The organism is Lacibacter sediminis, assembly GCF_014168535.1.
In the GTDB taxonomy this organism is placed as follows: Bacteria; Bacteroidota; Bacteroidia; order Chitinophagales; family Chitinophagaceae; genus Lacibacter; species Lacibacter sediminis.
Map to the genome: position 1 here is coordinate 3,460,295 of NZ_CP060007.1, position 57,671 is coordinate 3,517,965.

At 40.8% G+C, this 57,671-nt stretch carries 47 protein-coding genes (2 of these 47 running past the window's edge); 26 read left to right on the top strand and 21 right to left on the bottom strand.

Annotated features, from left to right (window positions below; translation table 11 throughout):
* The 9 genes from H4075_RS14700 to H4075_RS14740 all read left to right on the top strand — a co-directional run.
* Nucleotides 1-364: the 3' end of an ABC transporter ATP-binding protein gene (locus H4075_RS14700; protein WP_182801588.1), read on the top strand. 422 nt of this gene lie to the left of the window's left edge; 364 of the gene's 786 nt are visible here — the last part of the coding sequence; its start codon lies off the left edge, out of view; its stop codon occupies nucleotides 362-364.
* Between the two features lie 17 nt (nucleotides 365-381).
* Nucleotides 382-1,122: an MlaD family protein gene (locus H4075_RS14705; RefSeq protein WP_182801589.1), complete on the top strand. Its 741-nt coding sequence runs from the start codon at nucleotides 382-384 to the stop codon at nucleotides 1,120-1,122.
* Nucleotides 1,123-1,293: 171 nt separating this feature from the next.
* On the top strand, nucleotides 1,294-1,743 hold the full coding sequence (locus H4075_RS14710; RefSeq protein WP_182801590.1) for a hypothetical protein: 450 nt from the start codon (nucleotides 1,294-1,296) through the stop codon (nucleotides 1,741-1,743).
* 198 nt (nucleotides 1,744-1,941) lie between these two features.
* A complete protein-coding gene (locus H4075_RS14715; protein WP_182801591.1) occupies nucleotides 1,942-3,027 on the top strand; it encodes a glycoside hydrolase family 130 protein in 1,086 nt (361 codons plus the stop codon).
* Nucleotides 2,975-5,338, top strand: coding sequence for a glycosyltransferase (locus H4075_RS14720; protein ID WP_220494768.1), 2,364 nt, complete (start codon nucleotides 2,975-2,977; stop codon nucleotides 5,336-5,338). Before H4075_RS14715 ends, H4075_RS14720 begins: the two co-directional genes overlap by 53 nt.
* A gap of 85 nt (nucleotides 5,339-5,423) precedes the next feature.
* Complete coding sequence (locus H4075_RS14725; RefSeq protein WP_182801592.1) at nucleotides 5,424-5,705, top strand: YtxH domain-containing protein; 282 nt, start codon at nucleotides 5,424-5,426, stop codon at nucleotides 5,703-5,705.
* 73 nt (nucleotides 5,706-5,778) lie between these two features.
* Entirely contained in the window at nucleotides 5,779-6,132 is a 354-nt protein-coding gene (locus H4075_RS14730; RefSeq protein ID WP_182801593.1) for a phage holin family protein, read from the top strand.
* Complete coding sequence (locus H4075_RS14735; protein ID WP_182801594.1) at nucleotides 6,129-6,563, top strand: hypothetical protein; 435 nt, start codon at nucleotides 6,129-6,131, stop codon at nucleotides 6,561-6,563. The genes H4075_RS14730 and H4075_RS14735 overlap by 4 nt, the downstream gene beginning before the upstream one ends.
* Nucleotides 6,547-7,629, top strand: a complete 1,083-nt coding sequence (locus tag H4075_RS14740) for an AI-2E family transporter (protein WP_182801595.1) — start codon at nucleotides 6,547-6,549, stop codon at nucleotides 7,627-7,629. The genes H4075_RS14735 and H4075_RS14740 overlap by 17 nt, the downstream gene beginning before the upstream one ends.
* Before the next feature lie 199 nt (nucleotides 7,630-7,828).
* On the opposite strand, the gene H4075_RS14745 is transcribed toward H4075_RS14740, so the two are convergent.
* From H4075_RS14745 to H4075_RS14755, 3 genes are all read right to left on the bottom strand, one after another.
* Nucleotides 7,829-8,194 (bottom strand): cupin domain-containing protein, encoded by a 366-nt coding sequence (locus tag H4075_RS14745; protein ID WP_182801596.1) that lies wholly within the window; start codon nucleotides 8,192-8,194, stop codon nucleotides 7,829-7,831.
* Between the two features lie 273 nt (nucleotides 8,195-8,467).
* Nucleotides 8,468-8,788, bottom strand: a complete 321-nt coding sequence (locus H4075_RS14750; RefSeq protein ID WP_182801597.1) for a hypothetical protein — start codon at nucleotides 8,786-8,788, stop codon at nucleotides 8,468-8,470.
* Nucleotides 8,789-8,955: 167 nt separating this feature from the next.
* Nucleotides 8,956-9,516, bottom strand: a complete 561-nt coding sequence (locus H4075_RS14755) for a helix-turn-helix domain-containing protein (RefSeq protein ID WP_182801598.1) — start codon at nucleotides 9,514-9,516, stop codon at nucleotides 8,956-8,958.
* A gap of 275 nt (nucleotides 9,517-9,791) precedes the next feature.
* Between H4075_RS14755 and H4075_RS14760 the strand changes: the two genes are divergently transcribed.
* Complete coding sequence (locus H4075_RS14760) at nucleotides 9,792-9,977, top strand: Thivi_2564 family membrane protein (RefSeq protein WP_182801599.1); 186 nt, start codon at nucleotides 9,792-9,794, stop codon at nucleotides 9,975-9,977.
* Nucleotides 9,978-10,242: 265 nt separating this feature from the next.
* Complete coding sequence (locus H4075_RS14765; RefSeq protein WP_182801600.1) at nucleotides 10,243-10,824, top strand: hypothetical protein; 582 nt, start codon at nucleotides 10,243-10,245, stop codon at nucleotides 10,822-10,824.
* Nucleotides 10,825-10,894: 70 nt separating this feature from the next.
* Here the strand turns inward: H4075_RS14765 and H4075_RS14770 are convergent, their stop codons facing one another.
* From H4075_RS14770 to H4075_RS14800, 7 genes are all read right to left on the bottom strand, one after another.
* Nucleotides 10,895-11,482, bottom strand: coding sequence for a porin family protein (locus H4075_RS14770; RefSeq protein ID WP_182801601.1), 588 nt, complete (start codon nucleotides 11,480-11,482; stop codon nucleotides 10,895-10,897).
* Between the two features lie 224 nt (nucleotides 11,483-11,706).
* Nucleotides 11,707-13,773 (bottom strand): alpha-ketoacid dehydrogenase subunit alpha/beta, encoded by a 2,067-nt coding sequence (locus H4075_RS14775; protein ID WP_182801602.1) that lies wholly within the window; start codon nucleotides 13,771-13,773, stop codon nucleotides 11,707-11,709.
* Nucleotides 13,774-13,860: 87 nt separating this feature from the next.
* Nucleotides 13,861-14,472 (bottom strand): fumarylacetoacetate hydrolase family protein, encoded by a 612-nt coding sequence (locus H4075_RS14780; protein WP_182801603.1) that lies wholly within the window; start codon nucleotides 14,470-14,472, stop codon nucleotides 13,861-13,863.
* Between the two features lie 122 nt (nucleotides 14,473-14,594).
* Complete coding sequence (gene pth / locus H4075_RS14785; protein WP_182801604.1) at nucleotides 14,595-15,170, bottom strand: aminoacyl-tRNA hydrolase; 576 nt, start codon at nucleotides 15,168-15,170, stop codon at nucleotides 14,595-14,597.
* A gap of 165 nt (nucleotides 15,171-15,335) precedes the next feature.
* Nucleotides 15,336-15,914: a 50S ribosomal protein L25 gene (locus tag H4075_RS14790; protein WP_182801605.1), complete on the bottom strand. Its 579-nt coding sequence runs from the start codon at nucleotides 15,912-15,914 to the stop codon at nucleotides 15,336-15,338.
* Nucleotides 15,915-15,948: 34 nt separating this feature from the next.
* Nucleotides 15,949-16,899 carry a ribose-phosphate pyrophosphokinase gene (locus H4075_RS14795; RefSeq protein ID WP_182801606.1) on the bottom strand — a complete coding sequence of 317 codons (951 nt, stop codon included), beginning with the start codon at nucleotides 16,897-16,899 and terminating at the stop codon, nucleotides 15,949-15,951.
* A gap of 197 nt (nucleotides 16,900-17,096) precedes the next feature.
* On the bottom strand, nucleotides 17,097-17,309 hold the full coding sequence (locus H4075_RS14800) for a hypothetical protein (protein WP_182801607.1): 213 nt from the start codon (nucleotides 17,307-17,309) through the stop codon (nucleotides 17,097-17,099).
* 57 nt (nucleotides 17,310-17,366) lie between these two features.
* Between H4075_RS14800 and radC the strand changes: the two genes are divergently transcribed.
* Nucleotides 17,367-18,056, top strand: coding sequence for a RadC family protein (gene radC, locus H4075_RS14805; protein ID WP_182801608.1), 690 nt, complete (start codon nucleotides 17,367-17,369; stop codon nucleotides 18,054-18,056).
* A 64-nt stretch (nucleotides 18,057-18,120) separates the two neighbouring features.
* On the opposite strand, the gene H4075_RS14810 is transcribed toward radC, so the two are convergent.
* On the bottom strand, nucleotides 18,121-18,555 hold the full coding sequence (locus H4075_RS14810; protein ID WP_182801609.1) for a single-stranded DNA-binding protein: 435 nt from the start codon (nucleotides 18,553-18,555) through the stop codon (nucleotides 18,121-18,123).
* A 214-nt stretch (nucleotides 18,556-18,769) separates the two neighbouring features.
* On the opposite strand from H4075_RS14810, the gene mnmA reads away from it, so the two are divergent.
* The 3 genes from mnmA to H4075_RS14825 all read left to right on the top strand — a co-directional run bounded on the left by mnmA (nucleotide 18,770) and on the right by H4075_RS14825 (nucleotide 22,833).
* Nucleotides 18,770-19,885: a tRNA 2-thiouridine(34) synthase MnmA gene (gene mnmA / locus H4075_RS14815; RefSeq protein ID WP_182801610.1), complete on the top strand. Its 1,116-nt coding sequence runs from the start codon at nucleotides 18,770-18,772 to the stop codon at nucleotides 19,883-19,885.
* Nucleotides 19,886-20,009: 124 nt separating this feature from the next.
* Complete coding sequence (locus tag H4075_RS14820) at nucleotides 20,010-20,822, top strand: hypothetical protein (RefSeq protein WP_182801611.1); 813 nt, start codon at nucleotides 20,010-20,012, stop codon at nucleotides 20,820-20,822.
* 19 nt (nucleotides 20,823-20,841) lie between these two features.
* Nucleotides 20,842-22,833: a S8 family serine peptidase gene (locus H4075_RS14825; RefSeq protein WP_182801612.1), complete on the top strand. Its 1,992-nt coding sequence runs from the start codon at nucleotides 20,842-20,844 to the stop codon at nucleotides 22,831-22,833.
* An 82-nt stretch (nucleotides 22,834-22,915) separates the two neighbouring features.
* Here H4075_RS14825 and H4075_RS14830 read toward each other — a convergent pair whose 3' ends face one another.
* From H4075_RS14830 to H4075_RS14845, 4 genes are all read right to left on the bottom strand, one after another.
* A complete protein-coding gene (locus tag H4075_RS14830) occupies nucleotides 22,916-24,091 on the bottom strand; it encodes an RsmB/NOP family class I SAM-dependent RNA methyltransferase (protein WP_182801613.1) in 1,176 nt (391 codons plus the stop codon).
* A 103-nt stretch (nucleotides 24,092-24,194) separates the two neighbouring features.
* Nucleotides 24,195-25,418, bottom strand: coding sequence for a 2-oxoglutarate dehydrogenase complex dihydrolipoyllysine-residue succinyltransferase (gene odhB / locus H4075_RS14835; RefSeq protein ID WP_182801614.1), 1,224 nt, complete (start codon nucleotides 25,416-25,418; stop codon nucleotides 24,195-24,197).
* A gap of 150 nt (nucleotides 25,419-25,568) precedes the next feature.
* A complete protein-coding gene (locus H4075_RS14840) occupies nucleotides 25,569-28,343 on the bottom strand; it encodes a DUF7619 domain-containing protein (protein ID WP_182801615.1) in 2,775 nt (924 codons plus the stop codon).
* 155 nt (nucleotides 28,344-28,498) lie between these two features.
* Complete coding sequence (locus H4075_RS14845) at nucleotides 28,499-31,249, bottom strand: 2-oxoglutarate dehydrogenase E1 component (protein ID WP_182801616.1); 2,751 nt, start codon at nucleotides 31,247-31,249, stop codon at nucleotides 28,499-28,501.
* 353 nt (nucleotides 31,250-31,602) lie between these two features.
* Here H4075_RS14845 and rpsT point away from each other — a divergent pair, with 353 nt between their 5' ends.
* The 3 genes from rpsT to H4075_RS14860 all read left to right on the top strand — a co-directional run bounded on the left by rpsT (nucleotide 31,603) and on the right by H4075_RS14860 (nucleotide 34,507).
* Nucleotides 31,603-31,860, top strand: coding sequence for a 30S ribosomal protein S20 (rpsT, locus tag H4075_RS14850; protein WP_182801617.1), 258 nt, complete (start codon nucleotides 31,603-31,605; stop codon nucleotides 31,858-31,860).
* A gap of 176 nt (nucleotides 31,861-32,036) precedes the next feature.
* Nucleotides 32,037-33,761: a M14 family metallopeptidase gene (locus H4075_RS14855; protein ID WP_182801618.1), complete on the top strand. Its 1,725-nt coding sequence runs from the start codon at nucleotides 32,037-32,039 to the stop codon at nucleotides 33,759-33,761.
* Between the two features lie 26 nt (nucleotides 33,762-33,787).
* On the top strand, nucleotides 33,788-34,507 hold the full coding sequence (locus H4075_RS14860; protein WP_182801619.1) for a ThuA domain-containing protein: 720 nt from the start codon (nucleotides 33,788-33,790) through the stop codon (nucleotides 34,505-34,507).
* A gap of 81 nt (nucleotides 34,508-34,588) precedes the next feature.
* Here the strand turns inward: H4075_RS14860 and H4075_RS14865 are convergent, their stop codons facing one another.
* From H4075_RS14865 to H4075_RS14875, 3 genes are all read right to left on the bottom strand, one after another.
* Complete coding sequence (locus H4075_RS14865) at nucleotides 34,589-35,329, bottom strand: outer membrane beta-barrel protein (RefSeq protein WP_182801620.1); 741 nt, start codon at nucleotides 35,327-35,329, stop codon at nucleotides 34,589-34,591.
* A gap of 186 nt (nucleotides 35,330-35,515) precedes the next feature.
* Complete coding sequence (locus tag H4075_RS14870; protein ID WP_182801621.1) at nucleotides 35,516-36,967, bottom strand: hypothetical protein; 1,452 nt, start codon at nucleotides 36,965-36,967, stop codon at nucleotides 35,516-35,518.
* On the bottom strand, nucleotides 36,964-37,989 hold the full coding sequence (locus tag H4075_RS14875; RefSeq protein WP_182801622.1) for an aspartyl protease family protein: 1,026 nt from the start codon (nucleotides 37,987-37,989) through the stop codon (nucleotides 36,964-36,966). The genes H4075_RS14870 and H4075_RS14875 overlap by 4 nt, the downstream gene beginning before the upstream one ends.
* A gap of 160 nt (nucleotides 37,990-38,149) precedes the next feature.
* Between H4075_RS14875 and H4075_RS14880 the strand changes: the two genes are divergently transcribed.
* Entirely contained in the window at nucleotides 38,150-38,488 is a 339-nt protein-coding gene (locus H4075_RS14880) for an MmcQ/YjbR family DNA-binding protein (protein ID WP_182801623.1), read from the top strand.
* Between the two features lie 353 nt (nucleotides 38,489-38,841).
* Here the strand turns inward: H4075_RS14880 and H4075_RS14885 are convergent, their stop codons facing one another.
* Complete coding sequence (locus H4075_RS14885; RefSeq protein ID WP_182801624.1) at nucleotides 38,842-39,570, bottom strand: head GIN domain-containing protein; 729 nt, start codon at nucleotides 39,568-39,570, stop codon at nucleotides 38,842-38,844.
* A 232-nt stretch (nucleotides 39,571-39,802) separates the two neighbouring features.
* On the opposite strand from H4075_RS14885, the gene guaA reads away from it, so the two are divergent.
* From guaA to H4075_RS21830, 3 genes are all read left to right on the top strand, one after another.
* Complete coding sequence (gene guaA, locus H4075_RS14890; RefSeq protein ID WP_182801625.1) at nucleotides 39,803-41,338, top strand: glutamine-hydrolyzing GMP synthase; 1,536 nt, start codon at nucleotides 39,803-39,805, stop codon at nucleotides 41,336-41,338.
* A gap of 26 nt (nucleotides 41,339-41,364) precedes the next feature.
* A complete protein-coding gene (locus H4075_RS14895) occupies nucleotides 41,365-42,528 on the top strand; it encodes a type 1 periplasmic-binding domain-containing protein (RefSeq protein WP_182801626.1) in 1,164 nt (387 codons plus the stop codon).
* A gap of 92 nt (nucleotides 42,529-42,620) precedes the next feature.
* Nucleotides 42,621-42,773, top strand: coding sequence for a DUF2256 domain-containing protein (locus H4075_RS21830; RefSeq protein WP_182801627.1), 153 nt, complete (start codon nucleotides 42,621-42,623; stop codon nucleotides 42,771-42,773).
* Nucleotides 42,774-42,846: 73 nt separating this feature from the next.
* Here H4075_RS21830 and H4075_RS14905 read toward each other — a convergent pair whose 3' ends face one another.
* Nucleotides 42,847-50,274, bottom strand: coding sequence for a YDG domain-containing protein (locus H4075_RS14905; RefSeq protein ID WP_182801628.1), 7,428 nt, complete (start codon nucleotides 50,272-50,274; stop codon nucleotides 42,847-42,849).
* A gap of 347 nt (nucleotides 50,275-50,621) precedes the next feature.
* On the opposite strand from H4075_RS14905, the gene H4075_RS14910 reads away from it, so the two are divergent.
* The 4 genes from H4075_RS14910 to H4075_RS14925 all read left to right on the top strand — a co-directional run bounded on the left by H4075_RS14910 (nucleotide 50,622) and on the right by H4075_RS14925 (nucleotide 55,495).
* Complete coding sequence (locus H4075_RS14910) at nucleotides 50,622-53,186, top strand: ligase-associated DNA damage response DEXH box helicase (protein WP_182801629.1); 2,565 nt, start codon at nucleotides 50,622-50,624, stop codon at nucleotides 53,184-53,186.
* A gap of 98 nt (nucleotides 53,187-53,284) precedes the next feature.
* Nucleotides 53,285-53,782 (top strand): heme-binding domain-containing protein, encoded by a 498-nt coding sequence (locus H4075_RS14915; protein WP_182801630.1) that lies wholly within the window; start codon nucleotides 53,285-53,287, stop codon nucleotides 53,780-53,782.
* 115 nt (nucleotides 53,783-53,897) lie between these two features.
* On the top strand, nucleotides 53,898-54,563 hold the full coding sequence (gene pdeM / locus H4075_RS14920) for a ligase-associated DNA damage response endonuclease PdeM (protein ID WP_182801631.1): 666 nt from the start codon (nucleotides 53,898-53,900) through the stop codon (nucleotides 54,561-54,563).
* Nucleotides 54,564-54,649: 86 nt separating this feature from the next.
* A complete protein-coding gene (locus H4075_RS14925) occupies nucleotides 54,650-55,495 on the top strand; it encodes a histone deacetylase family protein (RefSeq protein WP_182801632.1) in 846 nt (281 codons plus the stop codon).
* A 126-nt stretch (nucleotides 55,496-55,621) separates the two neighbouring features.
* Here H4075_RS14925 and H4075_RS14930 read toward each other — a convergent pair whose 3' ends face one another.
* Nucleotides 55,622-57,671: the 3' portion of a DUF5916 domain-containing protein gene (locus tag H4075_RS14930; RefSeq protein WP_182801633.1), read on the bottom strand. 416 nt of this gene lie beyond the right edge of the window; 2,050 of the gene's 2,466 nt are visible here — the last part of the coding sequence; the start codon falls outside the window, past its right edge — the gene reads right to left on this strand; it ends in the stop codon at nucleotides 55,622-55,624.

Below are 57,671 nucleotides of genomic sequence, written 5' to 3' on the forward strand. Positions count from 1 at the left end.
GGAAGTGTTGGAGAATGTGGACCTGGTAGATGCACTGAATAAAATGCCATCAGCACTTTCCGGTGGTATGCGCAAACGCATCAGTCTTGCAAGAACGATTGTGGTTGATCCGTTGATCATGTTGTATGATGAACCAACCACCGGACTTGATCCGGTTACATCTGATGAGATCAGTGCCCTCATCATGGATGTGCAGAAAAAATATAAAACATCTTCTATCATCATCACACATGATATTAAATGCGCTTTACATACTGCCAATCGCATGATCATGTTGAAAGATGGTACTGTTTTCAAAGAAGGAAAGCCTGAAGAGTTTAAACAATCAACGGATGAATACATTCAATCATTTTCTTTTCAATAAGAGAAATATAATTAACTATGGACACAACATCAAAATCATATAAAATAAAGCTGGGGCTTTTTATCATAGGCGGCCTTGTATTATTTGCAGCCGTACTTTTTATTATCGGTAAAAAGAATAATCTTTTCACGCCTGTCTTTACTATATCTGCTGCTTTTAATAATGTAAGTGGCTTGCAGGTGGGTAACAATATCCGCTTCTCAGGCATTACAATTGGCACGGTTGATGATATTGTGATCATTAACGACTCAACGGTAAAGGTTACGATGGTGATTAAAAACAGCGTAAAGAAATTTATTAAAGCGGATAGTAAAGCCATCATTGCCTCCGATGGCATTATTGGAGACAAGCTGGTAATTATTTCGCAGGGAAGTGGTGAATCGCCGATTGTAAAAGAAGGACAGCTACTTGAATCAGAAGAACCGGTAGAAACAGCAGAGATCATGGCCAGTTTACAGATAACCGCTGCCAATGCAGAAGTTATTACTGAACAGCTTGCAGAAGTAATGATTAAAGTAAATAGCGGCAATGGTACTTTAGGTCGCTTGATACAGGATCCAACAATTGCCAATAACCTGAGCCAAACCATGCAGAATATGAAAACAAGCAGCCAGGGGTTAACAGAGAATATGGAAGCTGCAAAAGAAAACTTTCTGCTGAAAGGATATTTCAACAGAAAGAAAAAAGCAGCAGCAAAAAAAGCGGCTGATAAAAAAGCTGCCGAGCTGAAAGCAGCAGAAGAAAAAAAGAAAGGATAAGTAAGTGCTGCTGTATTAATGTGTGAATCTTACAATACTATCATCAAATGATGTAAGAGAAAGCAGTAAAATAAAATCACTTTTGCATACAGCAATTTACAGGATCAATCAGAAATTACCTCTAACAGCTTCAAGAGAATTAATCAGTTTATTCATCAAAAAACAATCATAATGAAAAAGTTCGTTTATTTATTTTCAGCTATAACCTTAGTTACGGGTTTATCAATGGCGAGTTGTAACAACAGCACAGAAGATGGTACTACAGAAAATGACACAAAGAAAGATACAGTTGTTATCGAAGAAAAAAATGACGTTGTAACGATAAAAGTGGCAACTTCAGAAGAATGGGCTGCTTTCAAAGCAGATGCAGAAGCAAAAATTGAAGCGAACGAAAAACGTATTGCGGAAATAAAGGTTAACATGAAGAAGCCCGGAAAATTATTCGATAAAATGCGTGCTGAACGTATTGAAGCGCTTGAGCAACGTAACAGAGATCTTCGTTTGAAAATCACTGCTTACGAAACAAACAAAACAGATTGGGAGAAATTTAAAGAAGAGTTCAATCATGATGTTGATGAACTTGGTAAAGCGATCGGCGATATTTTTACTGATAATAAATAATCAGGTCTGGTAATTGAAAATAAAAAGCGGGAGAATTCTCCCGCTTTTTTGTGCACTTCACTCAATATAACCCGTATATGTGTGAATCATATAATGATTTGGCGCAAGCATATAACTAATCATTGTTACCCGTTCTTCAACTTTACATGAAGGAGAATTTGGTTGCATCGCTTAACCTGCAGCCAATCTTACACAATTATGCTGGCAGTAAAAAAAGAAGGCATCTTATTACAAAAAACACAGCTGGGTTTTGAATGTGAAGGTGTATTGAACCCCGCTGTTATCAGTTACAACAATTCCATTCATATTTTCTACCGGGCAGTGGCGAAAGGAAATTATTCAAGCATTGGTTATTGCAAACTCAGCGGCCCCTTACAAATAGAACAACGGTTTGATACGCCGGTACTTTTCCCACAATTCGATTATGAAGTACATGGCGTGGAAGATCCCCGTATCGTTAAGATCGATGACTTATTTTATCTCACTTATACAGCCTATGATGGGTCTAATGCTTTAGGCGCCCTTGCTGTTTCAACCGATCTTATCAACTGGGAAAAGAAAGGAATCATTACCCCACAAATTACGTATGATGCATTCCGGCACCTGGCGGAATCAAAAGGTAAGATCAACAAAAAATATTTACGCTTTAACGAAGATTTCCGTTTACGTGCACAACAGGATAATAAAATGCTGATGTGGGATAAGAATGTCATTTTCTTTCCACGACGCATCAACGGCATGTTGCATTTCCTGCACCGTATACGACCTGATATACAATTAACCGCTGTTAATGAGCTTACTGATCTTACACCTGAATTCTGGCAAAACTATTTTCTGCATCTTGATGATAATATTATACTGGCTCCAAAACATAAACATGAAGTAAGCTATATCGGTGGCGGATGTCCGCCCATTGAAACAGCAGAAGGCTGGTTGTTGATTTATCATGGTGTGCATGATACAGTGAAAGGTTATGTGTATTGCGCCTGCGCTGCCTTGCTCGATCTCAATAATCCTTTTATTGAAATTGCACGACTTCCCTACGCATTGTTTAAACCAGAACTGGAATGGGAACTGAAAGGTGAAGTGAACAATGTTTGTTTCCCTACCGGCGCTATTGTTGAAAATGACACACTCTATATTTATTATGGTGCGGCTGATGAGCATATTGCCTGCGCCAGCTTAAGTATTTCTGCTTTGCTCACTGAGTTATTACTTAACCGAAAGAAAGATGAAACAACAAATGAAGGACCTCATTCACATCCCCTCCCCAACCTCGTTTAAGCAATTAACATCATGGGGAAATGATCTGCAATTTATGAGTGGCACTAAACAGGTGCCGGAAATTTTACTCATCACTTCCTACCCACCCCGTGAATGTGGCATTGCTACTTACTCACAGGATCTTATTAAAGCACTGGTGAATAAATTTGACGACTCGTTCAACTTCAGTATTTGTGCACTTGAATCAAACACCGAAACACCTGCTTATACAGAACCTGTTAAATATATCTTGAATACAGATGATGCTGATGCTTTTCTACGATTGGGTGAAAGCATTGAAGCAGATACGGCTGTAAAAATGATATTGATACAACACGAATTTGGTTTTTTCCAACAGCAGGAAGCTGCCTTCCTTCGTTTTTTACAATCACTTCACAAACCATTTGCCATTGTTTTTCATACTGTATTGCCTTTGCCGGGTAAAGAGCTGCTACAGCAGGTACAACGGATCAGTGAGCTTGCAGCATCGGTGATTGTGATGACCAAATCATCGAAAAAAATTCTGTTGAGTGATTATCATCTTTCGTTGAAAAAAATTACGGTGATACCACACGGCACGCATCTTGTGCCACATGAACATAAATCAACACTTAAACAAAAATATCATTTAACCGGCCGCACCATTCTTTCCACCTTTGGCTTATTGAGTTCCGGAAAAAATATTGAAACAACATTGCGAGCCTTACCAAACATTGTACAACAACATCCAACTGTATTGTTTCTGATTATTGGCAAAACACATCCATCCATTGTAAAAAGGGATGGCGAAGCTTACAGGCAACTGTTGCAATCAATGGTACAGGAATTAAAACTGGAAGATCATGTGCAGTTTATCAACTCCTTTCTTCCTTTGCCGATATTGCTTGAATACCTGCAGCTCACTGATATTTATCTTTTCACATCAAAGGACCGTAACCAGGCTGTAAGCGGAACGTTTTCTTACGCTATCAGTTGTGGTTGCCCCGTTATCTCAACGCCTATTCCGCATGCGAGGGAAGTATTAAAACATGATGCAGGTATCATTATCGATTTTGAACAACCGGATCAATTAGCCAAAGAAGCAAACAGTTTGCTGGATAATGAAACACTACGGAATACGATTGGCTCAAATGGCTTACACCGTATGGCTTCTACTGCCTGGGAAAACGCAGCCATTGCACATGCATTGCTGTTTAAAAAACTGGTTGATGATCATGTGCCGCTTTGTTATGTTGCGCCGCCTGTTCATCTTGGTCATGTAAAAAAGATGACGACTGATTTTGGTATGATCCAGTTTTCAAAGATCAATCATCCGGATCTTGAATCAGGTTATACCGTTGATGATAATGCACGGGCATTAATTTCCATGTGCCAGCATTTTGAGTTGACTAGAGATAAGGCTGACATCCCATACATAACCACCTATCTCCGCTTTATTGGTTTTTGTCAGCAAGACGATGGAAGTTTTCTCAACTATGTAAATACAGAAAAAAAATTCACTGCCCAGAACTACGAAACAAATCTTGATGATGCCAATGGAAGATCGATCTGGGCATTGGGCTATTTAATTTCGTTACGTCCTTTGTTGCCGGTACAACTTACCAGTATGGCAAACCATATTTTTCAGAAAGCCATACCCTATCTGCGCACTTTACATTCAAGCCGGGCAATGGCATTTATCATTAAAGGGTTGTATTACCGTCATTTAAAAATAAAACTCCCCGAAAACAGTTTGTTCATTACCGAAATGGCGAGCAGGTTGTTGCAGATGTACAGGCACGAGCAGGAAGAGGAATGGTGTTGGTATGAAAGTTATCTCACGTATGCCAATAGTGTTTTACCTGAAGCAATGCTCTGCGCATGGATGGCAACCGGTAATGATGCATATAAAGAAACAGCAGTTCGCTCCTTTGATTTTTTACTGGGCAAACTGTTTGGTAAAGAAAAGATCAGAGTCATATCTAATCAAACATGGATGCACAAAGGAAAAGAAGTGTTATTGCAGAAGAACGGTGGCGAACAACCCATTGATGTTGCTTATACGATTCTTGCTTTAAGTAAGTTCTATGAAGTGTTCAAGAAACAAGGTTACAGAGATAAAATTGACATTGCCTTTAACTGGTTCCTGGGAGCAAATCATTTACAACAGGTCATTTACAATCCTTGTACAGGCGGTTGTTATGATGGTGTGGAAGAACATTCGGTAAACCTGAACCAGGGTGCTGAATCAACTGTAAGTTACCTGATGGCCCGCTTAACCATTGAAAAATTACAGCGAAACATACTTCGGATGCAATTACAGAAAAGACATCTTATGCCTTACAACCTGTGAATGATACAATAAAATGGATAAATGATGTAAGAAAGCCCACTGCAAACTGAACGACCTTTATTCACACTAATAAAACAAAAATCATATGAGTGCAGGAAAAATTGTATCGGCCGTTTTGGCTGGTGTAGCAGTAGGTGCGGCATTAGGTATTTTATTTGCTCCCGATAAAGGATCTGTAACAAGAAGAACGATTGCCCGCAGAAGTAAAGATTTTACGGATGAAATTGGAGATAAAGCCAACGAATTTATTGACAGTATTACTGAAAAATTTGAATCGGCTAAAGATGAAGCAATCCGCTTAGCTGAAAACGGAAAACATAAAGCTGAACAATTGCACGCCACTCTTCAGCCAAAGCAAAATTCGTAATTACAAACGCATAAACAGGAAAGCGTTAATGGTTGTGCATAAGTGCATTACCTGAAATATGAAATTTCATACAATGGAACAAACAGAAGGCATCGTAAAAGTATTGCTTACCCAGGTAGAGGAATATGGTAAAACAAGTTTTGAACTTGCAAGGCTCAAAGCTGTGCAAAAACTTATTCCTGCAGCAACTGCTTTTACCGGCAATCTGTTTGTATTGCTAACGCTTTCTCTGTTTATATTACTACTCAACATCGGTATTTCGATGTGGTTGGGCGATCTGCTCGGCAAACCATATTTTGGTTTTATGACTGTTGCAGGGTTCTATTTACTTATTGGAATAATCCTGTATTTCACAGCAGCCAAATGGTTACGCAAACCGGTAAGTCGTTTTATCATTAAGCAAACACTCAACCAGGATAAATCATGAGCGTCATTTTAACTGAAGCAGATCTTGCAGATGCTATTGAACTGGCTGAACAGAAGCACAAAAAGGATGGCGTGCTGCTGGTAGAAGAATTTAACCAGGCATTACTTAGTCTGAAACCGGTGAACGTACTGAAAAATATTTTTACAGAGATCACTACATCCGGTGAGTTGAAAGATAATCTTGTAAACACATCAGCAGGTGTGGCTGCAGGTTATGCTGCTAAAATGCTTGTTGCAGGGAAATCTGCAGGCCTTGTAAGAAATATTGCGGGCAATGCGCTGCAGTTTGGTATCAGTAATGTTGTATCAAGAAACCCCGAAACAATCAAACTGATCGGCAACACGTTGTTGTTGTTTGGCAAGCAGCTCTTCAGGAAAAAACAAGCGCCGGACCTGCTTAACCACCAACTGAATAATGAATCAGTTTCTTAAACTACCTTTCTATGTAAAAGCATTTGTTTTACTTACAGGAGTATATGTGCTTGTAAGTATTCTTTCTATTGCAGGCAGTCTCATTGTTCCTATTCTCTTTGCAGGCATCATTGCAGTATTGCTGAGCCCTGCTGTTCGTTTTCTTGTAAAACGGCGCATAAACCGTGCAGTTGCCATTGCGATTATTCTGTTTATTGTATTACTTCTTTTTGCTGCACTCATGTTACTGCTTTCAACACAGTTAACAAATTTAAACGATGCACTTCCCCAACTAAGTGATAAGTTCAATGAATTTTCTGACAGTGCCATTAACTGGGTATCTGCTACATTCAATATTGAAAAAGAAAAGATCACGAACCGAATAGAGCAATCAAAAGTGGAACTACTTGACGGAAGTAATGCAGCGATTGGTTTTACCCTTACGAATATGGGTAATGGATTAGCAATGATCTTTCTGATACCTGTGTACACATTTATGATCCTCTTCTATCAGCCACATTTACTGCAATTCATTCGCCGAGCTACAGGCAACGCAAATCAGGAACAAACAACTGAACTGCTGGGCGAAACAAAAACCATCATTCAACATTACCTCGTAGGACTTTTCTTTGAGTTTCTTATTGTTGCTGCATTAAATATCATGGGCCTGTTTGCATTAGGCATTAACTATGCATTACTGTTGGGCATTGCAGGAGCTTTGCTTAACATCATCCCCTATATCGGCGGTTTAATTGCATTGATTTTATTCATGATCATTGCATTGGTAACAAAAGAACCGGTGTATGTAATTTATGTGGCCGTATTATACAGCATCATTCAGTTCGTGGATAATAACTTTATTGTTCCAAGAATAATTGGCGCCAAAGTAAAGCTGAATGCGCTGGTATCATTAATAGGTGTTATTGCAGGCGCTGCGCTGTGGGGTATCTCAGGCATGTTTCTTTCTATTCCTGTAATTGCTATACTAAAACTTGTGTGCGACCGTATTGAATCATTAAAACCATTTGGTTTTCTGTTGGGCGAGATCAAAACTGTAAAAACAGTTCAGCGAAAAATAAAAAAATAGCAATTTTCCAACTATTTATAAAAACATATCAAAAATATTGATAACCTGGATTGATGATTACAGGTTATTCAATAAGAATCCCCTTATAAAAGGGGATTCTTATTGAATTTACTTATGGAAGTTTAATGCCAGCAACCATCTTATTAAGTGAAACTTATTGTTTGCTAACCTTAATTTTTCTGTTTAAAAAGAACTTTACTTATTCGTATCCACTTTTAATAATCGTAAGTATCATTTTAAATCGTCCATTGGGTCGAATAAAATTGGGCAAATGAGCAGGAATAATAATACCCTCTCCCGATTGCAGCAAATTGGAAACACTATTTATTACAATCTCAGCTTTGCCCTCTATGATCTGTGCAAAGGTATCAAAGGGCGAGGTTTTTTCAGTTAAACCCTCGCCGCTATCGAACGACATTACACTGATATTACCCGTAGACTTTCTTAATATTGTCTTGATCACAACCGAATTGGGTATGTACTCAATGATCTCTACAATAATATGCGCAGTTGATTTTTCAAGTTCGCCCGTATCAACCTGGCTGTTTTCCTGACTATTATCCATCTGTTTTTCTTTTGATTGGTTATACCTTAATGTGATTTATTACAATTAGCAGTTAATGTAAAGTTCCAACTACAAAACTGAACGATCATTATAAAGAGAAAAACTATTCTTATATGATTCACACCTGTAAAAAGAAAGATCAAGCAAGAAAGAAGTCCCGTTATAAAACAAGTGTGGCGATCTGTAAAAAATTAAACCTATTTGCCAAGCTGCGGTGTTCTTAAATATGTCTGCAATGTCTGTATTTAAATCACACATCATCAGTTACCAGCTTTATAGTTTTGCTCCCGGTGTTATCTTGTACACCTGTGGATGCACATACATTTCTCTCTCGTACTCTGTGATCGTGTGCAGCACTTTCAGTTTTTCATTGATCAGCAGTCTTAACGATTTGTCGAAGCCTTTTTTCTCTGCCTCCTGCAAGGCAAGTTCATATTGTATGATGGCAGCTTCATAGCGTCCGGTATTTTCTTCCTTTAGTGCAGCCTTGAATAATGAAACTGCATTGCCTTTCTTTTTTTCAACAAAGCGCTTTGCAAGCAAAAAAAGAATTGCTGCAGGTATGACCAATAAAAGACTATAGTAACTACCCATAATGAGATGTTTAGATTTTTTACGGACAGGCAGATAGAAATCGATGTATCAATCATTCAGTTGCTGAATACCCCTGCCTTATCCTGAAATCCAAAATACGTTTGTTATAAAGTTCACTGAAAATACCGGCAGAAGTTTTACAAATGGCAGAGAATTAGTTACAACATTCACATGTCTTCCAGCATATTCCTGCGCTTATCCTTCATTTGCTTAAAATACGAAGGAGTAAGTCCTGTTACCTTTTTGAATTGGGCGGAAAGATGGGCAACACTGCTGTAATGCATTAGGTAAGCGATCTCAGTAAGATTCAGCTCATTGTATACCAGCAATTCCTTTACCCGTTCTATTTTATGCGCTATGATGAATTTTTCGATTGTTGTTCCCTGTACTTCAGAGAAAAGATTGGCCATATATGTGTAATCATGGTTTAGCTTTTCACTTAAATAAACGGAGAAATTAACAACCAATGGTTCATCTGCGTAATGAACCATTTCCACAATTACATTTTTTATACGCTGAATAAGTACACTTTTTTTATCATCCATCAACTCAAGTCCGAATTTCGCAAGCCTCTCCTTTAATCGTTCATGTAACTCGGCTGTGAAAGGTGTAGCTATATTCACTTCACCCAGTTCAATAATTGTATGCTCAATTCCGAGTGCAGCCAATTCTTCCTTTACAACCATTTTACAACGGATGCATACCATATTTTTTATGTAGATCTTCATGTACCCACTCATAATTAGTTATCGCCTCTTCATCAATACTCCCGGCCGGCGGTTATCAAGGGGTATAGTATATGCTTTTAAAGATAGCGCTTATTACGACCCCGTCCTGAATGATTCTATACATAGACGTATTTTTTACAACTATCGTCTCAAATATCAAAAATAAAAGCCTGTATCTCCAGAATGTGTGAATAGTATAAGTTTCTGATGCAGATATGTAATGATACTGAACCTGAAATGAACCACCTTTAAACTTATCATTTAAACTTTATATTATGTCGTTGTTAACCATTGTTATTGTCCTGATCGTTGTTGGAGTTCTTTTGTGGCTGATCAACGCTTATATTCCGATGGATCGTAAGATCAAAAACATCCTGAATATTGTAGTAGTGATTGGTGTAGTTATTTGGCTGTTAAAGGCCTTTGGCGTACTGGGATCTGTAGGCAGCATCAGTGTTTAATAAACAGAAGCAAATTTGCTTCTGTTCCATCGCATTTATTAACTGTACAAATCCTGTTTGTAACGAATGAAAAACACGCTCAGAATTTCACTTATACTTATCGTCACTTTTATTGCCACCCTGCTTATAGCCGGGTTTCTTTTTTTATACAGCGATAAATCGCCCATGCATAAAAAAGAAACAAGTTCAGAATATAATCTCAGAACAGGATAATACAAATCTTCTTCCAAAACAAACGTATTTCAGTTACCATAAAAACACAACAATGTCGATTAATCTTTTAGAAACATTGCAAATACAACTTGGCTATCCGGCACTTCAAAAAATTGATCCGAATACGCAAGTTGTAAAAGAGAATGATGAAACTCCGGACGAACACAGGTTTAGCCAGGCAGCACTCACTGCCGTGCTAACAGCTTTGTATAATTACAGTCATACAGATATTGGTGCAGAAAAAATACGAACGTCATCCTCTGCCACAACATGGGCTGATCTTATTTTTACCGACAACCAACAATCTGTTATAAAAGGAATCAGCGATTATGCCAACTATACAAAAGAAAATGTAATAACCAAGCTGAACAGTATTGCTACTGCAGCAGTAAGCATTATACAGGAACAATTACCTGCTGATGCAACAATGCATCAGGTAAAAAAATTCATGAATACACAACGGAACAACATTCTTCCTTTCCTGCCGGCTGAACTGCAAATGGGAGAACTGCTTCATGACAATACACTTGATGACCGAACAAATAAAATGGAAGGTCCGGTGTCAAGTATTATGCGTGCAATTGTCGGAAGCTTTTCAAATGGTGAAGCAGAGAAGAAAGATACTGTGCTATAAAACATATTTGTGGGCATAAAAAAAACACCGCCAGTATTGACGGTGTTTTTTTATATATTAACCCTAACTCTTATTTATGTTTAAACTGGTAAAATACACCAACCTGGAATCCCCTGTTGTTTGCTTTTACACTGCTGTTATCTTCATCATTAATATTACTGAGGCCAAGATTGTACCTGGCATCAACTCCAAAACCTGATGGCACATGAATGTATCCAATTCCCAGACCTAAACCCACATCCAGAGGTTTCAGATCAGATTTAACATCTGTTTTTGTTGTACCGTCATCTACTTTTGCTGTTAGCAGAAACCCAACTTGTGGACCAGCTTCAATTCTGAATCCATTATCAAACATATACTGCAACAGAATAGGAACGTTCAGGTAATTAAGATTGAGCTTTGTGGTTTCTCCACCTGTCTTGTATTTTGCTCCCTGCGAAGAGAAAAGTAATTCAGGTTGAACCGCAAAGTTTTTTGTAATGTGAATATGCCCAAGTAATCCTGCATGCAGTCCCGGTTTCATATCATATTCTACATCATTGTTGTATTTGATATTGTAAAGATTTAATCCTGCCTTAATACCAATGTTTACATGTTGCGCCTGTACTGCTGTAGCAAATACCATTGCAATTAATACCGCACTTAACTGAAATTTCATATACTGTTTTGTTATTTACAAAGTGAGAGAGCAGCTTCTATAAAAATGTAATTATTGATTACACATGAATGGGATATCATACAATTTTGCAGGAAGCTGATTGATCAGCGAAGATGGGCTTATCCCGTATAACAAGTATTATAAGATTATTACTAATCCTTACACAATTCACAGTTATATGAATGTCAGCATTACCCTTTAAAGAAGATGTAAAGAATTTACAATCAGGAGCGAAACAATTTCCAGAGCCTTTCTTTTACTTTCTCAGCATTTGGCAACATCGCAGCTTCCAGCCCCATATTCATGGGCACTGCAGGGAGATTTAAAGCACCCAAAACTTCCACAGGTGCATCAATCCATTGAAAACAATGATAGGTTATGCGATAAGCTAATGCCTCAGCAAATGAATTATTTTGTTGTTCTTCAGTAAGTACTAAACATTTACCATGTTTTTTCACGGTTGAGAAGATCAATTCTTCATCAAGCGGATATAATGTACGCAGATCAATAATTTCTACAGCACCATCAAATTGCTTTGCAGCAGCCATCGCCCAATAAACTCCCATGCCGTAAGTAATGATGCAACAACTTTCACCTTCATCGATCAACTCATCATCAGCTTCAACAACAACTCTGCCTTTGCCGAGCGGTATAATATAATCACTTGATGGCTCAACAGTTTTTGCTTCTTCTGTGCCCGGAACTTTACTCCAGTACAAACCTTTGTGTTCTAGCATCACTATCGGGTTTGGATCGAGAAATGCCGCTTTCATCAAACCTTTCATATCTGCAGCTGTAGAAGGATACACTATTTTGATTCCTTTAATACTGAGTAATGTCGATTCAATACTTCCACTGTGATAGGGACCACCACCGCCGTATGCACCAATGGGCACACGTATCAATGTCTGTACAGGAAATTTGCCGCAACTGAGATAAGATGATTTCGAAATTTCAGTTACGAGTTGATTCAATCCAGGGTAGATATAATCAGCAAACTGCACTTCAACAATTGGTTTTGCACCAACAGCACTCATCCCAACTGTTGATCCAATAATATATGCTTCCTGTATTGCTGTATTAAACACACGATGATCACCAAACTGTTCAGCAAGTGTTGCTGCTTCTCGAAATACACCACCTAATCTTCTTCCTACGTCTTGTCCGTATAACAATGCTTCAGGATATTCTTCCATCAATTCACGAATAGCAAATAACGCTGCATCCACCATCATGATCTTTTCTTTACCAACAGGTAAACGTTCTCCTGTTTCTTCTGTAACAGGTGTTGGAACAAATACATGTTCAGACACTGTTGATGGATCAGGTTCTGCGGCTGCTACCGCTTTTTCAAAATCCGCAGTAACGGTTTGTTTTGCTTCTTCAAAAAGTTGTTGCAATTCATCCTCTGTGATACCCGATTGCAGACAAAGTTGTTTCAGCTTTGGAAACGGATCATCTTTATGATGTTGATCAAGATCATCTTTGCTTCTGTAAAATTCTTTGCGCACACCGCTTGTATGATGATTGAGCAACGGCACATAAGCCTGCACTAAATAAGGTTGCTGATGAGTGCGCACATGATCCACCACATGCTGCATGGTTTCAAATGCTTCATTGAAATCACTACCATCGCAACGTATACGATGCATACCCGGAAACCCGCCAGCATATTCATAAGCATCCATCGCTCTTGCTTCTTCCGCACTTACACTAATGCCCCAGTTATTATCCTGCACCAAATAAATGACCGGTAATTTTTTCAGCACTGCAAATTGAAATGCTTCACTCACTTCTCCTTCTGTAATACTTGCATCGCCTAACGAGCAAACAACAACGGGCAATTGCCCTTCTATTGTTTTTTTGAATTGATCTGATTTGATCTGCTGCAGATATTTCAGCCCCTGTGCCACACCGGTAGTAGGAATTACCTGCATACCGGTTGCACTGCTTTGGTGGATGATGTTTGGTTTACCTGTTCCCCTGTAATTGGGATGCGAATAATATTCTCTTCCTCCGGTAAACTCATCATCGGCTTTTGCCAGCAACTGCAGCATTAATTCATACGGCTCAAAACCAAGACCAAGCAAGATGCTTTCATCCCGATAGTAAGGGCTTACCCAATCAGCAGCAGTTAATTGAAAAGCGGTAGCCAGTTGAATAGCTTCATGTCCACGTGATGTAGAGTGGACATATTTACAAATGGAACGATTGTTCTCATAAGTTTCTGCCATGTGTTGAGCATAACACATGAGTTTATAAGCCTTCCGTAAAGTTTCCAGATTCATCATGCCAAGCAATTGAGCTGCAAAATAAAGGAACTGTAACAAAAAAGCCATTCCGTATAAGGAATGGCTCAATTATTATTCAAACGTTGATTATTTAATTTCAACCTCCAGCAAGCTGTCGTCTTCAATAAAACCTTCGAGTATATCACCTACCACACATTCACCAACACCAACCGGTGTTCCGGTGAAGATCAAATCACCAATATTAAGTGAAAAGAATTGTGACACATATGCAACGATCTGGTCAAACGTAAAGATCATCTGGCTGCTGTTTGCCTGCTGCACCATTTCCTTGTTTTTGTATAAACAGAAATTGATGTTGCCGAGGTTCATACCGGGCTTGATATCGATAAACTTTCCAACAGCTGCAGAATTATCCCATGCTTTGGAAATTTCCCAGGGCAGGCCTTTTTCTTTCAGTTGCTGTTGCAGATCACGGGCTGTAAAATCAATGCCGATGGTAAACGCATTGTAATATTTCGAAGCATGACGCTCTTGTATGTATTTCCCGTTTTTTGAAACACGTAACACCAGCTCGGCCTCGTAATGAAGTTCGTTGGTGAATTCGGGGTAATAGAAAGGCATGTGCGGTTGAAGGAATGCACTTTTCGGCTTGAGAAAGATCACAGGCTCATCCGGCACGTCATTGCCCAGTTCTTTGGCATGTTCAACGTAGTTACGCCCTACGCAAAAGATTTTCATCGGTTCGATGGTTTTGGTTCAGAATCAGGTTTATGAAAGGTCTTTAAAAGGACAGGGGATTTTAACGATACAGGACAGTATCAATAGAAATGTTAACGAAGATAGTATTTGAAACTTGAAAATTAAAGTGTTACCTCAATTTTGTTTGCGTGGTTCATGGTGCGTTCAATGCCAGTAAGTACAAAGCTTTCAATCACTTCAATGGTTGCTTCGATCTTCTTTTTCACAACAGGCAGTTCAGCATCACTCCATTTACCTAACACAAAATCAACCTGCTTTCCTTTCGGATAGTCGTTTCCAATACCGAACCTAAGCCGTGGATAAGCAGTTGTTTGTAATACTTCATGGATGCTCTTGAGCCCGTTATGCCCGGCATCGCTTCCGCCCGGTCTTAGTCTGATCTTACTTAAGGGCAACGCCAGTTCATCAACGATAACAAGTACATGTTCAATGGCAATTTTTTCTTTATCCATCCAATACTTAACTGCCTTGCCACTTAAATTCATATAGGTAGATGGCTCGATACATACCAAGGTCTTCCCTTTTAATTTTATTTCAGCAACAGCTGCGAGCCGGTCAACTTTAAACGTTGCACTATGCTTTGCAGCCAAAGCCTCTACCACGTCAAATCCAATGTTATGACGGGTATGTGCATATTCGGCACCAATATTTCCTAAACCAACGATCAAAAATTTCATGTGATTATTTATTATTGATTTTGGCCACATAGAATGCCCGAAATCATTTTCGATTAGCAACTTAGTTTATGGGCATTTCATGTGCGCAAATATCAATAAAGTTTGTTCACTAAAAACAAAAATCCCCCTCGTAAAAGGGGGATCCTATTTTGAACAGCCTTACTCTTATTTCTTAGGAGTAGCTGCTTCTTCCTGTTTCAACTGACGTGTTAATACGATAGATGCGATAGGAATACGTGGAGAGTTCAACACTTCCATGTTATCTGCTTTCACATCTTCTACACGAATGTTACCATTCAATTCAAGCGGAGTAAGATCCACTTCAATTGCTTCCTTCAAATACTTAGGGTAAGCTTTGATCTTAAGTGATTTGATTTTGGTAATTAATTTACCACCATCTTTCACACCCTTTGCTGCGCCTGTAAATTTCAAAGGAATAGTAGCAATAACTTTTTTGTCGTCTACCAGTTCCAACAGATCAACGTGAGCTAATTTATCGCTCACTTTGTCGAACTGCAAATCTTTCAGAATAGTTCTGTAGCTCTTGCCATCAATGTTTACTTCAGCAACCTGGAAATCGGGAGTGTAAACCAAAGTTTTAAATGCTTTGGCAGGAGCGTAGAAATTAATTTCTGCAGAGCCTCCATAAATTACACCAGGCACCATTTCCTGAGAGCGAAGTTGACGGGCGGCTTTTTTCCCGTTTTCGGTCCTCAAGTGACCCTCGATAGTAATTGTCTTCATTGTTTATCTAATTTAAAAAATTACGTTTTGCAGTTTACTTATCCCTGCGTTGTGCATGCATAAATAAACTGGTGATACTCTTGTTCTCAAATGCATTTCGAAGTGCAACTGCAAACAGATCGGAAACACTTAATACTTTGATCTTTTTGCTTTCCTGTTTTAAAGGAATGGTATCACACACCACCAATTCTTCCAGCACACTATTTTCAATATTCTCGTATGCTTTACCACTCAACACCGGGTGTGTAATTAATGCCCTTACACTTCTTGCGCCTTTTTCTTTTAGAAGAGCTGCCGACTTTACCAGAGTGCCGCCGGTATCACAAATATCATCGATCAATACAATATCCCTGTCTGTTACATCGCCTATCACCACCATGCTCGCTATCTCATTTGCACGCTTGCGATGTTTATCACAAATAACCATTTCTGCTTCAAAATAGCTGGCAATTTCCCTGATACGATTGGCGCTACCCACATCGGGGGCCGCAAAGGTAAGGTTTTCCAGCTTCAAACTCTCAATGTAAGGGATGAAAATTGAGGACGATTCCAGGTGATCAACCGGTATGTCAAAATAGCCCTGGATCTGCGCTGCATGAAGATCCATTGTGATGATGCGATCGGCACCTGCCGCTTCCAACATATTGGCAATCAGCTTTGAACCGATGGCCACCCTTGGTTTATCCTTACGATCCTGGCGTGCATAACCGTAATAAGGAATAACCGGGATCACTTTGTAAGCAGATGCACGTTTTGCGGCATCGATCATGAGCAATAATTCCAGGATGTTTTCTGAGGGAGAAAATGTACTCTGAATGAGAAAAACAATATCGCCCCGGATGCTTTCCTGGAACATGGGTTGAATTTCTCCATCACTGAATTTCTGGGTAATACTTTGACCTAAAGGAATGCCGAATTTGGTGGCAATTTTCTCAGCAAGGTACTTCGATGCCGTGCCGGAAAATATCTTGGCAGAAGGGTTCATTGAACTATAGTTTGTAAAGGGGTGAAATGAGCGGCGAAGATAAGTGCTTCAATGAAACTTTGAAGTAAACAATTCACACCCCTTTTCAACAAATAAAAAAGTCCCGCTTGTAACGGGACTCATGGGCGGTTGTCCAACTTTTGAAAAATTTTAAAAGCTCCGCCCGGTTTCTTTAGCTACAGTTTATCCTTGTAGCATTAATTAATTTGTGCCAATGTAACCAACTTCTGTTCCTTTTCTGGTGCAGACTTAGTTTCCTCGGCCTGCTGTTGCAGATTGTTACCAGATTTTACTACCTGTGCACCCATCGACATAACGAAGATGGCAGAGAACAACAGGTTACCCACAATAATAAAAAGGAAAAGAGATGATCGCAGTTGCGTTCCGGATGATTTAGGGTTGAGATTCATACGCTGATGGTTTATTCGGATGATTGGATAAGTGAATTTAAGATGTTATTTTAGAACATGCAAGACACCAAAACCACCATTAAGCAATGGGCAACCGACGACAGACCCCGGGAAAAGCTCTTATTAAAGGGACCAGAAGCACTTAGCAACTCCGAATTAATTGCCATTTTGATCGGCTCCGGAACCTCTAAAAAATCAGCAGTAGATGTGGCTAAAGAACTGTTAACCAGATCGAAAGATGATATAAATGAATTGGCCAAACTCACCTTAAAAGAACTGATGAAGACCAGCGGTATTGGTGAGGCCAGAGCCGTTACTATTGCTGCTGCATTGGAGCTTGGCAGGAGGCGGCAGGCCGTAGAATCACTGAAAAAAAGCGTAAAAACGAGCGGTGATATTGCCGCATTTTTTCAGGCTCAACTGAAGGATAAGCTGCACGAAGTATTTGCCGTAGCCTATCTCAACCGGGCAAACAAGATCAATCACCTGGAAGTTATCAGCGAAGGTGGTATTACAGGAACTGTTGCAGATCCCCGCATTATTTTAAAAAAGGCATTGGAGCATAATGCAGTGAATATTGTACTCTGCCACAACCACCCCAGCGGCAGTTTAAAACCCAGCCGGGCTGATGAAATGCTGACTAAGAAAATCAAAGAAGCTGCTATGTTATTAGATATGAACGTGATCGATCACATCATAGTAAGTGAAGATGGGTATTACAGTTTTGCAGATGAAGGGATATTATAACATCATACTAAAAAAGAAAGCCTGTCTTCTCAAGACAGGCTTCTGTATAAATGAACCTCTGAGATTAAAACGGAAGATCATCTGAATCGCCACCAATTGGAGCTTCATTCATTGGCTGAGAAGGTGCATTGTATCCACCACCCTGTGGCTGATAACCACCACCGCCATTTCCGCCTTCACTTGCACGGCTTCCTAATAATTGAATGCTAAGTACACGTAATGATAATGAAGCGCCGCTTTTTCCATCCTGTGTTTGATAGGTGCGCACTTCAGGTGCACCTTCAACATATACCTGTGTTCCTTTCTTTAAATAAGGGGCAATACCCGTTCTGTCGCTCCAGTATGCACAATCAACCCAAATGGTTTTCTCACGCTGTGCGCCGGTACTGTCTTTGTATTTTTCTGTGTGAGCAACGGTGAAGTTCATCACATTCTTTCCATTCACTGTGTTTGAAACACAATCCTTTCCAAGATTTCCGATTACCTGTAACTTGATCATAACTTAATTTTTGGTGCTGAATAAATTTATAGAGGAGGCAAAGTATGGATTTTTTCATGATAAGTGAAAACAAGCATTCAGAATTTCCCAACACTGGTCCGAACAGGTATTTCAGCCTTGCAACCACCCTGCTTTCAGTATCAGTTTTAACCGGGCTTTTCCCGTAATTTTGCATCTTGCTTTTTACGAAGCAGTAACAGAAATTTATTTAATCATGAGCCGTAAAGGAAAAGTTTTAGTAGCAATGAGTGGCGGTATCGACAGTACCGTTACGGCTCTCATGTTGCATCATGAGGGTTATGAAGTGGTGGGCATTACCATGAAAACATGGGACTATGCCAGTAGTGGAACAGGCGCTAAGGGTAAGAAGGAAACAGGCTGTTGCAATCTCGATAGTTTTAATGATGCACGTGCTGCTGCAGTGCAACATGGCTTCCCGCATTATATCCTGGATATACGTGAAGAGTTTGGTGATTTTGTGATCGAGAATTTTGTGGATGAATACCTGAATGGCCGCACACCTAATCCATGCGTATTGTGTAACACCCACATCAAATGGCGTGCACTTTTAAAAAGAGCCGATGCCATGAATTGTGATTTTATCGCAACCGGACATTATGCAAAAGTGCATCAGCATGATAATGGCCGTTACTTTATCAGTAAAGGTGTGGATGAAACAAAAGATCAGAGTTATGTATTGTGGGGCTTGCAACAGGATCTGCTGCAACGAACATTGCTTCCGTTAGGCGGCTATCGCAAAACAGAGATCAGGCAAATGGCTTTGGATTATGGTTATCCTGAACTGGCGAAAAAAGCAGAGAGCTATGAGATTTGTTTTGTACCTGATAATGATTACCGTGGTTTCTTAAAACGCCGTGTAGATGGCCTTGAAGAAAGAGTGAACGGCGGAAATTTTGTTGATAAAAGTGGTAAGGTTCTTGGGCAGCACAAAGGCTATCCGTTCTATACCATTGGTCAACGTAAAGGATTGGATATTACGTTTGGCAAGCCGGTGTTTGTAACAGAGATTCTGCCTGAAACCAACACCGTTGTGCTGGGCGATGAAGAAGATCTCAACAAACAGGAAATGCAGGTGGGTAAGATCAACATGTTGAAATATGATACCCTCACTCCGGGCATGGAAGCTATTACCAAGATCCGTTACAAGGACAAAGGAACGCTCTCAAACCTATACCCCAATGCTGACGGAACCGTAAATGTGCGGTTTTATGAAGAGGCCAAAGGCATTGCCCCCGGCCAAAGTGCTGTGTTTTACGAAGGCGACGAGGTTATTGGTGGTGGTATTATTATGCGGAAACCCGTTCTTTAAAACAATGATTTCAAAACATATACGTTATAAGGTACGCTTTGCGTGCCTTTTTTGTGCAGCGTTGATCCGTGATTTTTACTCTTATGAGCATGCGAAACCCGAAATCATTAACTAACTTTAATTTATGAAATTCAAAGGAATTCCTACCGTCACCTTTCGTAAAACAGCCCTGCTCTCCTGCTGCCTTTTGTTCCTGTTGAGCAGTTGCAAACGCACTGAAACACTTGCATCACTCACACTTGACGAACTTGTTCCACTTCAAGTTGGCAAATACATTACCTACCGCCTGGATTCTTTGGTTTTTACAAATACAGGTAAAACAACAGAAACACATCGTTATAGGGTACGTCATACGATCGACAGAAAATCGGTAGACAACCAGAACCGTCCGGTTTGGGTAGTCGTTACTCATATCACCGATTCACTAGGTGTTGGTCCGTGGGTACAGAATGGAACCTATACTATTACACCGGTAGATAAACGTTTAGAAGTAACTGAAAACAATCTGCGGGTGATTAAACTCAACCTTCCAACAGTTGAAGGTTTCACCTGGAAAGGAAATTCTTTCTTACCTGATCGTCCTTACAATCCTGATTTCCCTATCAGTATTGATGCAAACATGAGTTTATGGGAATTTAAGTTTGAAACCGTGAACGGAAGTGAAACCATTGGCGCTAATCAGCTGACTGATGTAACTACTGTTTTTCATATTGATGAAGCAGAAAATGTTCCAATCGTTACCGATACTTCTTTTGCTTCACGTGAATTATCTGTTGAGAAATATGCAAAAAACATTGGGCTCGTATTTCGTGAATTTCAACTTTGGGAAAATCAACCACGTCCAAGAACAACCGGCACTCCTCCCAATGTGATCACCACATATGATCCTGTGAGAATAGGTTTTGGTGTAAAGATGTGGATGATCGATAAAAACTAAATTTCTCCTATTACGATTCATGAAAAATACATGTTATTTACTGTTCGTTCTTTCGTTACTGTTTACAGCAGTTGAAAGTAACGGTCAGCGAACCAAGCATGTCATTTTCTTTACTGATAAAAACGAAACAACTTTCTCTCTCGCCCAGCCTTCATCTTATTTATCTGCAAGAGCTGTGGCAAGAAGAACAAAATATGGCATTGCTGTTGACAGCACCGATTTACCTGTTGTAGAAAAATATGTTGACAGTGTTCGTTTAGCAGGAAACGTTACGATTCTTGGCCGTTTACGTTGGATGAATGCAGTCATTATTCAAACAAATGATGCAGCTGCATTAAGCAAGATCAACACATTCCCTTTTGTAAAAAAAAGAGACAGCATTGCCTATCGAAAAGTGAATGCAAGGCTTATCGATAATAAATCATACAACATCACGCCTTATGTTTCCACAAATCAACGACAGCAGCAATTGTTTGCTGATTCATTGAACTACGGAAATACAGCCACACAAATCAACATCCATAATGGTGCATTTCTGCATAACATCGGAGCACGTGGACAAAACATGCAGATCGCTTTTTTAGATGGAGGATACTTCGGTTATCTCAGTAATCCATTCTTTGATAGTGTGCGTAATCAAAACCGCATACTTGCTACCCGTGATTTTGTATTAAATGAAACAAGTGTAAATGAAGATGATGCACATGGTATGGCGTGTTTTTCTATTGTAGCAGGAAATATACCCGGCAGTTATATTGGCTCGGCGCCCTATGCATCATTCTATTTATTAAGAACTGAAGATGTGGGTAGCGAACAACTGATCGAAGAGTATAATTGGGGATCGGGTGCTGAATATGCAGACAGTGCAGGTGTTGATGTTATTTCTTCCTCTGTTGGTTACAGTACGTTTGATGATCCTGCTTACAATCACAGCTATGCTGATATGAATGGCAATACAACTATTGTAAGCAGATACGCAGATCTTGCTGCAAAGAAAGGAATGTTGTTAGTAAACAGTGCAGGCAATGAGGGCAGCAAAACATGGAAATATATTGTTGCACCTGCTGATGCCGATAGTGTATTAAGTGTTGGTGCAGTAAACAGTTCAGGAATAATTGCTGCTTTCTCAAGTTTTGGCCCAACAAGTGACGGACAAATAAAACCTGATGTTGTTTCTGTTGGCCAGGGAACGTTTCTATCCACTTCAGGCGGAACGGTTGGCACCAGCAGTGGCACTTCTTTTTCCGGACCAAACATGGCGGGGCTTGCTACTTGTTTGTGGCAACTGTTTCCTGAATTCAACAGTTATAAGATCATTGAAACTTTACGAAAAAGTGCAGATCGATATACTGCCCCGCATGAACAATACGGTTATGGTTTACCTGATATGAAAAAAGCAACAGGTATACTTTTAGCTGACTTATCAAACTCGAATGCTTCTATTACAAATTGTACCGCAACACTGCAATGGAACAGTAAGGATCTTTCAGCCATGCAATACATTGTGCAACGAAAGCTGCCCGGCGAATCAACTTATACCAACATCCAAACCATTGCAGCAAAAGGTTCAACATTCTCTGCACAAAATTATCAGTATAATGACGTAGCAACTGTGGCAGGAATAATTGACTACAGAATACTCCAGGTGATTGATACAAGCACTGCAGGTTATCGTGCTTATGCTATTGACTCAGCTTCTGTAACTGCTGGCAGCGGGTGTAATACAACCAACATTAACGACCCTTCTATCACTATAAAAAAAGTACAGTTGTTTCCGAATCCTATTGCTGACAATTCACTTCAATTAAAATTTACGGAACAAAGCAGTGGACGATTTCTACTGACAGTTTATAACACCACCGGCCAATTAGTTTATACGGAGCAATACAATAAACCAAACGGAATAGTTACACATTCATTCTCGCTTAATCGTCTTGCAAAAGGCAGTTATTTATTAGTTATACTGAAAGATGGGCATCGATATGCCGTTGAGGAATTTGTGAAGCAGTAGCCATTGTTGTTTGCTCACCTGAAAGGTGACTGTACACCATAAACAGTAACAGATATGCAGACAACCGTTGGCTGCACGGACATCAACCCTTCTTTAACAACGCTGCAAACATTGTATCAGCTTTCACTGCATAACCTTTGATCACTTCTTGTTTCAGCAACTGCAACCTTAATTCTTCCTGCATCCACGCCACATTATCTTCATTTTCTTTTTTAAATACTGAACAGGTGATATATAAATAATACCCGTTGGATTTGAGTTGTGCTACTGTATTCGAAACAATCTTTTTCTGCAAGGCACTATATGTTTCAATGGAAGATGATGGAAAGAACGATAATTGTTCAGGCGTTCGCCCCCAGGTGCCGGAGCCACTGCAGGGAACATCGGCGATGATGAGATCAAAAGGTGAATGGTTAGTTGTGAGTGGTGAGTGAAGTGACAAGTCTCTTATGAAACTTTTATAGTCTTTTATTCCTGCTTCCTGGAAACGCTTTTTTAAATTGATAAGAATACTTTCACGTACATCGCTCACCGTAAGATTAATATCGACAAGAATATCTTTTGCCATAATGGATTTACCACCGCTGGCAGCGCAGCAATCCCAAACATTCCATTTTTGATTTTCGATTTTCGATTTCAGATCTTCAAGAAACTCCCCTACTCTCTGCGAACTGTAATCCTGCACCACCGCATCTTTATTCAACATGATAACTTCTTCGATCTTTGTTGCATTTAGCAATGCAACTGTGTTATCACCGGGCACTTGAAAGGAAACATCCGCTGCTTTCAATTGATGCAGCACAGTATCTTTTCGTCCGGGTCGTATCCGCAAAAATAAATCAGGTTGCTGCAAATGACTGAATGCAAATCCAGCAGCATCAATTCCATCGCTCAACTCGTTTGTAAATGGAAAAATCGACGACGCATTAACCGTACTGTTCAACAGTTCAAGTTTTTTTTCTAACCGCATTTCAATCACATCATTCCACTCCGGTTTTAAATGCAGCAATAAATCGCTTGAAGAACGACTGCTGAGAAATAATCCGGCCAACAACTTGTTTTCCAAAGAAATATCCTGCAACGATCTACCTAACCTGAAGTAACAATAACAAAGTTGTGTGATCTGCTTCCTGTCTTTGCTGCCAAATTTTTTATTGGCTGCAAATTGTTTTTTGAGATGCGATGCAAATGGCTCCAAACCGGAATAAGCCGCAATGATCTCTTTAGCAGAATTGATGTATGAATAATAACGGCTCATAGCTGCAAAGAAAAGAAGTTCCTGACAGAGGTAAAATAAAAAAGCGTTCTGCTGTTTTACAGAACGCTGAATTGCAAGTAACCGTTAGAAGTTACGAGGTGTTTTATACTTCTAACAAAGTCTTCACGGGATCTTTTCCGAACAATAACAGTTCAGGATTTTCCAGTAATTCCTTTACACGAACTAAAAAGCTCACACTCTCTCTTCCATCTATAATTCGATGATCATAACTTAATGCCAGGTACATCATTGGGCGAACCACCACTTGTCCGTTCACCGCCATTGGCCGCTCCTGAATTTTATGCATTCCTAAGATAGCACTTTGTGGTAAATTAATAATGGGTGTACTCATCAAACTTCCAAACACACCACCATTGGTGATGGTGAATGTACCGCCGGTAAGTTCTTCCATCGTTAATTTATTATCTCTGGCCTTACCTGCCAATTCCACCACTTTCTTTTCTACATCAGCCATGCTCATGCTTTCAACATTGCGCATTACAGGCACGGTTAAACCACGTGGTGTAGAAACAGCAATGGAAATATCTGCATAATCATGATAAATAATTTCTTCAGCGTCAATGGATGCATTCACCGCCGGCCATTCGCTTAATGCAATAGCACATGCTTTTCCAAAGAAACTCATGAAACCGAGATTCACCCCGTGCAGTTCTTTGAATTTGTCTTTGTACTTACTGCGGATCTCCATAATGCGTGTCATATCCACCTCATTAAAAGTGGTGAGCATGGCAGTGGTGTTCTTACTTTCCACCAAACGACGGCTGATCGTCTTGCGCAGGTTACTCATTTTCTCTTTCCGTACATTGCGGCTAAACAACTCTGCACCTTTGAATGCCTGCTTGCCGGGATTAGAGATGGCCTGCAACACATCATCTTTTAATATTTTACCACCGGTGCCAGACGCTTTGATGGTTTGGGGATCAACTTTCTTATCAGCAATAATGGCTGCTGCAACGGGTGTTGCTTTAATATCATTTGCTACTGCTGTAACCGGAGCAGTTGATTTTGCTTCCTCTTTCTTTGGTGCTTCTGCCTTTGGCACTTCAGCAACTGCCGCTCCTTCTGGTTTGGGTGCTGTTTCATCAATCTGGCAAACAACATCACCAATATTTAATGTATCACCTTCCTGTGCACCGTGCTTAAGAATGCCTGCTTTTTCAGCATTGATCTCAAAAGTTGCTTTTTCGCTTTCCAGTTCGGCGATCACTTCATCACGCTCTACCCATGCACCATCGGGTTTGGTCCATTTTAATAATGATACTTCACTTATTGATTCACCTACAGTTGGAACTTTTATATCAATCATATCAATTCGTTGGTTGAGAGTGTTGCAAATTTCGGGGAAAAACAGATAGAAACATAAGAAAAAACAACTGTCAGTATAATAAATAAACCCCTCTTTCGAGGGGTTTAAAACGAAGTAAAAACCTTGTACCGACCATTTACCAGTTGCTAATTAGTGTAATATGATCTTCTGCTGCCAAACCTTTACTTTTTGTCGGAGGACAATATAATATACACCTGCACTCAGGTTATTTACCTGCAACGGTATCAGTTGGCTGTCTTGCACATTATTCCGTTCAATTGATTTTGTTTGAAACACACGCCCATACAAATCAATTACGCTGTATTCAAATCTACCTGTGAGTTTGCCGCTCAGTTTCAAATAAAGCGAACCACTTGATGGATTTGGCATGGCCACTATTTGCATATCCTTGTTGACAAAATCACGTACATTAGTTATTAATGCGTTTGATACAACTGTGACTGCAGTATTTGTTAGAACAGGCAAATTGTAATCAAAATAAATTGAAGCTTTGTTTTGAAAATATTCGCCTGAAGTAAGATTGCTTTTTGCTTTAATGCGGAAAGCGATATAGCCATGACTCAACGGCTCGTTCACATTACTGTCAGGAAGGTTTATGTTGGGAAATGTCCAGCTGATTGTATTACCATCAACAACAGTCATTTTGTAGGGATGACTGGCATTAATCATTTGCAAGCTGTTCCAGTTAAGTTTTGCATCAAGTGTATCGGTAATACGAACGGTGAATGCTGTATCGGTTCCTGTATTTTGAAAACGGACGACATATTGAATATTTTCTCCACTCACAATTTTTGCTAAAGGAATTTTACCGGCAACGTTTTCCTGTTTATCGTTTGGATCGTAAGAACCTACTACAACCTGGGCGAGATGTACAGTATCATCCAAAGGAGTAAGATCAACTGCTGCTGCACTTCCCGTTGTTGAATTAATAAAAGCCTTGTAGCGTAAGGTATCGCCATTGTTAAGAGTTGGAGGTGCTGCCAATTTTACTTCAATATCTACAGAATAACTGTCAAAAGGTTTAAGTCCTGCATACATCCATAACAGGCTGTCGCCGGTTACTAAACCTGCAGCAGGAGCTGAAGATACAAGTGTTACTTTAGGATCTTTAATCAACAGGATACCTCCGTTAGGAACTGTATCGGTACCATTATTTCGAAATGTAAGTTTATACTTTGCATTGAAGCCTGGCCTTGCAGGTGTAAGAGGTATTAAACTGATACTCAAATCTCGCTTGCCTGCCACAGGTTGTAATGCAAAATGAACTGTATCGCTTTGGAACAAAGTTGCGAATATTGTTTGCTTCTCTGCCGGTACAGACACATAATAATCATTGTTAAGCTTTACCGTTGTTTTGTATGAACCGGTATCAACATCATTCCTGAACCAGCCATTCGTTGAAACGCTGCTGCGACTGTAACCAGTTTTTTCAGAGGTGACAAGAAACTTGTTGGCATAAGGTTCATTTGTGTCTTTGATATTGTTTTTGTTGAAGTCGTAATAAACAGAGCCGGTGATAGAAGCGATTGTGCCGAGGCGCCCAAAGAACCCCTCAGTTTCCTCACTCAGATATTTAGTGTAGATAATCTCCTGATCAGCTAAGTTAAGCTCATAAACAAATCCATTGGAAATATTACGTTTCCATACGATGCTTCCATTACTGTTCACTTTTGATATTACGTTATCATCAGTGTTACCAACTAATCCAAATGTTGACATAATATAGGATGTATCATTTAATTGAGCTCCCATTATATTATAGTCATCATTATTAGGGTAGATATCAAATACTTTATTAAACTTAATTACACCAGCTGAATCGAGCTTTAAAATCCACGAGTCTAAGTAAGATGTATCGGTCTTTACGCCACTTAAATCTCTATTTGAAGACCTTGTGTTTGCAACTAATATAATTCCAAAATCTTTTGGATTCTTAATCACTGCATTGTACCAAAGCAGTTCATCTTTACTACCTCCGTACTTTTTAAAACTTAACTCATTGCCTGACGAATCTATTTTTGCTACAAAAATATCATCATCCATATTAGCCATATTCCAACAGTCAGAAGAATCTGCGTTCATATTTGCAAACCCGCCAACAATGAAAAATTCTGTATTTACTTTTACAAAATTCAATGCAGAACTTTCAGTGAAGAAAAAGCCTGGTTGCCTAAAAACACTTTTTCTCCATTGTACATTTCCGCTCTGATCAATCTTCGTTAGAAAAATGCGATGAAATTGAGCACGTAAATAATTGTTGTTACAGTTGAGGTTCAAAATCGTGTCTCTTAAATAGTAAGCAACTAAATACCCCTTGTCTTCTGTGGCTATCACCTGCTCATAATCGGAAAATCCATTTGCGATTTTCTGCTCCCACTCCTTCACTCCGTTTTTGTTATACTTACTTAATATTCTATAAACTAACTGTGGAAAACTATTTATTACAGAGTCCCGGTCTCTGACCGTCAACCATCCTGAATCAAGCGAAGGGAAAACTGAAAATTGATAAATGCTATATTCATCCGGTACAATATATTTTAAAAGAACATTCCCATCTTTAGAAAATTTTACAAATACATTGTGTAAACTATCCTTCGAGTCACTCAGAAGTCCTGAAGTAATAAAATTCCCATCAACCAGCTGTCTATTACCGGTTAAATAATAGTCGGTGCCTCCCGGAAATAATTCCGATAGCTTACGCTCCCACACCACTCCCGGTTCACCGCCAAAACCAATACTATCAGTACCGGTAACTCTTGCATCAAAAACGGGTTTGTTTTGTGTGGTTCTTTTAACCGGCTTTCCGGTTCTGCCAAAGAACGGTCGTTGTTGCGCCTGCCCTGCAACAAAAGAAATACAAAAAAGAAAAAGAAGAAAAAACAGTTGCTTTTTAAAGGTTATCATGTAACGTTTTTTGGATAGTGCGTCAAAATACTACATTCAATAAGTTTGTACAAACTTTACTTATAACTGTGCAATAACAGAAACAACAGTGCATTCAACAACAAAAAACCCTTAGCCGTTCGGCTAAGGGTTGTATCGAAAACTTTTCAATTTTCTTAAATACTAAATGCCGTATCTATTATCTCTGCCTGCTCCTGCTGGTGTACTTTATTGTAACCTGTAGCTGTTGAAGCCGATGCAGAACGACTAATGACACCATAATTAATGTCTTTCAGATTCATTTGCAGGAACGATGCAGCACCCATGTTAAGCGGTTCTTCCTGCACCCAGAACCAGGTGGCCTTGCTGTATTTATTATACAATGCTGTTAATTGTTTTGCAGGCAATGGATAGATCTGCTCCAAACGAATGATAGCAACATCAGCACGGTTATCTTTCGCTTTACGTTCAGCAAGATCGAAATACATTTTACCGGTGCAGAAAAATACTTTCTTCACTTGCGCTGCATCAGGATTTGTTGGATCGTCGATCACTTCTTTAAATCCACCATTTAAGAATTCTTCTTTCAATGAATAAGTTCCTGCATGACGCAAATTTGCTTTTGGCGAAAAATTGATCAAAGGTTTACGGAAACTCCATGCCAACTGACGACGCAATGCATGAAATAAGTTAGACGCAGTGGTGATATTTGTAACTACCATATTCAACTCAGCACACATTTGCAGAAAACGTTCCATTCTTGCACTACTGTGCTCAGGACCTTGTCCTTCGTAGCCATGTGGCAACAACATAGTAACACCATTCATACGGTTCCACTTCTGTTCACCCGCAGCAATAAACTGATCGATCATTGTTTGTGCACCATTACAGAAATCACCAAACTGTGCTTCCCATAATACCAATGCGTTGGGGTTAGCCATGGCGTATCCATATTCAAAACCAAGCACACCATATTCACTCAACAACGAATTATAAATACGGAAGTGACCGGCTGCTCCTTCAATATGGGCAAGACGGTTATAAGCTTTATCAGTTACTTCATCACGCAATATTGCATGACGATGTGAGAAAGTACCACGACGAACATCCTGTCCGCTCATACGCACATCATTTCCATCGATCATCAAACTTGCATAAGCCATCAATTCACCGGTTGCCCAATCAACTTTCTGCTCGTCGTTGTATAATTTATTTTTATCCTGTATGATCTTCTCCACTTTCTTCAATGGCTTAAAATCATCGGGCCATTTCATGATCGATGAAAATATTTTATCAAAGTTGGCTTCGCTGATTGCTGTTACAGGCGATTGTAAAAAATCTTCTGCTGTTGCACGACGCAAACTTTTCCACGCCAGTTCAGGTGCCTGGTAATGATATGGAAGTGGATTTTGTTTTACATCATCCAGGCGTTCCTGCAGATCGCTCCAGAATTTCTTTTCCATTTCCTGTGCCAATGCTTTTGCATCTTGCTCACCATTCTCTAATAAGTAGTTTGTATAAACTTCACGTGGATTAGGATGCTTCTCGATCAACGCATATAAATGTGGTTGTGTAAACTTCGGATCATCACCTTCGTTATGCCCGTGTTTACGATAGCAAACCATATCAATAAAAACATCGCTGTTAAATTCCTGGCGGTAACGTGTAGCAATCTCCACAACTTTCACTACAGCTTCTGCATCATCACCATTTACGTGGAAGACCGGCGCCTGCACCATTGATGCCAGTGATGTACAATAATCGGCACTGCGTGCATCATTAAAATCAGTTGTAAAACCGATCTGGTTATTGATCACAAAGTGAATAGTACCTCCTGTATAATATCCTTTCAGATAACTCATCTGCAATACCTCATACACCACACCCTGACCTGCAACTGATGCATCACCATGAATAAGAATCGGAAGAATTTTATCAAAGTTGCTGTTGTACATGATATCAGCCTTTGCACGACTGAACCCTACAACCACAGGATCAACTGCTTCAAGATGCGATGGGTTGGGCATCAATTTGAGGTGAACCGTTTTACCATCTAATGTTTCCACTTCACTACCATAACCCATGTGATATTTTACATCACCGCTGCCCATGGTTTGATCCATCTTGGCCGTGCCTTCAAACTCACTGAATATTTGTTCATAGGTTTTGCCCATGATATTTGCCAACACATTCAAACGCCCACGATGTGCCATTCCAATTACCACTTCCTGCACGTCGTTGTTTGCGGCTGTATTAATGATGGCATCCAATGCTGCAATGGTTGTTTCACCACCTTCAAGCGAAAAACGTTTCTGGCCAATGTATTTGGTATGAAGAAACTTTTCAAACATTACACCCTGGTTCAGTTTTTCCAGAACACGTTTGCGTTTGTTTAACGGCAGGGGCTGATGAAATTCTTTTTCAAATGCATTTGTAAGAAAATCAACTTTCGTTTGATCGCTGATGTATTTAAACTCAACACCTACATGTGATGCATAGCACTTCTCCATGTATTGCTGAATATTTCGAAGGGTCGTTTTGCCAAGCCCGATCAACTGACCTGCATGAAATTCTTTATCGAGATCAGCTTCGCTGAATCCATAAAAAGCCAGTTCAATATTTGCACCACGATCTTTCCGCTTTCGGATCGGGTTTGTTTTTGCTAACAGGTGACCTTTATTGCGGTAACCAAGAATCAGGCGGTAGGCCATGATCTCACGCATCCAATCGATACCAGATGGAGCAGTTGTACTTGCGCCGTTTGAAGCGGAAGTTCCGTTTGAAGCCCCGCTGCTCACAGCAAAATCAAACCCTTCAAAGAATCGCTTCATGTCGGGATCAACACTATTGGGGTCTTTTACAAAATCGGAATACAGGCTTTCGATATACTGAGGATGGGAGGCGGTGATGTATTGAAAATCTTTCATGTGCAATTGTGATCGTACTTCTTTAAAAAGGAGCACAAATATCGGTTGTTTTCATCAAAGCCGGATAAGAGAGTCCACTTGATTTTGTCATTTTTTGCGCTAATTCACAGGCATTTAGAACGAACAGGTGTTAATCAAAGACCCTCATTTCAGGTTTGATCATTTGTTGTGCATGGTTTGCTGTTACACGGGAACGATTGCGTAAATGTTGAGGCTGAATGTTTCATGAGCCGATGCTTTATCCACAATATGGGTTTACAGCGGTTGAAACTGGCATTTTCGGTCAAAAAATCTATTACCCTTGGCTGAAATTTGAATTTTTCCCCTACCTTTGCCGTCCGAAAAAATAAGATATGGCAAATCATAAGGCTACCAAAAAAGATGTTCGTCAGAGTGCAACCCGCAGAGATCGCAACCGTTATTATGGCAAAACTACCCGTAATGCCATCCGTGATCTGCAGGCGATCGCTACCGGAAAAGAAGCAGGTGAGCAATTACCGGCTGTTGCTTCCATGATCGACAAATTGGCGAAGCGTGGCGTTATTCACAAGAACAAAGCTGCTAACTTAAAGAGCAAGCTTACGAAGAAAGTGAATGCGTTAGCAAAGTAAACTTCCTCTACCGAAAGATATTTTAAACCCGTCTTGTGCAGACGGGTTTTTTTATGGAGTTCATACCTGCATTTACCCGATTACATAAAAAACAACTCTTTTCTGTGCCAGCTTACTTTACTTGCCGTTGCAGGTAAGTCCTGTTCCTTAATTTTATAGCCCCCAACTATTACAACATGAGAAAACTGTTTGTTGCATTATCCGTATTCAGCCTGATCAACAGCTTTGCCCAACTTCCCGTTACACGTTACGAAACATCAAAAGGAAAAGAAAGCGTAACCTATTACGAAGCGATCGATGCCTGGAAAAAGATCGATAAAGCATCTCCCATTGTTTCAATGGTAACGATGGGGCCAACTGATGCCAACGAGCCTTTGCATTTGGTGTTGGTAAGTGCCGATGGAACATTTAAACCGGAACAATGGCAGCAAAAGAATAAAGTAGTGATACTGATCAACAATGGCATCCATCCCGGTGAGCCTGACGGTATTGATGCAAGTATTTCACTGGTGAAAGATATTGTTACAAAGAAGCGTTCATTACCTGCGAACGTGGTGCTGGCAATTATTCCTGTTTATAATATTGGCGGCAGCCTGAATCGCAGCGCCTTTTATCGTGTGAGCCAGGATGGCCCAACTGAAAAAGGATTTCGTGGTAACTCACAAAACTTTGATCTCAATCGTGACTTTATCAAGAATGATTCAAAAGAAGCAAGAAGTTTTGCGCAGATCTTTCATTTGGTGCAGCCCGATATTTTTATTGATAACCATGTAAGCAATGGCGCAGACTATCAACATGTGATGACGCTGCTTACATCGCAACACAATAAGTTGGGTGGCAAGCTTGGTGAATATCTTAATCAAACATTTGAACCGGCTATCTATAAAAGCATGAAGGCAAAAGGTTACGATCTCCTCCCCTACGTGAATAATTTCAGTGATAATCCTGAGAACGGATGGAGTGCTTATTGGGACGGGCCACGCTACAGCAGCGGCTATGCATCGCTATGGAATACATTTGCTTTTGTACCTGAAACGCATATGCTGAAACCTTATCCGCAGCGTGTGGAAGCAACCTATCAACTGATGGTGAGCATGGTGGAGTTTGCAAGCGCCAATCAAACAACCATCAAACAACTTCGTTTACAACAGCAGAAAGACCAACTAACACAACAGCAATTTCCTGTTGGCTTTACACTTGATCGCAGTCGTTTTTCTGAAATATTGTACAAAGGATATGAGGCAGGACGCAAACCAAGTAATGTCTCCGGTTTACCACGTTTGTATTATGATCGTACTAAACCATTTGAAAAGCAGATAAAGTTCTACAATTTCTTTACTCCGAAAAAGATGATCGATAAACCAACAGCTTATGTAATACCACAAGGCTGGTGGAAAGCGATCGACTTGTTACAGATCAACAAAGTGCAAATGCGCCAGTTGAAAAAAGATACAACCATTGAAGTGGAAGTTTACCGGATTGATGATTATAAAGCTGCGCCTCGACCCTATGAAGGTCATCACCTCAATTCAGAGGTAAAGACAAGCAAAACAGTTCAGCAAATGAAATTCCGTAAAGGTGATTGGTATATACCGATGAATCAGAAAGCAAACCGTTTCATTATGGAAGTGCTGGAACCAACCGGTGACGACAGCTATTTTGCCTGGAATTTTTTTGATGGCATCCTCGGACAAAAAGAAGGTTACAGTAGTTATGTATTTGAAGAAACAGCAGAAGAGTTCTTAAAACAAAACCCTGCAGTAAAACAAAAACTCGAAGAACGCCGTGCAACTGATACTGCTTTTGCGAAAAGCGGAAGTGCCCAGCTAAACTTTGTTTTTCAGCATTCACCTTATTATGAACCGATGCATTTACGTTATCCGATATATAGAATAAAGTAACTTCACCCTTCTAAAACAATCAACTCATGCGTTTGCTTCATTTTTTCTTATTGATCAGTTTATCGTTCTTTATTTCATCAGCAGTCACCAAGAAAACAAAAAAGATATTAGTGTTCTCCAAAACAGCAGGCTTTCGTCATGCATCTATTCCAAAAGGGAAAGAAGCGTTGTTATTAATGGGAAAACAAAATAATTTCCTGGTTGATACAACAGAAGATGCCGGTTTCTTTACTGCAGAAACACTGAAGAAATATGATGCTGTTGTTTTCCTGAGCACAACCGGCAACATATTCAACAATGAACAGCAAGCTGCGTTTGAAGCATTCATTCGTTCAGGAAAAGGATTTGTGGGCATACATGCCGCAGCAGATACAGAATACGAATGGCCCTGGTATGGCAAATTGGTTGGTGCGTATTTTGTGAGCCATCCCAAACAACAGAAAGCAAAACTTATGGTAACAGATCATAAACATGCTTCAACCAAACATTTACCCCACGTGTGGGAACGCTTCGATGAATGGTATAATTACAAAAGCAGGAATAATGATGTGAAGGTTTTAATGACGATTGATGAAAGCAGCTACCAAGGTGGTAAAGAAGGCGCTTATCATCCGATGGCCTGGTATCACGAGTTTGATGGTGGTCGTGCTTTTTATACGGCGTTAGGTCATACGGATGAATCGTATAAAGAAGAAGATTTTTTGAAGCATGTGTTGGGTGGGATAAAGTATGCGTTGAAGAAATAGAAAAGCATTTGACATACTGACTTTAGTATTGACTTTAAGCAGGTAAGCCATACTTTGAAAGTATGGCTTACCTGCTTTTTCTCAACCCTTCGGTTTTATTGTAATAACAGGTCCGTATTTTATTTTTGAATAGAATGCATAACTAAGTGTAAGAAACGCCATCCCGTTGCGGGCTTTGTTTTGCTCATCAAGATCAATATCAACCAGGCCATACCTGTAGCCGGCCTGTAACATAACATTGCGTGTAAACCACACACCTGCAGATGCACCAGTAGCCCCATCAAATACTTTTATCTGGCCATGTAGCGGACGACCGGTTTGTTTCTTTGAAAGCAGGTACGAAGCTTCTACGCCAACTCCAACAAAAAACCGTTTGCGTGCACCCACATAAATCTGGAATTGAACAGGCAGGCTGATATAGTTTAAATCAAGTTCGCTGTAGTCACTTTTCCCATCGCCGTTAATATCACCTGATGCAACACGTACTCCGCCCTTGAAGTAAGTAGCCTGCACTTGTACTCTTGCCCGTTCCAACTCTCTTGCATAACCGATACCTAACAGATAACCCGGCTTCTGTTCCATTTTATAACGGCTGAGTAAATTTGTATTATGCGTTTGTGACATAGTGCCCCCTGCACTTACAGTTAAAAGATTGGGTGCCGGCGGAAGTGAATCTGAACTTTCACCTTCAACCCCACCAAGCTTGAGAAGATAATCTGTACTTGCCCGCTGGGTATCTACTGCCTGTGTTATCTTTTTATTTTGTGCATGTGCAGCAAATGAACTGATGCTTAGTAAAGCAATTATCAGAAATTGTTTCATGGTAGAACAGTTTAGGTTTTTGTTTTCGCAAAGCGATAAAGTTTTTTATTTACTGCTTCACAGAACAAAGAAACTGTTCATAAGAATTACTTACAGCATACCGTTTAGTTTACGGTATTCGAAATTGATTTAAAGGAAAATAAGCAGAGTCTTACTTTGAGGTTGGCCCTCATTATTCATTATTCATCACTCCTCCCTCGTCCACATCACCGAATTCTCTTCTCCAAATTCATTTGGTTCACGGAGTTCATTAGCAGGATCAACGATCCACTTTCCATCAACAACAAATTTATAAACATGCTTGCCGGGAGCAAGATGTTGTTCAATAACCCATTCATTTCCTTCTTTGTGCATAGCAAATGAACCGGGTGACCAGTTATTAAAACTACCGGCAACACAAATGCGTTTTGCATTGGTATATCCTTTTAACCGGAATGTATAGTTGGGCGAAAGGATCAATGTTTCATTTGGTTTTTCTTTACCGGTTACAGCATCAACAGGTTTTCTTCCATCCACTTCAAATGTATATTCATAATTGCCATGGCCCAATACATAAGGAAATATCCAACCGCTGTCTGTTTTCTGCATCGGTAATTCATAATTCCGCCATTGGTTAAATGAGCCCATCAACATTACTTTCTTTGCATAGAGGTTTCCCTTTAAAAAGAAAACATGCGGCTTACCTATGCAGACCACTGAATTGGTTTCGCCAAATTCATTGGGGTATTGTTCGGGATTTGCAGGATCAGCAAACCAATTTCCATCAGCAATAAAACGATAGGTATGTGTGCCTTCCGCTAAGTAAACGTGTTTGATCCAACCCTCCCCCCAACGTTCAAGTTTCAGTGCATTCTCGTCCCAGTTATTAAAACTACCGGCAACGTTCACTTTTTTTACATTGGTATAACCAGCCAATGTAAATACATAGTTTGTTTTGTAGTACACCGAGTTATCATTGCCTTCACCATCATTTTCAAATAATTCATTGTCCTTGTCTATTGTCCATTTATCATCCACAATAAACTTATAGTAATGTTTGCCGGGGCCAAGTTTCACAACAGCGATCCATCCACTGTCAACTTTCTTCATTGATAATGCTTCAGGATTCCAGTTATTGAATGTTCCTGCCAGCATTACTTTCTTCGCATTGGTATTGCCTTTACAGAAAAAAGTAACCAACGAATCTCTTACAGCAAACGGATACTTTTTTACAAACCGATTCACACCATACTGCGGTTCTTTATTGGCAAAACCATATCCGTTATTAAAATATTTTTGTGCCAGTAGTATTTTTTCAACAGGATCTGTGAGTTTATCTGCCGCTAACATGTTTTTACTCAGCACCAGCAGTTCCCCATTGTTGAGGTTAATATCCCAGCCAAGTTTCAATAACGAATCGGGACGGTTGCTTTTGAAAAAGTTTTTCAGATCAAGTTCCTGCAAATTATACTGCACAATAAAACTGTCTAACGAAACAGCGGTTAAATTTTTGGTGAGTGTAATATAAATATGCCCATTCTTCACCACAAACGATTTAATGGGCGGTTGTGCCCGGGCGTTACTGCATACAAATAACAGCAGCAACACAGGCAGCAACAGCTTCCGTAAACGGGTAAAAAAAGATATGTTCCGCATCATTTCCATATATACATCTTACGCTTTACAAAGTTAAACCCAATTTTGTGCATGGAGAGAAAATCGAAACCAAGCATTCCATCTAAACACCTGTCATAAGCAAAACACATTTTCGCAAGGTTTGTTACCAACACCGGCATGCTTTTGATGTCCCTCTCCCCTATCTTCAGGTTACTCATATCACCATACAATGCATCCACTTTTTTATTACCTGCACCATTCAATACCATGCGGCGGGTGATTGTAACATTGCCTAATACGTTTTCAGATAACCGGCTGTCGATCACATTTGATTCTGCGCCGGTATCAACAAGAAAGGTGAGTTTTTTAGTTCCCACTTTACCATAAGTAAGTATTTTATTCTGTAAGATATCGATTGCGAATACCGAATAGGTGGATGTATCTGCAAGCATAGCATGCTGATAATTTTTTCCGTCTTTTTTTGTGATGTGATGCAGATGAATTTCGCTGTTCTCATAATCAATGATCATTTCAAACTGTTTAAACAACTGCACACCCAGCAGTCCGAATATTTTGATCCCTTTACTATTTTCAATGTGACCGAGATTGATACGATCGGCTTCCACTTTAAAATAATTTGCTGCTCCAAAAGATAATTTCTTCACCGTAGTATGCCCATAGCCTGCTACTGAACCTGTAATACCGCCACCCTCTTCACCCGCATAATGTTCTGTTACCGGATAATCCCTGAAATAAGTCATGTTAAGAATTAAACCCGGTGCACCCGTATCAAGAATAAAACTTCCTTCAATTGCATCGGCCTTTGCTTTAATGAGAATAAGATTTCCTGCACGACTGAAGGGAAGAATAAAATCTGCACTGTCTGTTGTAACGACGGGATCACGTTCGAATGGGTTGTCAGCGGAGTTTTTTTGCTGTGCATTTCCGTAACCCAACACAGCCTTCAACGAGTCTTTACCGGCAACTTGTTGTGCCTTGCTGTTCGCCACAGTTAATAACATAACTGCGGCAACCAATAGCTTTACCGGTGATGATGATGACATAAGGTTTAATACAAAACAAAAATAGCAATGCAGATTTTTATTTAATTACCAACAAACAACTGCTGTAACCACTCGGCTATTTTAACATTATACGTTTTGCGGCGTTGAAAGGTTACGGAAAACAGCTTTTCTGTTTTCAGTTGAATGAGTATCTTATCCTATGATTTCGCTTAAAACATTTCGTGAACTTGCACTTTCCTATGCCGAAGTAACCGAGCAGCCGCATTTTGAAAAAGCATCGTTCCGTGTGAAAAAGAAAATCTTTGTTACACTTGATGAAGCAAAGAATATTGCCTGCGTAAAATTTTCTGAAACTGATCAATCGGTTTTTTGTCTCATTGATCAAACACTCATCTGGCCTGTACCCAACAAATGGGGCAAACAGGGCTGGACGCTCATTAACCTCAAAAAAATAAAAAAGGATTTGCTGAAAGATGCACTTACTGCTGCTTATTGCAGTGTGGCGCCAAAAGCATTGGCGGCGTTGTATAAGAAGTAACACTCAGTCACTGACGACTTTTTGTGCAGCAAAAGAAACCCACCCCAACCTCCCGCTTTACGGGACAAGCTCTCCCAAGGAGGGAAGAAATGAAAAATCCCCCGAAATACGGAGGACTTTCCTTTACCCAAAAACACCTTAAATAGATCAAGTTCTCAAAACGGGTATATAAATGAATTTACAAAAGGGTTCAAACAATCGCTTTCAATGGTCGGAGTTCGTTTTTTCGGAATGGATCTAAAAACGGAGCCGACGCAAAGGTAAAGCGTCGGCTCAAGCGGCAGGGAACAAATGCGTCGCTTCCATGCCTTAAAAAGTTCAGTTCTGCTTTTATAACATTTTCATGGCAAATTTTACTCTTTAATGAGGTTTCCCGAGCCTGCCAGCTTCGATTTGATATCGGCCGGATTACCATAATAATGAATATCACCTCCTCCGGCAACACGCACGTCCAGTTTCATACTGGCAAATAACCAAACATTGCCCGAACCTGCAATACTGATCTTTGCATTCTCAGCTTTCAGGTCTTTCATCATCACATCACCACTGCCGGCCACATCAATGTCAAGATCACGGGTGTTGCCAAAACCCTCGGCCTTGCCACTGCCTGAAATATTTACATCAACCTGTGGGGCATTCACTTCCAGCAATTTAATATCGCCGCTGCCGGCAATGCTTAGTTTGATTTTTTCGGTAGAAGTAATTTTTGTTTCAGCCACCATATTCCCGCTACCAGCGAGGCTTACACTTTTGTATTTGGGTGATTTCACATACACTTTAATATCCTGGGAAGGCCGGATATTCATACCACTTTTTGTGCGGATGCGGAGTACGCCATCCTCAACCGTTGTTTGAATATACTTCATCAGGTTTTCATCGGCCTCGATCCTGATCTCATTTGATTCGGCCTGGGAAAAAAATACATCAAATGACCCGGAAGCTTTTACAGCATCAAAGCTTCCCTCACTACGGTTGCTTGTGATAATGTTGCCATTGCCTTTAACCCGTCTTGTTGTGCAGGAACTGAGTACGAAGCCTGAAATAAAGAGAAGAAGAGCTCCGTAGAAAAATTTAGTACGCATGTTGTTTTTTTTTGGTTTAATGGTATGATAAGAATGTGCACAATGAGACGTTTGCCTGCCGTTAACGGTTACAATTGTTGCTCACCATACAGTTAAAAAGGGTTAAAGCCGGAGCGAGACAAATGTAAAACAAAAGATATGGATGAAAAAAATGAAACGAACAGATGTTTTCCCCATGAAGATGTTCATCTCTTTCGGGGTATGAGGGCTTTTTTATTACCTTCGCCGCACAATGACAGAAAAGATTCTCATCCTCGATTTTGGCTCGCAATATACCCAGCTGATAGCCCGTGCAGTACGTGAAGCAAATGTGTACTGCGAGATCACTCCGTATCACAAACCAATTGTAAAAGACGAATTCCTGAAAGGTATTATCCTTTCAGGCAGCCCGTTCTCTGTAAATGATGCCAACGCACCGTTTGTTGATGTGGAACTGCTCACCAAATCGCTTCCTGTTCTGGGGATTTGTTACGGTGCACAGTTAACTGCCAAACAACTTGGCGGGCGTGTAGAAAAAAGTGAGAAACGTGAATACGGGAGAGCGACTTTACGTAAAAAAGAAGATGATGTTTTATTAAAAGATGTAAGCGATGTATCGCAGGTGTGGATGAGCCATGCTGACACAATTCTTGAATTGCCAAAAGGATTCGAACTGATGGCAGTAACTGATTCAATTCCTATAGCTGCTTTCCGTGCAAACGGATCGTACGATCATCCGCTTTATGGCTTACAGTTTCATCCTGAAGTTTATCATTCAACTGAAGGGAAAAAGATCCTCAAAAACTTTTTGATGGATATCTGCGGTTGCAAAGGCGAGTGGACACCTGCTTCTTTTGTAAATGAAACAGTAGATGCATTAAAGAAACAGATCGGCAACCGTAAAGTGATCATGGCATTAAGTGGTGGCGTTGATTCTACTGTTGCAGCAACATTGATCCATAGAGCCATCGGCAAAAATCTTTTCGGCATTTTTGTTGATAACGGCGTGTTACGTAAAGATGAATTTCAACAGGTGCTTGATACCTACGCAACAATTGGGTTGAATGTAAAAGGTGTTGATGCACGTGAACATTTTTATACCAAACTTGCAGGTAAAAGTAATCCTGAAGAAAAAAGAAAGATCATTGGCGGCACCTTCATTGAAGTGTTCGACCGTGAAGCACATACTATTGAAGGTGTTGAATTGCTGGGACAAGGAACGATCTATCCCGATGTGATTGAAAGTGTGAGTGTGCATGGTCCATCAGTAACCATCAAATCGCATCACAACGTTGGAGGTTTACCTGATACCATGAAACTGGAACTGGTAGAACCGCTACGTTATTTATTTAAAGATGAAGTACGCAGAGTTGGTGCAGAGTTGGGTATTCCTGCTGATCTGCTGAACCGTCACCCCTTCCCCGGCCCGGGATTAGCTATTCGTATTTTGGGAGAGATAACAGAAGAGAAAGTTGATCTGTTACAACGTGCTGATGCCATCTTCATCAATGGATTAAAAGAACATAACCTTTACGATAAAGTTTGGCAGGCAGGCGCTATCCTGTTACCGGTGCAAAGTGTGGGTGTAATGGGTGATGAACGTACGTATGAATTTACCCTGGCGTTAAGAGCAGTTACTTCTGTTGATGGCATGACTGCCGACTGGGCACACTTGCCTTATGAATTTCTGGCACATATTTCGAATGAGATCATCAACAAAGTAAGAGGCATTAACCGGGTGGTGTACGATATCAGCAGCAAACCACCTGCAACCATCGAGTGGGAATAATCATCTGCTGTTGAGAGATCAACTATATGAAAAAACTTCTTTTTGTATTCGCATTAATTGCTACAACTGCTGCCGTAAACGCACAGGATACAATAAAAAAATACCGTGTGGGTATTTTTGCCAGCCTGTTTTTGGATTCATCGTTTGCAGGCAGTACCTATAAGTTCACGAATCAAATGCCGAGGCATATATTGCCCGGCCTTGACTTTGTGCAAGGTGCGTTACTGGCGGTTGATTCACTCAGTAACAGTAATAAGAATCTTGAAGTAACGGTGTATGATCTGCGTTCGGCTGATCAAAGCATTACTGCACTTCGTTCAAAAAATATTTTTGATTCGTTAGATCTGATGATCGGTTCTGTAACAGGAACAGATTACCGTTCATTGGCCGATCTTGCATTGCAGAAAAATATTCCGTTTGTATCAGCCACTTTTCCAAATGATGGTGGTGTAACAAATAATCCTTTCACTCTTATCGTTAACTCTACCCTTCCTGTTCATTGCGAAGCAATGTATAATTTTATTATGCGCAATAGTCCTACTGCAAATTTGGTTTATGTACGCCGCAAAGGACAACAGGAAGATCGACTTGCTTCGTATTTCAATTCATTTAACAAGAGTGCAAGTGGTGGACAGTTATTAAAATGGAAGACCGTTGTCTTGAGTGATGATTTCAGTCCGGCTGTTCTCACTGCAAATCTCGACAGCACCAAAAACAATTTCATCATCTGCGGATCATTAGATGAAGTGTTTGGGATGAAACTTGTGAATGCAGCCAACAGTGTCCGCAAAACCTATGACATGGAATTGATGGGCATGCCCACCTGGGATGGTATGAAAGATCTTACAAAACCTGAGTATAAAGATTTACCTGTTTATCACACATCAACTTTTTTTAATACCGGTACTGTTGCTTATACAAGCTTCACACACAAGTTCACCAGTCTCACCTATGGCCGCCCTTCAGATGTGGCTTATAAAGGATATGAGCTGAGCTGGCATTTCATCAATCTTTTATTGAAGTATGACAATGAGTTGATGCAGCATATCAATGAACGAACATTCCGTTTGTTTACAGAGTATGATTTCAAACCGATATTGAATAACAGCAACGGCCGCCCTGATTACTTCGAGAACAAACGCATCTATATTCTGAAGCGTAGTAATAATTTAGTTTCAAGAATGAATTAAGGAAGTCTGAAAAAAGATTTTCTCTACCACCTCACTTGACAGTTTCAATCTTGTAATAAGCAACATTTTCGTGCTTGGTTTGTTGTAGTTGCATGTCGCATAAGAAACAGCATTTGCAACAAAAGATCTGCGTTGTTTGTAACCGACCATTTACCTGGCGAAAGAAATGGGAGAAGGTTTGGGACGAAGTAAAGTATTGCAGCGAACGTTGCAAACGAACAAAGCCAACAACCAAGTCTTCCTGATACAGCATTAAAAAAAGCCGATTGCTTTCGCAACCGGCTTTCAGTTTACTGAAGATTACTCTTACCCTTTTTATCAGTCTCTCGAAATCTTAACCAGTTTCACCAGCTTGCGGTTTGCTCCCTGTGTCACCTCCGCAAAGTAGGTTCCTTGTGTGTACTTGCTTCCAAGCTCAATCACCTGGCCCGCATATAAATTCTGTTTTACTTCAATGAGTCGGCCATTCACATCCACCACTTTCACGGTAAACTTCTCCTGCATGTTATTGCTTTGCAATTGCAGACGGAAGGTTGTGAGTGATGGGTTGCCGAGAACTTTGACGTTGAATGCATCAAATGCCTGATTGAAAGTTGATCTAATAAGAGGTGCATCAGTGATAGTCGAATTTTCGATTTTAACTGAATTTAAACTACAAGGTACTGCTCCACCAACATACACTTTACTACCTGCAGCAACAGGTTGCTGTATAGTTTTTACTCCATCCCAACTATTAGAGAACCAGATACCACCCGCTTTTCGATAAAGCGTAATAGCTAACTTCTGATCGCAACCATTTTGATATGCTGTCATCTGGAATGTTGAGCCACCTTCAATTGCTTCAACGTATCCATCAAATTGTTCTACCAGATTTGCCTTAGCACTGAATGTTCCTGTTGGTGCAACAACATTCATTGATGCAATTGCATTTGTTGTAACAATATAGGTGTGCAGTTTGCTGTCGAGTATTCCATCACGGGTATAATAACTGTTAATCATGATCTTCACTTTACCCTTCGGATTAGTTCCGGATTTTGTGTATTGAACATCAAACTGGTAATCTGTACACAAGCCCGGAGCTCCTTTAATATAACCGGCCGAAAGGTTTGATGTAGCCGGATTAACCAGCCTGCTGCCTCCGCAAATAAAACCACCCGGTATTGGTTTAGATACAGAAACGATAACCTGTGACAGACCGCAGTTTATTAAATCTTCGTTTGTATATGCGCCGGTTACCAATACGCCTATCTGGTAGTTTGCCGCATTTTGTGAACCGATATCAAACTGAACAATTGCGCTTGCAAAACCTAAAGAGCCATCATTAATATCCACGAGGCCAACAGGTATATCTTTCGCACTTGGTATTGGTGACCATACACCGTTATTTACATAACAGAATGTAACCTTCGCACCTCTTACATCGCCTTTCGGATCATTTTTATCCTTAATCATTGCTGTCATTGTAACAGTTCCTCTACTTGAATTAGGGCCGGTTGTCCATGCAAATACATCACCCGTATAGAATCCTTTTGCATCATACGGATCGGCGTCTCTGGCAACTACTGTAAGAGGTTTTGTACCTGAACTTCCATCATAGTTTGCATTTGAACTTGTAAATACAGCATACACTGTATACCCAGCTGGAAGATTTGTTACCTGCTTGATCAATGTCGCTTCTACAGAACCATCTGGTGATCCTGGAATAGGAACAACTGTCGCACTACCATAGTCGGTAGCAGACGCAAGTGTTGCGCCAATCCAGAAATGAACCGAACCTGTTAAGGAAGATCCGGTATTAAGCGGAGTTACCCGTGCAGTCATTGTTAGGTTATCCATATAACGAACACTTGGTGCACTTGTGATAAGTGTAGTTGTAGTAGATGCCAGTAGTATTGTTGCTGATGTCGTAGCCGTTGTATTAACAAGATTGTAATTAGCGGCATCTGTTCCGCCAATCTCTATTCCACTTACGTTTATAACCCATGTGCCGACATTTGCATTTGCAAAATTTGCCGTAGTATATGACGCCGTTACCACATCGCCACTTATCTTATTGGTAAACAAGTTAACAGTTGCTATGGTGTTGCCATCATATATTTTATCTATACCATTAGCTGTTACAGTAATATCTCTCACAGTAATGTCGGCCTGGGTTGTACTTACAGATACAAGGTTATAGTTGCCCGCATCTGCACCACTCAGTGTTGCTCCTGTTAACGTCACTGTTTTATTTACACCTACATTCTTCGTATCGAACGTTGCTGTGCCGCCAACAAGACTTACAACATCATTCGGGAAGATCACTGCCACACTACGTGAACCGGTGGTTACCACCGCCGCTGTTGTTGCATCATAAACTTTATCATCGGCAAGGAACGATCCTGTTACATCAAAGGCGGTAATGTCGGCCTGGGTTGTACTTACAGATACAAGGTTATAGTTGCCCGCATCTGCACCACTCAGTGTTGCTCCTGTTAACGTCACTGTTTTATTTACACCTACATTCTTCGTATCGAACGTTGCTGTGCCGCCAACAAGACTTACAACATCATTCGGGAAGATCACTGCCACACTACGTGAACCGGTGGTTACCACCGCCGCTGTTGTTGCATCATAAACTTTATCATCGGCAAGGAACGATCCTGTTACATCAAAGGCGGTAATGTCGGCCTGGGTTGTACTTACAGATACAAGGTTATAGTTGCCCGCATCTGCACCACTCAGTGTTGCTCCTGTTAACGTCACTGTTTTATTTACACCTACATTCTTCGTATCGAACGTTGCTGTGCCGCCAACAAGACTTACAACATCATTCGGGAAGATCACTGCCACACTACGTGAACCGGTGGTTACCACCGCCGCTGTTGTTGCATCATAAACTTTATCATCGGCAAGGAACGATCCTGTTACATCAAAGGCGGTAATGTCGGCCTGGGTTGTACTTACAGATACAAGGTTATAGTTGCCCGCATCTGCACCACTCAGTGTTGCTCCTGTTAACGTCACTGTTTTATTTACACCTACATTCTTCGTATCGAACGTTGCTGTGCCGCCAACAAGACTTACAACATCATTCGGGAAGATCACTGCCACACTACGTGAACCGGTGGTTACCACCGCCGCTGTTGTTGCATCATAAACTTTATCATCGGCAAGGAACGATCCTGTTACATCAAAGGCGGTAATGTCGGCCTGGGTTGTACTTACAGATACAAGGTTATAGTTGCCCGCATCTGCACCACTCAGTGTTGCTCCTGTTAACGTCACTGTTTTATTTACACCTACATTCTTCGTATCGAACGTTGCTGTGCCGCCAACAAGACTTACAACATCATTCGGGAAGATCACTGCCACACTACGTGAACCGGTGGTTACCACCGCCGCTGTTGTTGCATCATAAACTTTATCATCGGCAAGGAACGATCCTGTTACATCAAAGGCGGTAATGTCGGCCTGGGTTGTACTTACAGATACAAGGTTATAGTTGCCCGCATCTGCACCACTCAGTGTTGCTCCTGTTAACGTCACTGTTTTATTTACACCTACATTCTTCGTATCGAACGTTGCTGTGCCGCCAACAAGACTTACAACATCATTCGGGAAGATCACTGCCACACTACGTGAACCGGTGGTTACCACCGCCGCTGTTGTTGCATCATAAACTTTATCATCGGCAAGGAACGATCCTGTTACATCAAAGGCGGTAATGTCGGCCTGGGTTGTACTTACAGATACAAGGTTATAGTTGCCCGCATCTGCACCACTCAGTGTTGCTCCTGTTAACGTCACTGTTTTATTTACACCTACATTCTTCGTATCGAACGTTGCTGTGCCGCCAACAAGACTTACAACATCATTCGGGAAGATCACTGCCACACTACGTGAACCGGTGGTTACCACCGCCGCTGTTGTTGCATCATAAACTTTATCATCGGCAAGGAACGATCCTGTTACATCAAAGGCGGTAATGTCGGCCTGGGTTGTACTTACAGATACAAGGTTATAGTTGCCCGCATCTGCACCACTCAGTGTTGCTCCTGTTAACGTCACTGTTTTATTTACACCTACATTCTTCGTATCGAACGTTGCTGTGCCGCCAACAAGACTTACAACATCATTCGGGAAGATCACTGCCACACTACGTGAACCGGTGGTTACCACCGCCGCTGTTGTTGCATCATAAACTTTATCATCGGCAAGGAACGATCCTGTTACATCAAAGGCGGTAATGTCGGCCTGGGTTGTACTTACAGATACAAGGTTATAGTTGCCCGCATCTGCACCACTCAGTGTTGCTCCTGTTAACGTCACTGTTTTATTTACACCTACATTCTTCGTATCGAACGTTGCTGTGCCGCCAACAAGACTTACAACATCATTCGGGAAGATCACTGCCACACTACGTGAACCGGTGGTTACCACCGCCGCTGTTGTTGCATCATAAACTTTATCATCGGCAAGGAACGATCCTGTTACATCAAAGGCGGTAATGTCGGCCTGGGTTGTACTTACAGATACAAGGTTATAGTTGCCCGCATCTGCACCACTCAGTGTTGCTCCTGTTAACGTCACTGTTTTATTTACACCTACATTCTTCGTATCGAACGTTGCTGTGCCGCCAACAAGACTTACAACATCATTCGGGAAGATCACTGCCACACTACGTGAACCGGTGGTTACCACCGCCGCTGTTGTTGCATCATAAACTTTATCATCGGCAAGGAACGATCCTGTTACATCAAAGGCGGTAATGTCGGCCTGGGTTGTACTTACAGATACAAGGTTATAGTTGCCCGCATCTGCACCACTCAGTGTTGCTCCTGTTAACGTCACTGTTTTATTTACACCTACATTCTTCGTATCGAACGTTGCTGTGCCGCCAACAAGACTTACAACATCATTCGGGAAGATCACTGCCACACTACGTGAACCGGTGGTTACCACCGCCGCTGTTGTTGCATCATAAACTTTATCATCGGCAAGGAACGATCCTGTTACATCAAAGGCGGTAATGTCGGCCTGGGTTGTACTTACAGATACAAGGTTATAGTTGCCCGCATCTGCACCACTCAGTGTTGCTCCTGTTAACGTCACTGTTTTATTTACACCTACATTCTTCGTATCGAACGTTGCTGTGCCGCCAACAAGACTTACAACATCATTCGGGAAGATCACTGCCACACTACGTGAACCGGTGGTTACCACCGCCGCTGTTGTTGCATCATAAACTTTATCATCGGCAAGGAACGATCCTGTTACATCAAAGGCGGTAATGTCGGCCTGGGTTGTACTTACAGATACAAGGTTATAGTTGCCCGCATCTGCACCACTCAGTGTTGCTCCTGTTAACGTCACTGTTTTATTTACACCTACATTCTTCGTATCGAACGTTGCTGTGCCGCCAACAAGACTTACAACATCATTCGGGAAGATCACTGCCACACTACGTGAACCGGTGGTTACCACCGCCGCTGTTGTTGCATCATAAACTTTATCATCGGCAAGGAACGATCCTGTTACATCAAAGGCGGTAATGTCGGCCTGGGTTGTACTTACAGATACAAGGTTATAGTTGCCCGCATCTGCACCACTCAGTGTTGCTCCTGTTAACGTCACTGTTTTATTTACACCTACATTCTTCGTATCGAACGTTGCTGTGCCGCCAACAAGACTTACAACATCATTCGGGAAGATCACTGCCACACTACGTGAACCGGTGGTTACCACCGCCGCTGTTGTTGCATCATAAACTTTATCATCGGCAAGGAACGATCCTGTTACATCAAAGGCGGTAATGTCGGCCTGGGTTGTACTTACAGATACAAGGTTATAGTTGCCCGCATCTGCACCACTCAGTGTTGCTCCTGTTAACGTCACTGTTTTATTTACACCTACATTCTTCGTATCGAACGTTGCTGTGCCGCCAACAAGACTTACAACATCATTCGGGAAGATCACTGCCACACTACGTGAACCGGTGGTTACCACCGCCGCTGTTGTTGCATCATAAACTTTATCATCGGCAAGGAACGATCCTGTTACATCAAAGGCGGTAATGTCGGCCTGGGTTGTACTTACAGATACAAGGTTATAGTTGCCCGCATCTGCACCACTCAGTGTTGCTCCTGTTAACGTCACTGTTTTATTTACACCTACATTCTTCGTATCGAACGTTGCTGTGCCGCCAACAAGACTTACAACATCATTCGGGAAGATCACTGCCACACTACGTGAACCGGTGGTTACCACCGCCGCTGTTGTTGCATCATAAACTTTATCATCGGCAAGGAACGATCCTGTTACATCAAAGGCGGTAATGTCGGCCTGGGTTGTACTTACAGATACAAGGTTATAGTTGCCCGCATCTGCACCACTCAGTGTTGCTCCTGTTAACGTCACTGTTTTATTTACACCTACATTCTTCGTATCGAACGTTGCTGTGCCGCCAACAAGACTTACAACATCATTCGGGAAGATCACTGCCACACTACGTGAACCGGTGGTTACCACCGCCGCTGTTGTTGCATCATAAACTTTATCATCGGCAAGGAACGATCCTGTTACATCAAAGGCGGTGACTGTTAAAATAGCCTCAGCACTTGTTGCGGAAGGGGAACAATCGCCACTTACCAAAACACGATATTTTATACCGCTCATGGCAACTGTTGGTTTTGACAAACCTAAGGTTGCCGTAGTTGCTCCAGAATAAATACCACCATCAATGATATTAGTAAAAGGAGCAGCTCCAATTTTTTGCTGCCATTGGTAAGTTAATGTGCCTGAACCAGCACCAACGACTGTGAACGACGTAGCCGAACCATAAGTAATAATAGAATTTTGAGGTTGCGTACTAATTGTAGTTGATGCATTTACAATAACGCTCGGCTGACTTCCAGGATTAAGTACAGTTCCTATATCTGGATATTTAGTACCCGAAAAATTGGCTCCTACCCATGCCTCAGTTGCCCATAAATAAGGATTTACAGGGGAGGGTGGGGCGTTGGCAGTAAAAGTTATAAATACAGATTCAGTTGGATCAATTCTATTAGCATTATTGTTATTCCCGTCAGCATCAAATTCAATAAATCCCGGCGTACTCAAACTTACAGTCCAATCGAGAGAGTTATCTGTAATTGTTATGCCAGTAAATCCTAATGGGATAGCAATTCTAACGGAGCCCAATCTTGCATTCTGACCCGAAGGAGTTTCGCCGGGGCCAGTAGAAGTATTGTTAGAAATAGTAATCGTATAAGAGCCAGTCGTTCCAGCACAAACAGAAGAAGGAGTACTTGTAATAGACGCACTAAAGAACAATGCATCTGTAAATGTGGTAACAGCAACGAGCCCCGAACTTTGGCCGGTAGCTGTAAGCGTAAAAGTAACACCGAGATGATTTTCCTTGATAAGAAATTCCTTACTGTATATTTTGCCATCAGCATCAGCTACCGCAACCAAATCATGGGGAAGCAAACAAGTTGCGGGCTTCGGATCTTCCTCAACGTCTAAGGTTACCGTTTCTCCGGGTTGCCAGCCTGTACCAGTAATTACAACTGTATCCCCGGGTTGATAATCCGGCTTATCCGTTGTCACCGTTGCCTGCCCCACAACCCCACTCATCATCGCCACACTCATCACGAGCATCGCAAAACGCAGCAGTATTTTTTTAGATGGTAACAAAAAATAAAAAGGAGTTAGCAATGCGGTAGTAGCACGCTGATTAACTGACAAGGAAAGCAGTTGTGGCATAAAAAGGGGTTTAATGTGGACGGCTCGCAAAGAAAATATGGACTCTTGGGTGGCTTTGGAAGGAATGGAAATAGACACAAACACATAGAACAAACTATGCAATGCACTATAAATTAATGTTCAATCTTAACTGGTAAATGGAATGTTTCAGAGGATTGGGACCGACGGATCAACATGTCTTTTGAGGAAGACTTCCTGTAACAAGACAGTGAAAGTAGCAGAAATAAGATACTCATACAACATTCATAACAGATTTATTTTGCTGCAATATGTCCCCTGCAAACATTGAAAAGCATTAAAAGCCAGATTCTTCAATATACATATCACTTAGCTTTGTCTACCACTTTATGCAGCTTCACCTCAGCCCCGGCTATCAACGCATCGCTTCCTGGCTTTCGGCCAAAGGATTACACCCCTTTGCGTTCCAGGAAGAGGCATGGCAGCATATTGCTGCGGGCAAGAGCGGATTGGTGAATGCACCAACCGGCTGCGGCAAAACCTTTTCTGTTTTTCTGGGTTCGCTCATCCGTTTCATCAATCAACACCCGGAAGATTATCAAACAAAAACAAAGAGCGGCTTGCAATTGATCTGGATCACACCGCTACGTGCGTTGGCAAAAGATATTGGCCGTGCAATGGAAGAAGCGATCGGCGAACTTGGTATGAACTGGAGCGTTGGCATCCGCAATGGCGATACGACCACTGCCGAACGTGCCCGGCAAAAAAAACAATTACCGGAAGTACTGATCATCACACCGGAAAGTCTGCATTTATTTCTTGCTTCGAAAGGTTATGCTGATGCATTTAAAACGGTGCAGGTGATTGCGATTGATGAGTGGCATGAATTGATGGGAAGTAAACGTGGTGTGCAGGTGGAATTAGCGATAAGCAGAATTGTGAATGGTCAATGGTCAATGGTGAATAAGAAGCCGATGATATGGGGAATCTCTGCTACTATTGGCAATCTCGAAGAAGCGAAAGAAGTATTGCTGTCGCCTTTGAGTGAAGAAGGCGTTATCGTGAAAGCACATATGAAAAAACAGATTGAAATAGAATCTGTGTTGCCTGATGAGATCGAAAATTATCCATGGGCAGGTCATCTTGGTATTAAACTCATACACAAAGTTATTCCGATTATAGAACAGAGTACCACTACCCTCATCTTCATCAACACCAGAGGTATGAGTGAGCGATGGTACCAGGAATTACTGAATCATGCACCTGAACTTGCCGGAGCCATTGCTTTGCATCATGGAAGTATTGAACAGGAATTGCGTTTGTGGGTGGAGGAAGCTTTGCATACGGCCAAACTGAAAGCAGTGGTGTGCACTGCATCGCTTGATCTTGGTGTTGATTTTCGTCCGGTCGAGACCGTTATACAGGTTGGTTCGCCCAAAGGTGTGTCAAGATTTTTACAACGTGCAGGAAGAAGCGGCCATAGCCCCGATGCAGTCAGCAAAATCTATTTTCTGCCAACACATTCACTTGAACTGGTAGAAGCAGCTGCATTAAAGAATGCCATCGATGAAAATTTAATTGAAAGCAAAGAACCCATGTTGCTTTGTTTTGATGTGTTGATCCAGTATTTAAATACGCTCGCTATTTCAGATGGATTTAAACCGGAAGAAATTTTCAAGGAAATTAAAAGCACGTATTGCTTTCGTGATCTGAATGAAAATGAATGGCATGAAGTTTTACAATTTTTAGTGGAAGGCGGCAAAGCATTGCATCAATATGATGATTACAAAAAGATCGAGGTCATTGATGGTGTGTACAGAATTCAAAACAGGCGTTTAGCCATGCGTCACCGTATGAACATTGGTACTATTGTAAGCGATGCCATGATGAAAGTAAAGATGGTGAGTGGTGGTTATGTGGGTGTAATTGAAGAATATTTTATCACAAGACTGGAACCAGGTGATTCATTTACTCTCGCAGGAAGAAATTTGGAATTGGTACAGATCAAAGACATGACGGCTTTTGTAAAAAAATCAACATCAAAAAAAACAATTGTACCGAGCTGGAATGGTGGTCGTATGAGTTTAACCGCCAACCTCGGAAAAAAATTAAGAGAAACGTTTAATGAAGTTTCTGAATTGGAGCATTCAACTATTCAGAAAACTAAAAAGAAAAAAAATACTGCATCACTAACAGGGGCAGACAACGCTGAAACGTGGGCCGACCCTGCTCCTGAACTCATTCATCTTTCATCGCTCTTTCAACTGCAAAAAGAATTATCACATATCCCCAAAGATGATGAACTGTTGATCGAGCAACATGAAAGTAAAGACGGTTATCATTTGCTGGTTTATCCTTTCGAAGGCAGGCAGGTACACGAAGCGATGAGTGCCATTCTTGCTTACCGTATTGGCAAAATTGCTCCGCTTACTTTCTCCATCGCTATGAATGATTATGGATTTGAATTGCTATGTGATCAACCAATACCTGTTGATGATACCAATGCAAGCGATCTGTTCACACTCGACTATCTTACACAGGATATTCAACGAAGTGTGAACTCAACTGAAATGGCCAGACGAAAGTTTCGGGATATCGCCGTGATCGGTGGACTGATCATTCAATCATCACCAGGTGAACAAAAGAAAGCCCGTCATCTGCAGGCATCAGCAAGTTTATTGTTCAATGTATTCAGCGAATACGATCCGAAAAACGTGTTGCTTCGCCAGGCATACCAGGAAGTGTTTGATCAGCAGATGGAAGAAGTGCGGTTGCGAAATGCATTCAACCGTATCCGGCAGAGCAAGATCATTCTAACATTTCCAAAACGGTTTACGCCGCTCTCCTTCCCCATTATTGCTGATGGATTGAACCGCAATAATCTCTCGAGTGAAAAACTGGAAGACCGCATCAGGCGTATGCAGGCGCAGTTGAATAATGCATGGTCGTCTTAATTCCAATGCTGAAAAAAATGATCACAATTTTCCTCGCCGTGTAAATCTGTCATTGAAACCAAATCATTTTCTTATTACATTTATCAAAACAACAAGCAATGATCAAAAAGATCCTTTACGTTCTTATCGCCGCACTGGTGATCATCCAGTTCATCCGTCCAAAACAAAACGTGTCAGCAGGACCATTTACCAATGATGTAAATACCAAATTTGCTGTGAATGATAATGTGGCTTCCATCTTAAAACAATCCTGTTACGATTGCCACAGCAACAATACTGTTTACCCCTGGTATGCCAATGTGCAACCGGTTACCTGGTGGTTGCAGGATCATGTGAATGAAGGAAAAAAAGAATTGAATTTTTCTGAGTTTGCAACTTATACAGCCAAACGTCAGCGGAAAAAATTCAATGAGATCATGGATGAAGTGAAAGAAGGAAAAATGCCTTTGCCGAGTTACACATGGATCCACAAAAAAGCAATACTCACCGCCGAACAAAAGGCAGCATTGTATAAATGGTGCGAAGAAAGTCTTGCTACACTTCCACCAGCAGAACCTTCGCAACAATCGGATAATAATAAAACTTCTGCAAAATAAACAAAGCCCCTTGAGGGGCTTTGTTGTTCTATGCTGTTCAACGTTTTCGTTGTTTTAAAAATAAATCATTTCAGCTTACTGTTTGCACAAAATCCACGGCATACATTTGCAGGCCATGACGCAACAACCTCATCGTTTCCATCTCAAACAACAAACGCTCTGGCTCTCGCCGGAACGCTGTATGTTTTGGGAAGAGGATAAGTCGCTGATCGTGTCTGATATTCATTTAGGCAAGAGCGGTCATTTCCGCAAAGCCGGCATTGGCATTCCCCAAACTGTATTTAAAGAAGATCTGCAACGATTAATAGCACAGGTGCAATTCTTTAAACCGGAAAGGTTAATTGTAGTGGGTGATTTTTCGCATAGTAATATGAACAACGAACTAAAGTTATTTGAGAAGTGGCGAAAGGATCTGTCGCAATTGCCTATTCATTTGGTAAAGGGCAATCATGATATTCTTGGTAATGATTGGTACACTTCACATGATATTACCATTCATCATGAGCAACTTCATACTGCTCCTTTTACATTCATGCATGAGTTGCCTGCTGATGCTGCTAATTTCCCGGATGATGATTATGTATTCACAGGACATGTTCACCCTGGTATACGTATCGGCGGATTAGGCAGACAGTCATTACATTTTCCCTGTTTTTATTTTGCCAGGAAACATGCTGTGCTGCCCGCCTTTGGACGTTTCACCGGTTTATATCCTGTTCGTCCAAAGAAAAAAGATAAAGTATTTGCCATTGCCGATAAAAAGGTTCTGGAACTGCAATAAAACTAAACAGTATCACAAATAAATTATTACATATTGCCCATGCCCCTATCTATGCACATCCGTTACCGGAAGGGCATCGCTTCCCGATGTTAAAATATGAATTGATACCTGAGCAATTGCTGCATGAAGGAAGTATTGCACAACATAATTTATTTACACCTGAATTATGTACGGATGAAATTGTTTTGCTGACGCATACGGAAGAATATCTTACCAAACTGAAAGAACAAACGCTTTCAGCAAAAGAGCAGCGACATATCGGCTTTCCTCAATCACTTGCATTAACCGAACGTGAATTGATCATCACTCAAGGAACAATTGATTGCTGCACCTATGCAATCGAGAACGGAGTTGCAATGAATGTTGCGGGTGGAACTCATCATGCGTTCGCTGACCGTGGTGAAGGATTTTGTTTGCTGAATGATTTTGCAACAGCAGCCAATTATTTACTCCATCAGCAAAAAACAAAACAAATTCTGATTGTTGATCTTGATGTACACCAGGGAAATGGTACAGCGAAATTGTTTGAACAGAATGAAAAGGTATTTACGTTCAGTATGCATGGCGCACACAATTATCCTTTTCACAAAGAAACGAGTGATCTTGACATTGGGTTGAAAGATGGAACGGATGACAGCATTTATCTTCCATTGCTGAAGAACACACTCGATATGCTCATCAACAAAGTGAAACCTGAGTTTGTGTTTTACTTATCCGGTGTTGATATTCTTGAGACCGATAAATTCGGCAAACTGAAAGTGAGCATGCAAGGTTGTAAACAACGGGATGAAATAGTATTCAGTAAACTGCAAAAGCACAACATCCCCTGCACAGTTGCAATGGGCGGCGGTTATTCAGCCGATGTAAAAATTATTGTGGAAGCACATTGTAACACGTTTCGTGTGGCGAAAGATGTGTTTGGATTGAATTAATTAAAGGCACAAGGTTCAAGGTTCAAGGAACAAGAATAAAAGCCAAAATACAAAATCCAAATTCCACCAGGTACAATCATTCTGCGCTAACCACGAATTACCAACTTAAAACTTAGAACTAAGAACTTACGACTGATTTCTTTTTCTCCTCAACTTTTGCGAATCAATAAAGAAGATCATACGTGCAGTAAATTCATTGCCTTGCGGAGACATTAATATACGTCCTGCGTTACCCCAGTAATTTTTATAACGGTTACCATCAACAGGAAAATCATTTGCAAGCCAGTTCTTCCAGCCAACAATAAAACGACTGCCATAATTGAAATCCCAGGTATAGAACACATCCATGTTCCATACGTTGAAGTTTTGATTCTGTCCGGGAATAAATGCACGATCAATATACCAGCCATCTTCGCTTACATTGTAAAAGCTTGCATACTTCACACGGCTCCAGTAATGCCGTGCACGCAACGTAACATTCATACGGCTGGTGAAATTATAAATACCACTCACAAGTGTGGTTACATCTGTTTTTCTTCTTCTTCCAATAATGGGTTCGCCATTTGTTTCACGTTGAAATGCATAACCAAATTGTCCACGATCATCCGTATAACTCCAATCAATATCTAAACTTAATCGATCGCTGAAACGGTAACGCATACCCGGATGAATAACAATGTAAGGATCGTTCTTAATATCAACCGATTCTGCCATACCAAGCGTTAACCTTGCAAACAAACGCTTACGGCTATCTGTACTTCCATTTAAACGAAGGAATCCCCAAGGCGTTTGTCTCATATAACGACCGGGTGTACGTAATTCAAAATAACTTTTTTGCCAGAGCGGTTGATACGTTGCACCAAGACTTACATCCCAGAAATTTTTAAAGAACCAAAAGGCATTTGCGTTATACTGAATATTGGTAAACACAAATGGTTTATACAACATTTCATGACGTACGGTTAACCTGAAGTTGTAAGAGTTGAATTTGTCAGTTGGCGTTAACTGGTTATAACTGATGTTTACTGTTGTATGTACTTTATTTGCAACACCAAGAAATCCCAGATCGTTTGGATCATACCTGTCGCTTTCTACATTGCTCAATAAGTTGAATTGAATTTTACCACTTACTTTTCCAAGACTTGCTACACTTTTAAATCCACTGTATGGATTCGGCCCCATGATCTTGCTGTAATCAAATTTTCCCTGGAAACCATATTGATTTGTTTTATCAAACAAGTACAGATCGATGCCTGTTACGTTTGCATCTCTTCCAGCACCGTTACGTGTTACGTTTGCATTGGTAAGTGTAATAGAAGAACGACCTTTCAATGCCTGATCAAGCACAATTAAATTGTAATTCGTGAAGGGCTCTGTTTGTATCCGTTCGGTCTGTTTGGTATTGGTATTTTCAATTTCAGCGAACATAGCTGCACCAATGGCATTGAACACACCAATACCTAATTTCTGCTTTGTTCTGCCGGAGAATTTTGTTGCATTGAGCAATTGTACAACTCCGGGATTTGATACCACTCTTGTACTGTCAGTTGAACCCAAGCTTCTTGCATTGTAATAACCTGAGGGTGTTGCTCCTACTCTTCGTGAATAAAATAATCCTGCTTTGTTGAATATCTCTGTCCCTTCTGTAAAGAATGGACGGTTTTCCTGGAACTGTACTTCAAAAGGTGAAAGATTGTTGATGACGTTATCACTGATCACTTGTCCGAAGTCGGGAATCAATGTCATATCTAAGGTGAAGCTTTCGTTCACACCATATTTCACATCCATACCACCATTGCGGAGAAATTCATTTACTCTTCCTTTGGAAGTGGGTGTGGTTCGAAAGCCAGCTGTAACATACGGAAGAAACGATAAGCGAAGTGGTGGTTCAAGATTTTCCAATCCGCTTAGTTTGCCGAACTGGTTCACAAATCCATTTTGATTGGGGTTGATATTATTCCAATAAGAACTTTCATTACTGCGACGAACATAGCGTTGAAAATTCAAACCCCAATCCTGTTTTTCTTTTTTGGCAAAACGAAGTGAGAAATAAGGGATCTTCATTTCAACAACCCAGCCATCTTCATGCATGGTTACTTTACTTTCCCAAACTGCATCCCAACTGTAATCACTGGGTGGACCAAACTGCGAAGAACGATTCGGACTCAAACGTCCA

Bases quoted from the DNA above. Each gene is read 5' to 3' on its own strand.
- H4075_RS14705 (WP_182801589.1), top strand. From the start codon at position 382: ATGGACACAACATCAAAATCATATAAAATAAAGCTGGGGCTTTTTATC.
- H4075_RS14710 (WP_182801590.1), top strand. From the start codon at position 1,294: ATGAAAAAGTTCGTTTATTTATTTTCAGCTATAACCTTAGTTACGGGT.
- H4075_RS14715 (WP_182801591.1), top strand. From the start codon at position 1,942: ATGCTGGCAGTAAAAAAAGAAGGCATCTTATTACAAAAAACACAGCTG.
- H4075_RS14720 (WP_220494768.1), top strand. From the start codon at position 2,975: ATGAAACAACAAATGAAGGACCTCATTCACATCCCCTCCCCAACCTCG.
- H4075_RS14725 (WP_182801592.1), top strand. From the start codon at position 5,424: ATGAGTGCAGGAAAAATTGTATCGGCCGTTTTGGCTGGTGTAGCAGTA.
- H4075_RS14730 (WP_182801593.1), top strand. From the start codon at position 5,779: ATGGAACAAACAGAAGGCATCGTAAAAGTATTGCTTACCCAGGTAGAG.
- H4075_RS14735 (WP_182801594.1), top strand. From the start codon at position 6,129: ATGAGCGTCATTTTAACTGAAGCAGATCTTGCAGATGCTATTGAACTG.
- H4075_RS14740 (WP_182801595.1), top strand. From the start codon at position 6,547: ATGAATCAGTTTCTTAAACTACCTTTCTATGTAAAAGCATTTGTTTTA.
- H4075_RS14745 (WP_182801596.1), bottom strand. From the start codon at position 8,194: ATGGATAATAGTCAGGAAAACAGCCAGGTTGATACGGGCGAACTTGAA.
- H4075_RS14750 (WP_182801597.1), bottom strand. From the start codon at position 8,788: ATGGGTAGTTACTATAGTCTTTTATTGGTCATACCTGCAGCAATTCTT.
- H4075_RS14755 (WP_182801598.1), bottom strand. From the start codon at position 9,516: ATGAAGATCTACATAAAAAATATGGTATGCATCCGTTGTAAAATGGTT.
- H4075_RS14760 (WP_182801599.1), top strand. From the start codon at position 9,792: ATGTCGTTGTTAACCATTGTTATTGTCCTGATCGTTGTTGGAGTTCTT.
- H4075_RS14765 (WP_182801600.1), top strand. From the start codon at position 10,243: ATGTCGATTAATCTTTTAGAAACATTGCAAATACAACTTGGCTATCCG.
- H4075_RS14770 (WP_182801601.1), bottom strand. From the start codon at position 11,482: ATGAAATTTCAGTTAAGTGCGGTATTAATTGCAATGGTATTTGCTACA.
- H4075_RS14775 (WP_182801602.1), bottom strand. From the start codon at position 13,773: ATGATGAATCTGGAAACTTTACGGAAGGCTTATAAACTCATGTGTTAT.
- H4075_RS14780 (WP_182801603.1), bottom strand. From the start codon at position 14,472: ATGAAAATCTTTTGCGTAGGGCGTAACTACGTTGAACATGCCAAAGAA.
- pth (WP_182801604.1), bottom strand. From the start codon at position 15,170: ATGAAATTTTTGATCGTTGGTTTAGGAAATATTGGTGCCGAATATGCA.
- H4075_RS14790 (WP_182801605.1), bottom strand. From the start codon at position 15,914: ATGAAGACAATTACTATCGAGGGTCACTTGAGGACCGAAAACGGGAAA.
- H4075_RS14795 (WP_182801606.1), bottom strand. From the start codon at position 16,899: ATGAACCCTTCTGCCAAGATATTTTCCGGCACGGCATCGAAGTACCTT.
- H4075_RS14800 (WP_182801607.1), bottom strand. From the start codon at position 17,309: ATGAATCTCAACCCTAAATCATCCGGAACGCAACTGCGATCATCTCTT.
- radC (WP_182801608.1), top strand. From the start codon at position 17,367: ATGCAAGACACCAAAACCACCATTAAGCAATGGGCAACCGACGACAGA.
- H4075_RS14810 (WP_182801609.1), bottom strand. From the start codon at position 18,555: ATGATCAAGTTACAGGTAATCGGAAATCTTGGAAAGGATTGTGTTTCA.
- mnmA (WP_182801610.1), top strand. From the start codon at position 18,770: ATGAGCCGTAAAGGAAAAGTTTTAGTAGCAATGAGTGGCGGTATCGAC.
- H4075_RS14820 (WP_182801611.1), top strand. From the start codon at position 20,010: ATGAAATTCAAAGGAATTCCTACCGTCACCTTTCGTAAAACAGCCCTG.
- H4075_RS14825 (WP_182801612.1), top strand. From the start codon at position 20,842: ATGAAAAATACATGTTATTTACTGTTCGTTCTTTCGTTACTGTTTACA.
- H4075_RS14830 (WP_182801613.1), bottom strand. From the start codon at position 24,091: ATGAGCCGTTATTATTCATACATCAATTCTGCTAAAGAGATCATTGCG.
- odhB (WP_182801614.1), bottom strand. From the start codon at position 25,418: ATGATTGATATAAAAGTTCCAACTGTAGGTGAATCAATAAGTGAAGTA.
- H4075_RS14840 (WP_182801615.1), bottom strand. From the start codon at position 28,343: ATGATAACCTTTAAAAAGCAACTGTTTTTTCTTCTTTTTCTTTTTTGT.
- H4075_RS14845 (WP_182801616.1), bottom strand. From the start codon at position 31,249: ATGAAAGATTTTCAATACATCACCGCCTCCCATCCTCAGTATATCGAA.
- rpsT (WP_182801617.1), top strand. From the start codon at position 31,603: ATGGCAAATCATAAGGCTACCAAAAAAGATGTTCGTCAGAGTGCAACC.
- H4075_RS14855 (WP_182801618.1), top strand. From the start codon at position 32,037: ATGAGAAAACTGTTTGTTGCATTATCCGTATTCAGCCTGATCAACAGC.
- H4075_RS14860 (WP_182801619.1), top strand. From the start codon at position 33,788: ATGCGTTTGCTTCATTTTTTCTTATTGATCAGTTTATCGTTCTTTATT.
- H4075_RS14865 (WP_182801620.1), bottom strand. From the start codon at position 35,329: ATGAAACAATTTCTGATAATTGCTTTACTAAGCATCAGTTCATTTGCT.
- H4075_RS14870 (WP_182801621.1), bottom strand. From the start codon at position 36,967: ATGATGCGGAACATATCTTTTTTTACCCGTTTACGGAAGCTGTTGCTG.
- H4075_RS14875 (WP_182801622.1), bottom strand. From the start codon at position 37,989: ATGTCATCATCATCACCGGTAAAGCTATTGGTTGCCGCAGTTATGTTA.
- H4075_RS14880 (WP_182801623.1), top strand. From the start codon at position 38,150: ATGATTTCGCTTAAAACATTTCGTGAACTTGCACTTTCCTATGCCGAA.
- H4075_RS14885 (WP_182801624.1), bottom strand. From the start codon at position 39,570: ATGCGTACTAAATTTTTCTACGGAGCTCTTCTTCTCTTTATTTCAGGC.
- guaA (WP_182801625.1), top strand. From the start codon at position 39,803: ATGACAGAAAAGATTCTCATCCTCGATTTTGGCTCGCAATATACCCAG.
- H4075_RS14895 (WP_182801626.1), top strand. From the start codon at position 41,365: ATGAAAAAACTTCTTTTTGTATTCGCATTAATTGCTACAACTGCTGCC.
- H4075_RS21830 (WP_182801627.1), top strand. From the start codon at position 42,621: ATGTCGCATAAGAAACAGCATTTGCAACAAAAGATCTGCGTTGTTTGT.
- H4075_RS14905 (WP_182801628.1), bottom strand. From the start codon at position 50,274: ATGCCACAACTGCTTTCCTTGTCAGTTAATCAGCGTGCTACTACCGCA.
- H4075_RS14910 (WP_182801629.1), top strand. From the start codon at position 50,622: ATGCAGCTTCACCTCAGCCCCGGCTATCAACGCATCGCTTCCTGGCTT.
- H4075_RS14915 (WP_182801630.1), top strand. From the start codon at position 53,285: ATGATCAAAAAGATCCTTTACGTTCTTATCGCCGCACTGGTGATCATC.
- pdeM (WP_182801631.1), top strand. From the start codon at position 53,898: ATGACGCAACAACCTCATCGTTTCCATCTCAAACAACAAACGCTCTGG.
- H4075_RS14925 (WP_182801632.1), top strand. From the start codon at position 54,650: ATGTTAAAATATGAATTGATACCTGAGCAATTGCTGCATGAAGGAAGT.